This window comes from Exiguobacterium indicum HHS 31 (assembly GCF_001939065.1).
Classification (GTDB): domain Bacteria; phylum Bacillota; class Bacilli; order Exiguobacteriales; family Exiguobacteriaceae; genus Exiguobacterium_A; species Exiguobacterium_A indicum.
Genome location: NZ_MPSZ01000006.1, coordinates 1 through 57671 on the forward strand (window position 1 = coordinate 1; position 57671 = coordinate 57671).

Sequence of the window (57671 nt, forward strand, 5' to 3'; positions counted from 1 at the left end):
ACGTTTGACTGAGTACTCAAGTGGAATTCGTTCGATTGCTACGTCTTTATGTCCAATTTGATTTGCAGCACTTACACCGAAAGTAGCAGTCAATGATAAAGCAGCAATTGCTAAACCTAGTTTCTTTTTCAAGTTCATATAAATAACCTCCTAATTTTTTTCGTCTGGCTTTGTAACAACATCATATATCCTTAGACCCCCTCCAAATATTCGAATACGAATATTTATGTTATTTTACACATTATTCATTATAACCATTACTTTTGACACGTATCATATGTCCTGAATACTGTCCTTTTTTTACAAACTATCCATCAAAGTGTTGAATTTGTGTATGAAAATAGATTCTTTTGAATATTCCATCGCTTTATTTTTTCAAATCTGAATAAAAATGCTCGCTCAACTCATATGAGTCGAACGAGCATTTTTATTTAGATGATTGTCGTAACGCAATGACGTAAAAGATACCGAGTACTACAATCACGCCTAGTAGTATCGAACTAATCGTCGTCCGAGTCGATGTATCGGGCATCCATATCCCAAGTCCTAAATTGATTGCTGCGATGATTAGGACGAGCCAAACAATTGTACGTGGTCGCATATCGATCTCCTTTCCATTCTGCCTTCCCATCGTCGAATATGCTATGGTGGAAACAACGAAGGAGGTTCTTTCATGAATAGACTTGCTGTATTTTGTGGTTCCAAAGATGGTGCCGATTCACTCTTTCGAGAGGCGGCAGGAAAACTCGGTCAAGCGCTCGCCGCGCGCGGCATCGGACTTGTATATGGAGGGTCATGCGTTGGAACGATGGGTGCAGTCGCAGATGCTACGCTCGCTGCTAAAGGTCAAGCAATCGGTGTTCTTCCCCACTTTCTTCAGGAAAAAGAACTTGCGCATCCTGGACTAACCGAACTGCATCTCGTCCACTCGATGCATGAGCGAAAAGCCAAAATGTCAGAGCTCTCTGATGGATTCATCATTCTCCCGGGTGGTCCAGGAACGATGGAAGAATTTTTTGAAGTCTTCACTTGGGCACAGCTTGGACTTCATGAAAAGCCATGTGGTGTACTGAACATTGATGGCTACTATGATCCCTTGATTTCCCTATTCGATACGATGGAACGTCAAGGATTCTTGATTCCCGAACACCGTGCAATGTTGATCGTCGAGTCAGATGCTGAACGTCTTTTAGAACGTTTTGCAACGTATGAAGCACCGCGCGTCAAAACCTATATGGATCGTTCACAAACCTGATGAAAACGGAGTCTTGAACTCCGTTTTTTTTTGATTACATTTCTTGATTTGCGATGATTCCTTCTTTTTCCACTCTCCTTTAGCATTCTTCACTCCTTTTATTTAGCATTCTTCACTCCTTTTACTAATTCCTACTTACATGATATAAAAAGCCAGATACCGATTGGTACCTGGCGCAGAGAATCAAAAGAAATTTAAGATAGCGTCGCTTAAATTCGCCAAAGATGGCGTCTCATCAACGACCATTAAGCTTCCTGCTGCAAGTACAAGAATACCTAGCGCAGATAAGATCAATGCCGGATGTTTGATGTTTTCCTCTGAATCCGTATTTTGTTTCCCGGAACGAGCATTAGCAGCTTGTGCTTTTAAACGGTCACGCCGAAATTGATGTTGCTCCTCTTTCGACCATTTTTTATACTCCGCAAGAAACTTTTTGTACTCCGGTAAGACATCTTTCGTTGTTCCGTCGAGTCGTACTTGACCGTATTCGAGCCAAATGACACGCTCACAAAAACTCTTGATTTGTGACAATGAGTGGCTGACGAAGATGATCGTCTTTCCTTCATCCTTGAACTCGTTCATCTTATCGATACAACGATTATAGAAGGTTTGGTCACCAACGGATAAGGCTTCGTCAACGATCAGAATGTCGGCGTCGACGTTGACCGCGATCGCGAAGCCGAGGCGCGACTTCATCCCACTCGAGTACTTCTTGATCGGCTGATCGATGAAATCACCGATATCAGCGAAATCGATGATGCCTGGCATCCGACGCTCGATTTCCGCATCATCCATCCCAAGCATGAGACACTTCAAACGAATGTTCTCTCGCCCTGTCAGGACATTCTTTAATCCTTGTGAGACGGCGATGATCGCGACTTCACCATTAATGGCGACGTCTCCTTCGTTTGCATAGATGATTCCTGAAATCAAGTTCGAAAGTGTAGATTTACCGGAACCGTTGATTCCGACGAGTCCAACGACTTCACCCGAGCCGATTTCAAGCGAGATATCTCGCAGTGCAGTGAATGTTTTAACGCTCTTGCTTTGATTCTTGAACAAGAGCTTAAATTTTTCTTTCGTAGTCGTAACCATGTCGAAGCGTTTCGTGACATGGTCGAGTTTAATCATAGACATGGCGATTTCCTTCCCTTAGACGAGCTCAGTGAATGATTTACGGAACTTGATATGCAAGAATGTTCCGGCTGTGAACAAGAGGAGCGTCACACTCCAGAAGTACAGTCCAGTTGGCCATTCCTGCCAGACCCAATGTCCTCCGAGCAGACTCGCCCGGTATCCCTCGACGAGATAGTAGACCGGATTTAGGCGAAGGACACCGTGCAGGGCGTCCGGGAACCGCTCAATATTCCAAAGAATCGGTGTCATATAAAAAAGCATCCGCATCATCGATTGCAAGAAGAGCTGAATATCTTTGACGAGCGTAATGAGCGTTGAAAAACAAAGTGAGAATGCGTAGACGAAAATGTATGTCGCAATCATGTAATAAGGCAACTGAAGTAGTTTCCATGTAATCGGAATCCCATTTGCGAGGATGACGATGAATACGATCACAAGCATTGCGAAGTGTTGATACATCCGTGACAAAATAACGTATGACGGAATGGCACTCATCGGGAAACGCATCTTCGTCACCATCGCAAGTCGACTATTGATCGAGTTCGATCCACGTAATAAAGCATCGTTGATAAAGAACCAAACGACGATCCCACAGAGAAGCCATACGATGAATGGAATGTTTCCATCGACATTTTCATTTCCCCGAAGACCGACACCAAAGACGAACCAGTAGATGAAAATTTGGAGACCCGGATTGAGGAGTTCCCATAAGAGGCCAAGGCGTTGTTCTGCGTGTGCGGACTTAATTTCATATCGCGCGAGCCGGCGAATCAAAGGAAAGTTTTCAACCTGTTCCCGGATGATACTTTTCATTTCTTTCAACATAAGTGTAAGTTCCTTCCGATTTCATGGTGCATGTATTTGTAATTCAATGAATTCTGGATCAAATTCAAACAAAAAACGGGTTCTGTCCGCGATTCCTCAAACGAACATTCCTCCGATCGACATGATATATCATGTCTAATTATCCATCCCTCCTCGTTTATCTTTCAATTGTGTATACACGAAGTACACTTAATCAATTCTAGCCATCCGTAAAAAGCGTGTCAACGTATAGCGTGAACCGACACCAAACTGTAGCTTTCCCGTTGAAACAAAAAAATCGACAAGGACTCCTTGCCGATCCATTCACAGGATTAGGTATGTGTAAAGTTAGGAAATTCAATTGTCGTCGGTGGAGAGGCGAGCCCCCATATAATCAAGATTCCCATTATACAAAGTATACCTACGAGTAGACTCCTACGTATCTTTTCATCCATTCGTACTCTCGCCTCCCCATCGCATATTTTTCATATAGTAAATTATACATTTTTTTGAAAATGTTTACTACGCGATTCTCTCAAAATGAGGACAATTTCCTACAATCTATTATAATCTACGTTTCTTTTGAAGGAGGAACAAGATATAATGTAAGCGTAATCATTTATCTTTTCTTCTTTTAGGTAGAAGAAAACAAACGACTTGCAAGAGTTGTATTGTCGTCGGACCTAAGAATTTACGCATTTTACAAAAGGTTCATGACACGATTGTCCGTTAAGCATTTATAGTAGAAGAAGAGGTTACCGATCGCTGGTTGACCTCATATCATCTCGAGGGAGGATTTTTATTTATGTACAAATCAAAACCGCTTTACGCGGCAGCAGTAGCTGTCGCATTGACGACATCGGCAATCGTGCCGGCTGCACAAACGACCGTATCTGCTGCAACACATGTCAAAGTCAAGACGGTCAAATTGAAGTCTCTCACTTTCACGAAGGGTGAGCCTGTTAAACTTCCGGCTACATACAAGGGAGAAAAAATCTCATGGGGTGCATACAATAAGCACATCTTCAATCGCTACCAAACGGTTCATGGCACATATGGTAAGAAAAAGCTCCCAATCGAAGTAAAGATTCACGTCGAGAATTATGTGATCAAAATCATTGAGTCCGTTAAGGAACAAGTGATTTCAGTCGATCAAAAACCAGTCCTTCCTAAAAAACTAGCTGTTCTTTACGCTAACGGCAAAGTCTACGATAAAGAAATCAAATGGAGCAAAGTTGATACGAGTGAGTCAGGTACTTACTATGCGACAGGTAGCTTGACGCATAAAGGCAAAACGGTCACGACAAAAGCAAAAATCATCGTCCGTGACATCAATACAGATGATTTCAGCCTTGCCTTGCTCCATACGAACGACACACACGCTGCACTCGATAACGCTCCAAAACGTGCGACTGTCATTAAAGAGCGTCGTGCCGCTTACCGCGCCGAAGGTACACCGTCGCTTCTTCTTGATGCTGGTGACGTCTTCTCAGGATCACTCTACTTCAACGAGTTCAAAGGACAAGCTGATCTCGAACTCATGAACTACATGAAATATGACATGATGACGTTCGGTAACCATGAATTTGATTTGGGTGACCAAGATCAAGGTGCTGCTTTACAAGCCTTCGTTGCTGGCGCTGACTTCCCATTCATTACAGCAAACGTTGATTTCAGTAAAAATCCGCTCTTCAACGGGATGCAAAAGAAAACAATCACGTCTGGTCCGGAAGATGGACGGATCTACCAAGGTGTCATCAAAAAAATCAACGGTGAAGAAGTTGGTTTCTTCGGCTTGACGACAGAAGAAACAGTTGGTATTTCAAGCCCTGGTACGATTGCATTCTCAAACTATATCAAAAGCGCTCAAGCGACCGTTGATAAGTTCAAAGCACGCGGTATCAATAAAATCGTTGCGTTGACACATATCGGTTACGATGATAATTCTGAAATTGATAACGATCCATTGCTTGCACAAAACGTTGATGGTATCGATGTCATTATCGGTGGTCATACTCATACGAATCTTACTAAACCAGTATTGATTCCTGCGAGTGAAGAAACAAAGAAAAAAGAGCCTACAGTCATCGCCCAAGCTTCTCAATATAGTGAATTCCTTGGAGATGTCAACGTAACGTTTGATTACAAAGGAAAAGTCAAATCATACAGTGGTTCGACGATTGAAGTAAAACCGTATGCAGCAGATCCTGGAGCCGCTGCTATTCTCAAACCTTACGCGGATAAAATTACAGCAATCAAAAACCAAGAAGTTGGGGTTAATATTGTATCTGCCCTTCCAAACCCACGTACTGGTGGCACTAACACAGTGAGCGTTCGAAATAGTGAAACAGCTCTCGGAAACTTAATTACGGACGGTATGCTTGCAAAAGCGAAATCAATTAACCCAGAAACCGTCATCGCTGTTCAAAACAGTGGTGGAATTCGTGCCGCGATCGATGCAGGTCCACTTACAACTGGTGAAATCTTAACTACTTTACCATTCGGTAACACACTTGCACTCGTGACAATGAACGGTTCACAACTTAAAGATCTCTTTGAAATCAGTGTTGGACTTGCACCACTTGAAAATGGTGGATTCTTACAAGTATCAGGTATGAAACTTGAGTACGATGGTTCAAAAGCGAAGGGACAACGTGTTACGAAAATGACGATTACGAAAGATGGCGGTGTAGAAGAGGCCATTGATCCAGCCAAAACGTACACAGTTGCTACAAACGCTTTCACTGCTAAAGGAAGCGACTTCTTGACACCATTTGAAGATGCGTATAAATCAGGACGTGTGAAAGACCTCGGTCTCTCTGACTGGGAAACATTCCGCGACTACGCGATTTCGAAGAAAACAATCGATTATAAAATTGAAGGACGAATCCTTAACGTGGATCCAGCTCTTCAAGGTAAATAAGTTCATAAAAAATGCTCCTTCCCGATTTCGGGAGGAGCATTTTTCTTATAACGTTTGAGACGTATGTTGCTTTAACAATCGAATGATGTCGTCTAATTCATATTGCTGTGCCAACATCAAAGGCGTCAAACCATCCTTATTCTTAATCGAGACGTCTGCCCCTTGTTCTAGCAATACTTTCACGGTTTGAACGCCTTCCCCTTCCACCGCATGATGTAAAGGTGTGTACTTTTGATCATCAAGCTGATTGATGTTTTCACCGTTCTTTAAATACAGTTCTACTAATTCATTATTGTTACTATATACTGCTGTGATGAACGGACGTTCTCCGAAGTCATTGATTGCGTCCACATCACTTCCCTGCTTAAGTAACGTATCAAAGATTTCCTTCAGTCCTTCACTTGACTTGCGATACCCTAAATAGTGAAGTGCTGTATCACCATCTGCATCCACGGCTTTCATATCTCCGTCCGGTAACTCCTTCTGAACTTCTTCCAACGTACCTTTTTGAATGGCAGCCATCAACTTCGTTTCCTGCAATCCATTCGCCTTTGATTCATCCGATGAGGTGACGACAGCTTTTGCGGTTTCATTTGAAAACGAAACGTTCTGGACACTCCAGCCAATCAAAACGAATGCTACTATACTCGATGCTACCAACAAGAATCGAACAGCATGCTGCCCAGTAGGAGTCTCGCGTGACATCCAGCCTAATTCAATCAATCGTCTGTCTGTCGTCGGTGTCGTGTAGACCATTTCGCTAACGACTTCAGCTAGCGTAATCTGCCTCTTTTCAGCTAAATATGCTGTTACATCGATTTCATTGATCAATTGGTGCCGTCCGTTTTCTTTTAGAATACTCTGCATGACACTATCTGGATCGTCTACAAGATGCATGGCTTGACGATCCCGGTATAAGGATATCGTTCGTAAATAAGCCGGTCTTAAAAATGGAATCCAACTGCCTAATAGTAATGCGAAGCGTTTTTCCTCGTCATTATGCTTCAGACGAAGCAACTCTCGAGCTCGTTCGAACTCATTTCGCTCCCGCATGGCTTTCTCTGGTAAAAAAAACACGTTCGTTCGGAACAGACTCACGCCTCTAGTGGGCGATACGTCGTCTCCGACGATATAGATGCGTGGTGTCTTTAAATTCAAACGTTCCGATAACGACGCGATATCATGATATAGTTCCGGAAAACGATATTCGGTTACCTCAATGCCTTCTTGTTGCAATCGGATCACCGAGGAAAAGAGTCGTAATATTTTCCAGGCGAGCCAGACAATCGTTAGCCCCATTAAGACAAGGCCCAAAGCCCCCAGTTCAAAAGACAGATAGACCAGTGCCCCTACTGTCGCAATCGCATTTAAAAACAAAAGCCAGAAGTATATTTTTCCTTTCATGCCAGTCCTTCTTTCTATATGTCTCTTCTCTTTATTCTTTAGTTTAGAGTAACATTTTCAATTTTGTCGTGCCTATATTTTTCCATTCCTTACTCTTTATCGGTCAACTTCTTGTGATTTCAAAGCAAAAAGCACCTTATCTCAAAAAAGATAAAGTGCTACAGACTTAAAGTGATGACGGTTTTGGTTCACGCAGGAGATGCTTGATATCCTGGAACGTGACGAACGTCTTATTTTTTGCATCGTATAGTTTATAGCGTAAAGATTTTAAGCTAGAGAACAAACCGATCGTCGTCGCCTTTTGAAGCGGTGGTGTCGAGACGTGTGCTTTCTCTAGATGATAGTTCGGTACACGCGGACTCAAGTGATGGACATGATGGAAACCGATGTTTCCTGTCACCCACTGTAATACTTTTGGCAGCTCGTAATATGAACTACCTTCGATCGCAGCCTTGACGTAATCCCATTCGTTTTCATCTTCGAAGTAGGAATCCTCGAATGTATGCTGAACATAAAATAACCAGATACCGAGTACGCCCGCTGTGAACATCGTCGTCCCTTGGATGATCAAGAATGCTTGCCAGCCAATCCAGTAAATCAAGACACCGTATAAAACGACTAGTGATCCGTTAATGAGATATGTGTTAAGACGCTCTTTCTTCCGTGCATCCTTTCGGTTGAAACGACTCGTCACTAAAATCAAGAGCAACGGACCTAGTCCGAACATGACGAGTGGGTTCCGATAGAGTCGATATTTCAATCGCGTCCATTTCGATGACGCAATGTATTCTTCGATCGTCATTACCCAAATATCACCGACGCCCCGCTTGTCCAAGTTACCGCTTGAAGCGTGATGAATCGCATGTTCTCGTTTCCACTTTTCGTATGGAAATAGCGTTAGCACACCTGTAATGGTTCCTACGATTGCATTCGCTTTTTTGTTTTTGAAAAACGAACCATGTGTACAATCGTGGAAGATGATGAACATCCGCACGACGAATCCCGCAGCGATCATCGCAAGCGGTACTGCGAGCCAGGCTGACACGTGAAGTGCTTGATACGCCAAAAACCAAATGACGAGAAACGGCAGGATCGTATTGATCATCTGTCGGATGCTGGCCTTGATGTCTGCCTTTTCAAAAGGCGAGACATGTTTGCGCAGCTGTGCGATTTTTTCTTTACTCATGTATTACTTCCTCCTCGGGTTGTTCCAGCGTTCACGACGCTAATGATGATGATGCCTAAAAAATGAAAGAATTGAGCGGCGTACGTGACGATGTCCTCGGAGATTCGAACGTAATCATGCCCATATTGATTAATCGCTTGAATATTTTTAGTACCAAGTAATGATATCATATCATATATTTTTCAGGATTTTGATTTATTAGAAAAGTTTTTTAAAAAATAAGGCTGACAAAAAAGAATGACGCGTCTTTTCACGCCCTTTCCTCAGGCGAGACTCAAGTCAGTTTTCCTGCCTTATTCAGGCATGAAATTGGGGCTTGTTTGTTCCTGATAGCGCAAACATACGCATTTTCCTGTAGGAGTGGCGTATGACGCGTCACTCTTTTTGTTATGAGGTAAAGGTGACAGCTCATCACTCTGCCACCCTGACTTTTGTAGAGAATGACTGTTGAGTCAGCCTCACTGTCATGTATTAGACAATTGGCGGTGACACCAAGATTTGTTCAGCGTTCCATTTTAATCGATCGACGACATTCGCTCCAGACCACTGTTCAATCTGTTGATACGCCGGCATAAGATGAAGATGGTCTGTTGCTTTTTTAGCGTTGGATGCGATGAAGTGTACCCATCCTTTTTGAATGGCACGCTGACAAAATAGCTTCTTTTCTTCTCCGTGATGACCGAGAATACTGTGTGTCGCCAGTTGACAACGCACGCCCTTTTCAATTAGCTGGACCAGACGTTCAGGATGCTCGAGAAGTTCTGCGTTATCTTCCGGTTGCGCAAGGATTGGCAAATACCCGTCTTCGATTAATCCGGTCATGACTTCTTCCGTATAGACCGGTAGCGGATCGTCGGGGCAATCGATTAACAGATAGGCGGTATCCGCTAACGTCAAGACGTGCCCTTGGTTGACCGCATCACGCAATCCGAGTGTCAAACGCGTCTGTTGTCCCGGATAGACGAGGACAGGAATCTGTCGCTGGGCCAGTAAAACATTCAGCTCTGCTACGATCAATTGGACTTCTTCTGCTGTCGCATGCGTCGCATATGGTGTTGCGATGATTCGGCGCACTTCTTCCGCAGCAGCACGCCGTGCCATGCGGATTGTTTCTTCGACATGAGTCGCTCCCTCATCGATCAACGGCAAGAGATGATTATGAATATCGATCATCGTCCTTCCCCCTTTTCTCATTCGTCGTCCCATAAAAAATGATATCATAAAAGGAAACGGAAAATTCATACATATCCTGACGTTAGAAGGAAGGAGGATGCCTTATGCATCGCGCCTTATCCGCTTTACAATTCTATACCTCTCACACGGAAGTTGATATCAAGCGTCTCCATGAACGAATCCTGCTGTCCTTGTCTTCCTCTTCTTCGCTTCAGGCGACCTGCCTTCATCTGACAGGGATAGCACCCTCGCGACCGTTTCAGCAAGATACGGTTCGTCCAGAAGAGTGGCAACGATTTTTGGACGGTCATCCACACGAGAGCATCGCCGACTTTTATGGTTTCCTCACATCTGTTCCTTTACTAGATGAAGGAGACGAGATGCCGCTCGAACAGACGACGCCCACTGCAGTACCGAAAAAGCGAGTCTTGTCCTGGCGACTCGTCCTCCTCGCGCTCGCTTGCTTCTGTATTGGTGCGCTTGCTACATGGGGATATCAGACATGGGCAAAGAAAGACGTAATCTATCATTTCGTCTCCACGAAATCGAGTCCGATTTATCGTCATCCTGATTCCTCGACCGTTCTTCAATCCGCCGACTTTGGTGATGCATTCCCTGTCCTCGATATCGTCAAGGATCGTGTGCGTATCCAGCTCCCTGACCGGACGCAGGCTTATATGAAAGCGAGCGACCTATCCGAAAAAACGATTGGTTCCATGATGACGGATCAGGCGTTGTTGAAATGGACGGACGCATATATGACGCTTCCGAAACAAACACGAGCGACCGATCTATTGGATGATCCCGCTACGACATGGGTCGGTCTCGGATCACCGAAACAGAAAATCAAAACGGCTGTAGATGAAACATGGACGTATGAGTCATTCACCGTACACCTCATCGATGATCGCGCATACGCCATCGATTGGAAGAGCCCGCGCCTTTCCCAAAAAGAGTTGGCGCGTCTTGGAACGTTCCAGCGAACGAATACAGCGGGACGACTGCGCATAAGCACCCATTATCAATTACAGATCATCGAGTCCGAGTCGCGTATTCAGCTGATTCGTCTAACAAAACGGATGTAAAGCAAAATCAAGAAAAAACCGCTCTCTTTATGCTATTATTAGATAAATAATGGAATTTAACGGAGGGTATCCTATGAACATTTTAGTAACGGGAGGCGCTGGCTATATCGGCAGCCACACCTGTCTCGAACTGCTGCGAGAGGGTCATGAAGTCATCGTCGTCGACAATTTAAGTAACAGTCATCGGAGTGCTCTTGAACGTGTCGAACACATCGCGGACCGGACGGTCACATTCTATGAGTCGGACGTGCGGGATGAATCGGCACTCGAACGAATCTTCCAAAACCATGCGATTGATGCTGTCATTCATTTTGCCGGTTTAAAAGCGGTTGGTGAATCTGTATCACGCCCGTTGTTCTACTATCAAAACAACCTGATCAGTTCGCTCGTCCTACTCGAAGTAATGGACCGGCATGATGTCAAAAAACTTGTCTTTAGTTCATCTGCGACCGTCTACGGTGTGCCGGAGACGACACCAATCACCGAATCTGCTCCGCGCTCCGCGACGAATCCTTATGGTGCGACGAAACTGATGATCGAGCAGATGCTTGAAGACATCGCGTTCGCTGATCCGACATGGGATATCACATTACTCCGCTACTTCAACCCGATTGGTGCCGATATGAGCGGTCTGATCGGTGAGGATCCAAACGGTATTCCGAACAACTTGATGCCATATGTGACACAAGTTGCTGCTGGAAAACTCGATACCCTTCAAATTTTCGGAAATGATTACGATACGGATGATGGTACGGGTGTCCGCGATTATATCCATGTCGTCGACTTAGCGAAAGGACATATCAAGGCACTCTATCATGATCATTCCGGGATCGAGGCATTCAATCTAGGAACGGGACAAGGGACAAGTGTGCTTGAACTCGTCGCGACGTTCGAAGATGCGACGTCTCTGCAGATCGATCGAAAGATCACGGCACGACGTCCGGGTGATGTCGGATCGTGTTATGCGGATGCTTCAAAAGCAGAACGCCTCCTCGGATGGAAGGCGGAGAAAGACTTGTATGATATGTGTAAGGATGCTTGGCGCTGGCAATCTAAGAATCCAGACGGGTATCAAAAATAATAGGTAGGACAAATCGTTTTATCTGCAACCAAAAAGGGCGATCCACTTCCGATACGAATTCGGAAATGGATCGCCCTTTCAAATTAGCCTACATGCTATTGATCTCCTCAAAAGAACCTTTAACCGCTTCACATCCACGAACGATTCAATCGTTCACTCCATCGCGTAAAACGCATCGAGCGTGGCGGTAACACCATCCGACAAAACGTATGGTAATCAATATCTGAGACATAATGGATGAGTCGCATGAGCGCAAACGCAAACGTCAAGGTCGATCCGATCGCGAAGCTGAGACCATATCCGGAAAAACCGAACGGCGCGATCAACAAAGCTAAAATCCCATTAGAGAAGAAGAACACGCATGAAATCCATGCCGCCCCTTTTTGATCTTCAAAATAGAGTAATAAGAGGGTCAAGACGAGAACCATCGCGTTCGAGAACGCACCGATCGTCGTCATTTGGAAGATACTAATCGTTGCTTCAGGTAATGCGAGGTAACCGAGCAACGTCGAGGCGAACAATAAGGTGAACAGCGTAAACAACCCTTGATTTCGAAACAGTCGTTGTAATTCCTGTCGTAAGACGAGTAACATCGCGTCCCGCGCTTTTTCAACTTGATCCAGCGTTCCGCCCTCGTTCGCGTATCCATAGAAGATGCGATACCTTTCATAGAAACGCGTCTCAACGGAAACGACGAAGATCGTCATCGTCGGGATGACCGTCAAATAGGATAAGAAGATCGCCGTATCGTATAACGGATGATAACGGAATGTCCCGAGATGAACAGCACCGCCGTCAGAGAACCAGATGACCCAGTTCCCGACCCACACCCCAATATTGTAGAGAAAACTCGTCCAAAAGAGCGCCGGGTAACGATCAAAATAACTCAAGTAGGTAAACTGATTTTTCGTCCCGCGTTGCGGGAACGTCAACAACATCGAGGTGAATAGACCGAATAACGTGATGACCATGCCGAATGTGAAACCTGCCGTTAAGGCAAGACTTGGTGTCACGATACCCGTTACATACTCCATCAGATACCGATCAATCAGTAAGACCGATCCGACAGCTACGATACCGCCAATCAAAAAGCTGTATGCGACAGCCTGATAGAACTTCGCGGCACTTAAGAATAGGAAGTGCACCCAGATCAAATTGATCGTCATGAACAATATGAAGATCAGCCCGTTCAACAAGAACGGAAGTTTTGAGAAGCTGAGGAAGATGAGAAAGGCGATACTGCCTAACGCCATCGTCATCTTCGTCATACCTAGAAATGCAGGAAACAGATCTTCATATCGTTTCTCGTAGAAACAGTCCGCCAAATAGCGCGTGACGACGAGTTGCTGAATACCGAGCAACACTTGTGAAAAAATGAAACTGTATGAGACGACCAGATTGAAGGTCGTCCGTTCTTCAAAAGAAGCAATCGACAGGAACGTCGTCAGCCACTGGGTCACAGCGATCGTCAAGATGACGATGAGCCATGGACCGGACGTGACGAGTCCAGCGAAAGCATATGCCTTTAACCGAGATGAGAAATAGTCCTCTTGAAACAATTTTTGAAGCTTAAACCCGATGCCCGCCATACGTCACCCCCCTCTCTTGATACAATGTTTGATACTCCGAGATGAAGCGGTGCGTCTGGTAATACGCAAGCGCGCGTTCTTTCCCATTTCGTCCAAAGCGAATCGCTTCTTCCGGATGTGACTGGAACCAGGCACACCGTTCTGCGATCCGGCGAGGATTGACCGGTGGCACGACGAATCCAGCCGGACCGTAAGGATCATCCTCACGTCCGTTGATCAGCTCGGAACATGCACCGACATCAGTGACGACCCACGGTATCCCTGCAGCCATGCCTTCTAGGACAGCCAGTGGTTGACCTTCGGAAATACTCGTCAACAAGCAGACATCAAATGATGGCAGATAGCTACGGATATCGACCTTTCCGACGAGTTTCACACTCTCTGATAGTTCAAAGAGATCGATTTGTTCTTGGCATTCACGGGCGTATTCCGGATCCTCTTCAAGCGGACCCATGATCGTCATTTCAAATGGAACGTGCATTTCCTGTAAAACCTTCGCGGCATGGATCATCGTCTTGATGTCCTTGATTGGAACAATGCGGACGATTGCGCCGATCCGGAGTACATCTTGCTTTGGAGTATGTCCTAACGCAGCAAGTCCTGTCGCATCAATTCCATTCGGGATGACGCGAATTTTTTCGGCAGGTGCTCCAAGTTCACGCTGCAATTCACCGTTTCGGTCAAAGAGCGTGATGATATTGTCCGCCCCAGCGTAGGCTTCGCGTGATAAGTGATGGAAGAACTGCACCCAGTGCATGCGGTATTCTTGTGGAATCCACATCGCTTGGACGAGCTCCTCTTCTCGTTCACGGGAGTAGATCCCGTGTTCCGTTAGGACGAACGGGACGTGTTGGCGTTGTTTGATCGCCGCTGCGACGAGTCCCGCATATCCCGTCGACGCAGAATGGATCAAATCGACGGTCGGTAAGTCGGCTTGGAGCAGTTCCAGAACAGGCGCATACATGCTACGCCACATCCATAAATAATCGATGAAGGAGCCAGCTTGTCGTTCTTCCCGGTAACTCGTCTTGACGAGATCAAAAAAGAGACGACTTGAGAAAAATTGCGTCGATGTTCCGATCGCCTGACCGAAGAGTGGGAAAATCGACGTGTTCGTCGCTTGGAATCGCATCCATCGTTTGATATCCTCTTCCTGCTCCGGCGTCAACGTCTGTTTTAGCGGACGCGTCTCATGCGTTTGATCGAGTGGAAGGTTCGTCACACCAACGACGTTCGCGGGAAGCGTGTAACGGAACTCTGCTTCCGTCATGCGTGTAGGTGTGATCGTGATCAGTTCAAACTCATGCTCTGTCATTTGTTGAATCAGCATATGTGCCCAACTAGCGACGCCACCACTGACATAAGGGTAACTCCCTTCTAACACTAAACCAATCTTCATTGGGATCCCTCCAGTACCGGTATGCGCGCGAAGTTCTTCTTGAGTTCTACTTCGTATAAATCGTCCGCATCTCCAAGTTTTCGCACTTGTCCGTACGCGAAGGACCCGGTCTCCAGTTTTCCTTCATTGACACGAACGACCATCTTCGAAGGAAGGAGCATTTGACTACCTGAAATCTCAATCGCTGTTTTAGAATAACGAACATCGATTTTCGATTCTTGATACAACTTCATTTTTTTGTAGCCATCGTACTGTGTCATGCTCTCGAGATACGGATAATCCGTATGGATCGTTTTGAACATCTTTTCTATCGAACGTTCCATCGTCGGCCATCCTTGCCCTTTTGAGCGTCGTTCATCAAGGACGTCATCCGGGTGGATGAAGTGCGAGACAAGTCCGAAGTTCGCGACCGCATCTGCTAAGACAAACATATCTTCAGGCGATTCATTATATCCGCTTGTGATCCGGGGGAAATTATAGAGATTCTTATAGGTCGAATCTGGTTCGAACTCCTGAATGTAACTTCCTTTTGAGGGGTCTCCAATATAAAGAGACGCGATAATTAATCCATCCGGAAATGCTTCATTTAGGACGGATAAACCGGTCGGACCAATGATGTTCGAAGGTGGTACATAGCTGCGCAATTGCTCGTTCGGGAAGAAATACTGATGTGCCACTTTGACTTCCTCAATACCTTTCATCATTTGAGAACGATTGTCCCATGTGTTATAGCCAAGGCTTGAATCCATCGTCTCCCCATTAACAATGAGTGGTTGGTGGTTATATCCATGTAAACCGAGCTCTCCACCCATCTTCAATAATCCGCGTCCGAAGTTCAGCATCGGAAAACGAATGTTTTCAATCAACTGCTCTTCCGTATCATCGATGGCGTTCTTATAGCTTCCGATGATGAATCCGGAATAAATGACATCCTGTTCCTTCGCGACCCGTTGCATGTCTTTCCACCAGACTTCTGCAAAGAAATCTTTGACGGTCAAATCATAGTTTTTCTGAATCGCTGGATTGGAGGCATCTGGTACGGGTGCCGGGAAATCATCGAAATGAGCTAGCTTCACAGCGACTTGCTGACTGACGAATGTCGGAAACAGTAATGACAGGGACTGGACGAGTAGACCACGCGAGTTTTTTTCGAGTAACGAAGAAGTATTCCAGAACAAGACCTCTCCTTTTCCGTATTCATGGGTCCATAAAATCGGATTCCCATCAGCCTCGATTTTGACATCGGCATCTTTTAACGTCACATCCGCAATACTATGGACAAACAAAGTAGACGTCTTCGGTAAATCGATATACCCGGGAAATAAATCTTTTTTGAATGTCATCCCGTTAACATCCTCTTTAAAATCACCAAAGCGTTCTACCCCTACTAAGTCGCCCCATTTTGGATCAATGAAGCGACCGGCGATGTACAAACGACCGCCTTGTTGGACGAATTTCCGAATGGTCTCGTACGGCCATTCTTTCGTATGTTCACCGGATAAGACAAGCACTGTCCGGTCACTCGGTTGAAGCGTCTTGATGTCTGATGTGCGAATCCGTTGATGATCGATTTTCGCATATTTCAACGCGTACGAGAAATTTTCGATTACACCTTTCGATAGATCGCTATCGTTTTGAAGCAGGTAGACACGAAGTGCTTCCCCTTTTGCTTCAGTCGTTTTCGTGTTTGCTGTCTCGAATGAACGGACCTTCGTTTTTTCAGAAGGAATCAGTCGATGTGGATAATCGAGACGAAACAGCTGTACGATGCCCATCGTCACGAATAAGACGACAAATAATCCAATGAGATAGCCATAAGGTTTCTTATTCATTGGTCTCCTCCTTCCAAACGTTCCAATATGAAGCGATGCTCTTCTGGTATGTCTTCCTCCGCCACCGCTTTTTTTAACTGGCGAAGCACCGGACCGATCGAAGTCCAGTCCTGCCGTTGAAAATAATAACGAATCAACGCTAAATATCCGTCTGGCAACGTCGGATGGATCTGAATCATCTCTTCGTAGAAGGAAATCGCTTTTTCCTCTTCGCCTTGACGTATCGCCATTTCCGCTTCCGCTTCAATCCGGACGAGATCCGTCGGATAGAGAGCGCGCATTTGTTCTAGCACGAGGTGAAGTCGCTCATCGAGTCGACCGATACCGCCTTCATCTAATAGACCACTGTCGAGGAAGGTTTTACATTCCTGAATGAACAGATGATACGTCGTCACGTCTACCGGATTGAGTTGTTGTTCCCGTAGCCGAAGATTTGCTTCATAACGGTCAAATAAGGAATTTCGGACCGTCGCTGCGTAGTGGACGGTTTCCGAGTCATCATGATCAAGTCCGTATTGCAAATACTTTCCGGTCTCCTTCAAGGACGATGTCGTTAAATGGATCATCGACTGTTTCCGGCGTTTCGCATCCATGTTCAATGCCTCCTTGATCGGAACCATCTCCATATTGTCTGCAGCTTGCTGCTGCAGTCCTTCAAGATTCATCACATCGAACTGCACATATTCATCGTAATCCAGTAACGTATCAGAAGAAGCAAAACGACGGGAAATCAGATAAGCCAGTCCCCCTAGTACTTCACCAAGAAGTGGTAGGACGGCACTGAACAAGCATACGAACGTTAAGATCCCTCGCTCTTGCTCTGGCAATCGAAAGACGAGTACACGATAAGCCAATACGATGAGAAAAAGATGAAGTACATAAAGCATGAGCAGGAGTGCCGTCATTGGACACGCCCTCCTTTTTGAACGTACACAGCCTTGATTCGTTCGAGGAATCGGTTCGCATGTTCTTGAGGTGTTCCGGGTAATAAAAATTGGAGGTGCTCCGTGTTTTCATCAAAACCGATCAGGTCAATTTCACGCATCGATTGCCGCAAGATCAATTCCAGTTCAATCAGAGAAAACGGTGTATTGCGAATATCAAGTTGTACGAGGCTATAAGGCTGACCATAATGCTCGCGTCGATATTCTTGATACTTCACTTTCTCCTCGAAGTGCTCTCGTTTAAAGATGCGCGTGCCTTCGATCAATTCATGACGCGTCTCAATCCATTCCATCAGCATCGCTTTCTCGATGCGCGACCCTGTCCAATCGACGATCAATTGCATGACGTGCATCTCATAGTTCGTCAAACGTTCGAAGGCGATCGATTGAATGACTACGACTTCCTGGATGCGCCCGTCATAACGGATTGGTGCAATCAGTAACGGGACATCCGTCTCATCAATTGTCCGGATGGCAATCGCCTGTTTTTGGAACATCCGTTGATAGATGCCTTGTTCCGGATCGATGAACATCGTTTGCGGCAACAGTTCCTTATCACCAAAACGAATATGCAAACGAAGCGTACGACGTGACGCATCAACGTGATAGATCGCGATTTCCTTCGCATCGAAGGAATCCTGTAAGATTTGCAACAGCTTATCGCGTACGATGTCCGCGACGGATTGATCAAGTTCTGTTCCGATCCGGTAAATGTTCGTCAACGTGTGATTGGATTCAAGCACTTTGTTACGCATTGCCTCTTGCGCAACGCGCAATTTTTCGAGCGTATCGCGCAATCGTTCGTTCTCTTCTGTCACTTCCTCTTGTCGTAAGCGTAAGGATAGATAACGTTCTTGGAAAGAAGTACTGAATATGCCGCATGAAATCGCGACTAAGAAGTGCAAAATGATCCATGACAATTCGCCACGATCATAAACGAAGAGTAAGACGTCTTCTCCCGCCCAGGCGAGAGAACTCAGGTGATAAATCATCGTAAACAGGAAACTCGCGAATGCTCCGAGGAGTCCATAACGGAGAGAAAAAAGTAAAATATAAAAAATAAGCGGATCAATCGTCCATTTTAAGATCGAAAGGTTAAACATATAGTCTAAAGTGCCGATAATAAGAATACTAACGATCATCTCAATCCACTTGATGCCTTGCCGGTGCTGAGTATATATCATTTTATTCACTCCTTTTGTTTTTTATCGGTATGTAGATGGAAGAAATGTATCGTTGGAACACTACAATTTCATATCGAGAAGGGCAAACTTACTGAAAAGTAAGGGCGCAAAGACATGGGTCGTCGATCTACGGATACCGATCGCCAGTCTGCAATGCCGCGGCCGCTCTCTGATAATTAATCAGGAGGCTATCAACATGGGTATTATCTCACTCAAGCGCATGACGTCTATTTTGTGCATTCTTTTATTAGGAGTGTTCTTCATGTCGTCACTAGACGCAAAAGCAGAAAAATCCAATCCATTGGACAATGCGAAGTCGTACAAAGTTTACTACGACGCACCGTCAGCAGCGAAAATCAAAAAGATGCAACAATACGATGTCATGATCATCGAACCCGTCTTTTATTCCGCTGCACAAATCAAACAGATTCAACAAAACGGTACAAAAGTATACGGCTACATCAACACGATGGAAGCAGACAACTGGAATACGGATTTGATGGGACAACTCGTCGAGTCAGACTTTTTCCATCGCGATGGTCAGCGTATTCATTACGCTGAATGGGATTCGTACTTAACGGATATTACATCGAAGCACTACCAAGCTGTTTTAATGAAAGAAGTCGAGAAACAAATCGTCCAAAAAGGACTAGATGGCGTTTTCCTCGATACAGTCGGTAACATCGATAACGAACATGCCGACCAGCCTGTCGTTCTTGAACAACAACGTGTAGGAATGACAAACTTCTTAAAATCACTAAAAACAAAACATGCGTCTCTATCACTGATCCAAAACTGGGGATTCGGAACGTTGAAATATCATACGTATCCTTATGTCGACGGCATCATGTGGGAGAACTTCAATTATTCAACGGTCGCCAACGATCAGTGGTCAAAGGATCGGATGACAGACCTCCAAAAATTGAGTCAATCTCAAGACATCAAAACATTGACGATTTCTTCTGTACAAGGAACAAAAAGTGCGACACTCGCTCAAAAGAATGGATTCCTTCACATGAAATCAAACGTCGATTTGAATTACAATAAATTCTAAACTCTTTCATATACCACCTTATAAAATGACAGTGAATCCCATCACTTGTCAAGTATCTGGCATATGCTTTACTTCGAAGATGAAGGACCATTTCCCTCTAAAATCTGAGGAAAATGGTCCTTTTTGTCTCGATAGAAATCTATTATGTCAAATACTGATATACAGTATTTGACACTACCTGTTTTTAATTATATATTTTAGAAAACTATTTGTATAGATTGGATGTCTTATATATGATTCAAAACTGGATGATTCAAGGGTCCATGATATTCGCCCTGACGTATCTCCTTTTAGCCACATACCAACTGATTCGTAATAGAAATATTGAAATCGCAGGCACTGTCATCCTGATTCTCTGGTTTGGCAGTTACTTGTTGGTCATCGACGTCTTATTTTTATCATATGCATCGATCTGGCAAGTCATTCCTTTTGTTATACTGGCTTATCATCGAGAAAAAAGAGCGTTCTTCAGTATAGCGCTCATCACTTTAATGAATACAGGAATGAAGGCAGATATCGAGCAAGCGCTCCTTTCAGTAGTGGGCATCGTGATTCTCTCCTCACTCCTACAAAAAAAGACATATCTCGCTCTACGCTTAGGTATGCTGCATCTTCTGATCGGAAGTACCATTTTGTTCTTCCTACCGGATCGAACGCTTTCCACGATCGTCTTTCACGTAAGTCTCACGTTATTGATGTACGGTATATTCCTCTATCTGTTGCCGCTGCAGCAACGCCACCGAAAACAGCTCGAGGTCTATCAACATTTAGCGGAGTATGATGCGTTGACGGGGCTTGCTAATCGGCGGGCATGGGAATTACGTGCCAAGACACTCGCTGGTCAATCTTCGACCTATCACTTGATCATCCTTGATTTGGATCAGTTCAAACAAGTGAATGACCAATATGGTCACTCTAATGGTGATGCCGTGTTGGAACAGTTCGCAAAAATTTTAGAGCGCAATACACGCTCAGAAGATTTAGTCGCTCGGATGGGTGGCGAAGAATTCATCGTGCTCCTGACCGATCTGACGGCAGAACAAGCGACTACCATCGCTGAACGGATCCGTCAGGAAGTCGAACGGCATACGTTCCGTCTATTAGACGGCTCTTCGATTCACGTCACGACATCAATCGGACTCTCTTCCGGAAAGCGCGACATTCCTGTCCAGCACTCGATGGAACTCTCAGATCAAGCGCTTTATCAAGCGAAACGATCCGGACGAAACATCGTTCGGATCGCAAGTCATCTACTATAAAGAGTTCGACGCTTACGCGAACTCCACCTTACAGAGGACACATCGTCCGAGCATAAGGTGGAGTTTTTGCTGTTTATAATTAATCAAAAAACGTGTACACCCCCTCGGGCGTACACGTCTGCTTCACTGGAATCGTTTCAGGAACGCTTTCAATTCTTCATGCATTTCAGGATCCTTCATCGCATATTCAATCGTCGTCTTGACGAAACCGAGCTTCTCACCGACATCATGACGGTTCCCCTCGAAATCAAACGCATAGACCGCTTGGTCCGCATTCAACCGTTCAATCGCATCGGTCAATTGAATCTCGCCCCCAGCGCCTTCCGACTGGTTTTCCAAGTAATCAAAGATATCCGCCGTCAAGACGTATCGACCCATGATGGCAAGATTCGAAGGCGCCGTCCCGGACTCCGGTTTCTCGACGAATCGGCGGACCGGATAAAGTCGTCCCTCTTTATCGAGCGGATCGATGATTCCGTAGCGGTGTGTTTCTTTCGGTTCGACTTCTTGGACACCGATGACGGACTGACCGGTCTCTTCGTAGGCGTCCATCAACTGCCGGATCGCCGGCGTCTCCGATTCGACGATATCATCACCGAGCAAGACGGCGAATGGTTCGTCGCCGATGAATTGACGAGCCGTCCAAATCGCGTGACCAAGTCCTTTCTGTTCTTTTTGACGAACATAAAAGATATTCGCCAGATTCGTCGAAGCACATACCTTTTCAAGTAACTCCGTTTTTCCCGACGCCTGAAGTGCGGCTTCTAGTTCATATTGATGATCAAAATGATCCTCGATCGCACGCTTGTGTTTCCCAGTCACGATGATGATATCTTCGATTCCTGCGGCAGCGGCTTCTTCCACGATATATTGAATCGTCGGTTTATCGAGGATCGGTAACATCTCTTTCGGCATGGCTTTTGTTGCCGGTAAAAAACGTGTGCCGAGCCCCGCAGCTGGAATAATGGCTTTTTTGATTGGTTTTTTCATGACATTCGCTCCTTCGATCATTCAGTGTGCAGCCAGTTCATCAGATTGCGGTAATTTTCGATGCCTTGTGTTTCATATAACTCAGGTTTCGTCCGCACATGTGGGAGTGGTCGTTCGACGATTTCGACCATCTTTTCTGCGAATCCCGTGACGTCTCCTTCAGGGACGAGGTAACCGTTTTGACCATCTTCGATGATTTCACGCGGTCCGTACCGAACGTCGTAGGCAATGACAGGACAGCCGACATTAATGCTTTCCATGACGGTTAGTCCGAATCCTTCAAAGCGACTCGTCAATAACGACGCACGGGACGCCGCGAAGACTTGGTCCGGTGTCGATGTGAAGTCGTGAATGAGAACATCTTCCTCGATATTCAGTAAATACATCATCTGCTTCATCAATGCTAGTTGTCCATCCTCATCCGCTCCATACAGCGCAAGCTTCGTCGGATGTCCCGATCGTTTGAAGATTGCGTAACTGCGGAGCAAGTGCTCGAGTTGCTTTTGTTTTCCAAAGCGTCCGATAAAACAGAATTGATCCTCTACATGCGTCCGGTCGATCTCGACCGGTTTGATCGAGTGCGGAATGACTGCGAACTGATCATCCGGTATCGGAAAACGCGCTTGAATCTCGTCTTTTTGATGTGTCGTCAAGACGAGATATTTTGCCACACGATCCGACCCTTCGAGAGCGGTTTGGTAAGATTTTTTGATTCGTTGCTGATCTAATTCCAAATGAGAATTATGGAACACGAGAATATTTTTTGTCCGTACCTGACAGTTGAGCAATGACCAGTCGAGAAGTCGCGCATCGTTGAAGACGATATCTCCATCCGTCAAACGATGATTGAAGTAGTAGAGAAATAAATCCTTTTCAGTCTGAAAGGTATGGACAGGACGTCCAAGTTGGTAGGTTTGAATCGAAATCAATTTATTCCGTTTTTGTTCCTCATAATGTTTTTCGCAGTAGATATGACCTTCTTGATCATAGAACTGTTCATGAATTTTTTTATGCGTTTTTGGTGAGTATCGAATCTTGCGATGCAATCGACCGTTATCGTTATATTGCCAACGTTCGACTTTTTTCTTCGATGCAGGACTCATGAAATCTTCAAATGACAGCTGATCACTCGCTTCATGGTACTTCCGGTATAAGACATATGTGTTCCCGTCATAGTACCGGACTGTGTCTGTGTCTACCTGCACAGCTCGTAATCCTTCGATTTCCCGGGAAGTCACAAACGGTGTCGTAGCTTCATATAATCGATTTCCGGAGAGCCACTCATAGATATTCTCAATTTGCGTCGTCTCGCTTAAAATGTTCTTTTCTCTAAAGATTTGTACGATACGATCGTATGCTGCATCATAGTTGGTTGTAAGGATCGTTGTCGCATAGCCAAGGTGTTTTTCGATCATTGCGATTCGACTGAGGAGCGACTTCGTACGTCCCCCATGTTGTGCCGGTAATGTCGAAGTCATCGTATACAGCATGATTCACACTTCCTTTTTCCCGTTCTCCGAACTATTCTCTGTTAAAACAGACAGTCACCTGTTTTCTTTTTCATATTTCAGCATCTTTTATTATTTCCGATCTGCCTCTCTCAGAAACTTCAACGAGCATATTGTTTACTCTTCCCTCTTTTTTAACGGTTTAACAGCAGGTCCTTCCATCACTGCCCCGTCGTGTGCAAAGCGCGAACCATGGCACGGACAGTCCCATGAGCGTTCGGCTGCATTCCACTTCGTATCACATCCCATATGGGTACACGTCGTTGAAACGAGATGAAGCCTTCCGGCAGGATCACGATATCCCCCGACTGTCTTTCCATGATGCCGCACAAGTCCTCCTTCGTCAGGCTGAAGATCTTTTGCGTCACGATGTGCTTTTGATACTTTCCCTTTTACGAGTTCGATCGCGACATCCGCGTTATTCTTGATGAATTGGGTCGCGTCGACTGCTTTAAGTTTTGATCGCGTCGGATCAAACAGATGTCGAAACCGATTCGGTGTCCCAGTTAAAAGATCACTGAGTAACAGTCCTGCCGCAATACCATTCGTCATGCCCCATTTTGCAAATCCGGTTGCGACAAAGACGTTCGGGTCATCTGCTGTCATTTGACCGACATACGGGATGTGATCCAGTGTAATTAAGTCCTGCGCCGACCAAAATCGGTCGAACGTTTCCACTTGAAAGGCGTTCGTCGCAAAATCAGCTAAGTGCTGATAACGTGCCATCGTTTCCGTTTCGTGACCCGATAAATGATTTTCACCACCAAACAGTCCTAATCGACGACCGTCCGAAGTACGTGTGTGTCGTAAAGAACGACTTGGTTGATCGGCACTCATGAACATACCGTCAGGAAACGAATCGTCGACGAATCCTGAAACGATGTACGATCGATGAACTTCAAGCTTCGAAAAATATAATCCTTTGAAATCATGAAACGGAAAATGGGTTGCGATCACGACCTTCTTAGCTTCAATACGATATCCATTCTCAAGGACGATCGTCGGTGTTCGATTACTTTCAATCGTCGTCGCCCGTGACTTTTCATACAGCGTCCCCCCTTGTCGGACGAAATGTTCTGCTAAGCCCTGTAAGTACTTGACGGGATGAAACTGTGCTTGATCGCGCAGAACGACCGCCCGCTTCACGGTGTACGGCAACTTTTTCTGTACTTCATCTGTCGCATCGCCACCGTTTATCTCAAGACGAGCATACGCTTTGATTTCTCGATCCATCGCATTCTCTTTTGAAGAAGAGACATACAGATACGCGTCTTGGGTTTCAAGCTCACACGCTAGATCAAGACGTTCGACTTGATGACGAAGAAACGTAATGGCTTCTTCATTTGCTTGATAATAAAGTCGTGCTTTGTCCTCTCCTACACTTTTGATCAATTGATCATAGATGAGACCATGTTGAGACGACACCTTTGCCGTCGTATATCCAGTCGTACCAGCTGCCACTTCTTCTGCTTCAATAACACCCACGTCATACCCCCGTTCTGCGAGTTGCAAAGCGGTGACTAAACCGGCAATGCCAGCTCCAACGATGACGACATCATGTTTTGTGTCTGTCTCAAGGGGTGGATACGATACACCAGCAGATGATGCTTTCCAATACGATGACGGGAAACCGGATAATTCAGACATACAAAAACTCCTCTCTTCAAACAGGCACAACGATCAACTTCGATAGTATTAGTGCTTCCCTGTCTGCGACAAAACATGCACAAAAGATATTTTTTTATATAAGAACGTCATCCAAAGTTTTTGGACCTTAAATATGAGCAACAAAAAACAGCCCCTTTTTAATCAAGAGGCTGTCCATATTCATGAACTTAGTTTGTCCGCTTGGCGTTCCAGCAGTCCGAGGCGGCGAATTTTTTTCTCCTCGACGACGGCGACAATGGCGAGGGCGATCAAACCGAACAGTAACGCAGCATTAAAGATGACAAACGTGTCACTCCAACCGTGCAACGTAACGGAACCGATCGTTAGACCATTCGTTTCCGGATCAGCGATTTTTGCGAGACCGACTTTTGCGATCGAATCACCGAACAAGTAACCGAACGTTCCGACCATCCCGTTCGTGACCGTCGTCGCTTGTTTTGGTGCAAAGCTGATGACCGAGACACCGATCAAGAGCTGCGGACCGTAGATGAGCGCACCGAGTGCGAACAATGACGCATAAATCATGAGTTCACTCGTACCGTAACGATAACCGAGGACCGCGACGGCCGTCAGCAAAAGACAGATCGCGGCAACGAGCGCCCGGCGTCCTTTGAGTAAATCGGACACGTAACCCCAAATCATACTGCCGCATAACGCACCGATTTCAAAGAAGAAGATCGTATTAACGGCACTCTCCGTGCTGAAGTGCAGATGTTCTGTAACATAGAGCGGCGCCCAGTTATCAATCCCGATTCGGACGATGTAGACGAAGACGTTCGCGATACAGAGCGTCCAAATCCAGGGGTTCGAGATGACGTACGTTTTAAAGATTTGCCATTTCGTCATGCTTTCTGCAGCGATATTTTCCGGTTCGATCGGTTCCTCGAAGATCTCTTCACTCCGATTCCACCCGAGTTCCTCCGGATCATCCTTCCCGATGAACAGACCGACGATCCCGATGACGAGCGCGATCGCAGCTGGGAAGATGAACATCCCGACGACACTGCCGTTAAAGAAGACGTTCGCTCCCCAAAGGGCGAGACCCCCGGCAATCGCTCCACCGATGTTGTGCGAAACGTTCCAGAAACCGAGGTAACGCCCACGTTTTTCAAACGGTGTCCAACGAGCAATCGTCGAATACGACGACGGTCCCCCAACCGATTGGAAGAACCCACTGAGTCCCCATAAAACCATCAAGAGACCGACTGGACTTCCACCAGCACTCATCAACAGTCCCATCGCGGTGACAATTAGAGAAGATAAGATCAATAAGAACGAGATGACACGTTTCGTGTTTTTCCCGTCAACGAAATAACCGAGTAACGTTTTCCCGATTCCGTATGTAATCGAGAAGGCAAAGCCGATATATCCGAGTTCCGTCGTCGTAAAGCCGAGTTCCTCTTTCAAGAGCGGTTGCGCTGCCTTGAAGTTGTTCCGGATGAGATACATCGCCATGTATGAGAAGAAGACGACTAAAAATGCCTTTAAGAATTGTTGTAACCATTGTTTCCGTTGTACTTCGATTGGTATGCCGGCATTCGGCAATTTTTTGATGCTGAAGAAGCCCATCTTCCATTTCCCCTATCTGAATCAGAGTCTTCGCATCATTTGTCCTGGAGCTGATTGAATCGGCGGAGATAGTCCCGGTAATCGGCGACGATATCCTGTCCGACGTTTTGCTGGATCGGTTGTGTTTTCGCGATCGCATAGGTCGGCGTACCAAACGAGACTTTCCGCAAGATGGCCTGACCGTCTGCTGAAAGCACGAAACGCATGAAGGCGTTCGCCTGCTTTTGTTGCGTCCGTCCTTTCAGCTTTGAAATCGCGTTGATCGAGTACGTATCGAGTGGGACGCTTTTGACCGGATAATACTTTTCGCGCAGCGATTGTTGATCCCCGATGAAATTGACCCCAAGCATCGCTTCCCCACTGGCGACATACGACGTCGGTGCAAAGCCGTTCGCCGTGAATAGTCGCGTTCGCTCGATTAGCTGGCGTAAGACCTCTTCTGCCTTCGTTCCGTATCCGTCAAAGACCGCTTGCAGGATCGTCGCACCGGTACCAGAATGATTCGGATCCGGCAAAATCAACTCGTCCTGATACCGCTTTGCCGTCAAGTCAGCGAGCGTCTTCGGATACGGTGCCGCCCCGAACCGCTCGTTCCAAACGTCTGTATTAATGACGATCGCTAAGCGTTCGACTTCATAGCCGATCCAGTAGCGATCCGGATCCTGCAGTTCTGCTTGATCCATGTCGCTTGGGAACGGTGTCGACAAGCCGCGTTGTTTGAGCGTCTGGTGGGCATCCCACGTTCCGCCGATGATGACGTCGGCACGCGGGTGATCCGCTTCCTTCGTCACACGCCGGACGAGTTCTTCTGTCGAGAGACGCACGAACTCATACGTACAACCCGCCTGCTCACAATATGACGACAGCAAGGCGCGACCGATATCCTCTTTCGCGGAGACATACGCCGTCAAATGCGGAACGGTTTCCCGTGCAGCCGTTCCCTGCTTCGTCTGTTCATTGTTGCGGACGATCCAAATGCTCATGAGACAAATGATACTCAGCAAGAAGAGCATTCCTTTTCTCATCGATCCGCCTCCTTCCCGGTCGGCAGGAGTTGTCCTTTTAAATAGAAAGTGTTTCCATTGTCATCATCCATGTACTGAACGCTGAACAATGTCTCGTACACGGTGATATTCAGCAGATTGGCACGCGTATTCTGCTCATTCATGAACCGTTGAAGCTTGAGAATGCGCGGCTGCCGCTGACTCGCATCAAGTGCCTGACCGACTTCTTCGTAGTCCGTCATCGGCTCTGCTTGCGCCAGGCGACGCTTGACGTCTTCACGCTCGCGTGCGGTTAGAGTACGCGACCGTCCCGCTGCATACCATGTCACGACTTCCGCCTCAGCAAACTGACGCGCGAGCTGTTCCGGTTCGTGGTAGGCGTTTAAGAACCGTGCTTTTAATGTCGTCGTCTGGGTGCTAGGACGTTTTGCGACACATTGTCCATTCAGTGTCATGCTTTCCCCGAGCGAGAACGTCCACGTCGTTCCGTTCAAGAAACGAAGCGTCCCGTTAAATGTCGCAGGATCTGCTGGACAGGTCCCGTTTGTCACCGTCTTCATTTGCTTCAATAGCGTCGTGATGCGCTGGACTTCCGTTCCGTCTTCTACCGTCTGCTCCCCCCATGCCCGGTGACGTAACGTCAACTCGGTCGGGAGCGAGTCATCGGAAGCATTCAGTCGTTTCGGTTCATCGAGGACATGTAAGCGTCCGAAGACCGTCTGCTGAAGCAAAAGAAGACCGAGGGCAAACAAGACCCCCATCAGGAAGAGATAGGCGATGGTCGATGCTTTCATGATTCCTCTCCTTGCTTGATTCTTAGATTACGGGGTAATTGTTTCGTAAATCCGGTCGAATTGTTTCGTAAATGTATCATTTGTAAGCGATTACATCACGTTTGGTCGGCTAATCGGAATGTAAGTGTGATACGTGTACCGCTCGCATCACTTTCCAGTGCAAAATCACCGCCTTGTTCCTGCATCAAACGCCGACAAAGCGGTAGACCGAGTCCATTCCCGCTCGCCGTCGTCAGACTATGTTGCTCATCCTTCCATTCGGTCAGGACGGCTGGATCCATACCAATTCCGTCATCTGTCATGAGAAGTTGTAAGCTCGTGTCCGTACTGACTACTGCGAACGTCACCGTCATCGCGTCACTGTATTTGACGGCATTCTCGAGAAGATTTAACAAGACTTGTTTCGTCTGATCCGGTTGTCCGAGCACGTAAATAGGCGGAACATCCTGTTCGACTTGAATCCCTTGTCCGTCAAGTCGCAGTTGCATGATGAATAAGGCGTCTGCGAGCAAAGCATCGAGTGCGAACATCGTCGACGTCGCGTGGCGTTCGTTGCGCTGTTGTTTCGCCTGTTCGAGATTATGCGAGACGAGTCGTAATAAGCGCTGGCTCTCGACTTCGATGTAGTGGTAACAGTGTGTCGCTTCGTCTGGCGGCAGCTTCGGAATTAACTCGACGTAGCCCATGATCGCCGTCATCGGTGTTCGAAGTTCATGGGTGATGTGATCAATGAATGTCTGTTGGTCGTTTCGTTGTTGTTCCAGTTGTCCGATGTTGTGCTGAATCGCGTCAGCAAGCGTCGAAAAGTCCGCTGCCAGTCGATTCAGTTCTTCGTATGGATAGGCTGGAAGTGCGTTTGCATAATGCCCCTTCGTCAAGGCATGCGAGACGCTACGTAAATCGTCGATTGGTCCAATTAACGTCTTCGCCATCCGCCGCGCTGTCCAAACGGCAATCACAATCAACATCAGAAACACACCGGTAAAGACATAGGTAAATTGTCGAAGCAGTTCCGCTTCCGTCCGGAGATCGACGAGAAAGCGGACGGAACCGATGACGTCTGTCTCACCATACAGCGGGCTCGAGAAGAATAGCACAGGAACATCGGTCTCTTTGAGGAACAGATAACTCGATTTTCCTTTTAAGGCTTGATCAATGTCCCCTGCGAGAAGCGGTAATTGATCGCGCTCCGAATCGGCGAGTAGTTCCGCATTCGGTCCGAACAGTTGGACGCGCGCGTCAAACCGGTCTGCTAAGTATGAAGCAATCGGGACAGCCGTATCGGCGAGCGAGTCCGTCTCTTCGCTCGCGAGATAGTTCGTCGTATAGAGTTCTGCTTCCCGACTCAGTTTTTGGACAGACTCGACAGCGTTCTCATAGAGGTTCGATTGGATGAAGGCATAAAGAATCAAGAAGAGAACGAGCAGTGCCGGAACGAGGAGCAAAACGAAGTTTTCCGTGATGACTTGACGTAGCTTCATGCGTCGACCCATTTGTAGCCGACACCGTAAATCGTCTTGATCCGCTCCCCTTGCACTCCGAGTTTCTTCCGTAAGCGCTGGACCATAATATCGACGGCACGGGTCTGACCGGAGAAGTCAAAGCCCCAGACCTGTTCGAGCAGTTCGTCACGCTCGAAGACCCGTTTCGGATGGGTCAGGAAGAGTGCGAGCAACGCATACTCTCGGTACGTCAGCGGCAACGGTTGACCGTCGAGACGGATGACGCGTTCTTCCGGATCAACCGATAAGAAGGGATCCGTCACGACAGGCATGGGTGGTGCGACCGTCTTTACACGTTTCAACAGATTTTTCACACGTAAGACGAGTTCCGTTCCATTAAACGGTTTCGTCATGTAGTCATCCGCTCCGAGCTGCAGCCCGATGATCTTATCGTTCATTTGATCACGTGCTGTCAGCATCAAGATTGGTAAATCAGGTGTCGTCTTCCGCAGCTTGGGAATCAAATCGAAGCCGGTCGTATCCGGGAGCATCAAATCAAGGACGATCAAATCAAAGGTTTGTGTCTCTTGCAATGCGAGTGCCGTTGCCCCGTCCGCTGCCGTCTCGACCGTCTGACCATCGAGCTCAAGTTGTAGTTTGACGAGATGCCGGATGCTCGCCTCATCATCAATAACAAGAATATGCATAGGAATTCCTTCTTTCTAGACAATCTTTTCTGTTCCCTAGCGTATCATGGAATCGTTTACACGGTCAGCTCACTTTCATCATAACTATAAATATGCTTTGGATAATCAACGTCTCATCACCTGTATGATTGCTTGATAAAACCTCATAAGTTTGATACTTTTTTATACATTTTTAGAACATGTATACGATCTCTCAAAAAAGGGTATCTAGATTACACCTTTATAATTCGATTAATCATTCCACTCTGTCGAGGTGACTTCGTCCATCATGCCAACCCACACGATGCATTCTCATACCGACTTTTTACTTATCACGTTGTCTTATCTCATTGCAGCGACATCCGCTTACATCGCGATCGAGCTCGCTGGTCGCGTCAAAACGGCAACTAATCGTTCAAAACATATTTGGCTGATTGCCGGTGGATCGATTTTAGGTCTTGGCATCTGGTCGATGCACTTCGTCGCGATGCTTGGACACGGCACCTTGAAGGATGCGACCTATTCATTCCCGCTCGTCTTTCTGTCCGTCATCATCGCGGTGATTGGATGTATTTTAGGATTTTATCTTGTCTCACGCCAGATGTCCCGTGAGTCATTCGTCCTCGGTGGCTTTTTAATGGGAAGTGCGATCGCGGGGATGCATTATGTCGGGATTGCGGCTTTGCAAGGAATGACGCTTCAATATCACCTAGGATATGTCTTGCTATCGATTTTGATTGCGATTATCGCATCTTGGACTGCGCTCTGGATTGGCTTTTTCTCTCGATATGCGAAGCAACAGATGATGATTCAGACAAAAGTTTTCTTTGCCTTTATCATGGGAATTGCAATTTTCGGAATGCATCACGTCGGTATGCTTGGTTTAAAATTCCGTATGATTCCATCGTTCACGAGTGATCGAGTGATCGAACCGACAATGCTTTTGACTCTTGTTTCGGTTGTCACTCTGTTTTTGTTCATCGTCTTCTTCGCTTCTGTTTTATTTGATCTCCAGCTACGCAAGCGGGATCTCGTCCAAGCGACGATTCTTGAATCAACCGAAGACGGTGTCGTAACGACGAATCCCGACGGAACAATTCAATATGCAAATTCACTATTCTATCAGTTCTTTCCTGAGCGTCATTTGTACTTAACGGAACATAGTGCTGCTCTATGTCTTGATGTTCCGGATCATACGCGTCAGATACTACACGTCGACGAATGTATTCTTGAAGTCGTCAATCATCCGCTCAAGGGAGAGAACTTGAATCAGACGCTTTGGTTCTTCCGAAACATTACGGATCAAGTATCATCTCAGCGTCAGCTCGAGTATCTCGCCTTTCACGATCGGTTGACGGATTTACCGAATCGAAACATAGTCTCCCTGTTCATTGAAGAACAAATCAAACAAGCGATTCCGATTTCATGTCTGGCACTCAGTGTAGATCGCTGGCGTTTCCTCAGTGACATGCTCGGACATCAAGGTGTAGAGAGCCTATTACTTCAGATTGCAGAACGATTGCAATCGGTGATTCATGAAAAAGATGTCCTAGCGCGACTCGATTCGTCCGAATTTCTCGTCATCCTCAGCGACGAACGGAGTCAACTCGCGACACAGAAAGCCGAGAAATGTTACGCCGCCTTATCGCAACCGTTTGATATTGATGGAACGGTCATCACGCTTACAATGCGAGCTGGCATTAGCCATTACCCGGAAGACACGACAATCGCACAAGAGTTGATCGAGTATGCAAAACTAGCACTGCACGCTTCGTTCAATGAAGCACAACATACGATTAAGGAGTTCAAGATTGAGAATCGAAATGATATTTTACGAACCGTACAGATTGAAAAATTCATGACTGAAGCACTTGAAACAGAAGCGTTCGAGCTCGTCTATCAACCGAAAATCATGGTGGCTTCGGAACAAATGATAGGTGTTGAAGTTTTAGCACGTTGGACGCACGATGAACTTGGCTTCGTCTCCCCAGCAGAATTCATTCCGGTCGCTGAAAATACTGGAGCGATTCACGCCCTTGGTGACTGGGTGTTACGGACTGCCTGCCTGCGCTGGGTGGCGTGGCAAGACGTCATGCCTGAGTCGTTCTCGATTGCCGTCAATGTCTCACCGCTTCAGTTCGCAAGCCAAAAGTTCCTGAAGCGTGTTGAGATAATCCTTGCTGAGACAGGGATGAACCCAGCCTACCTCGAGCTCGAAATTACGGAGTCTGCCGCCTTATCGTATGAGACAGCAATTTACGAAAAATTAGCTCGACTGCAACAACTTGGGATTCGCGTCTCATTAGACGACTTCGGTACCGGTTATTCTTCTTTTAAACAGCTTCGCTCATTGCCAATTCAGTTATTAAAGATTGATCGTTCTTTCATCAGTTCCTTGTTTGAAGAGACGAACCAGCAAGCAATCGTCCAATCGATGATTCAACTGGGACATAATCTTGATATCGAGGTCTTGATTGAAGGAGTGGAAACAGCTGAACAAGCTGACTGGCTTGCTCGAGAGGGCTGTGACTATTTCCAAGGCTATTATTTTAGTCGCCCATTAAAAGAAGAAGATTTATTTCAATATGTAAGAATGCTTCGATCGAATGGAAGTGCATGACTACATTTTTGATTTTCGAAGTTACATTAGAATAGCCATGATTCTTATGAATCAATAGTCAGTACTCATTCACGCAGCAAGTAGAACATCTTTATTCGTAGACGAATTGTAATATTGAGTGTAACACCTAGCTGAAAACACAAAAAAACTCATAACGACCTCGTGTAGAATCGAGTTACCACCCAAATTTTAACAGAGGATTCGTTATGAGCTATGTTCATCTTACAATATCAGAAAGAGTCAAAATAGAAGCTTATCTAGAGATTGGATTTTCAATGCGAAAGATCGCTCAATCTCTTAGACGACAGCCGTCTACGATCTCACGTGAGCTAAAACAGAATCCTTCCTACAATGCGATCAACGTTCCTCAGTACGCCAGCAAACGAAGTGCATGCGTAAACACCGAAACCGAAGTGCGGTAGCAATCTTCAATTCATTTTTTTTAGATATGCTTCTTCGAGAATATCTTTCAAGTTTTCACCTCTTTTAGAAATAAAGGAAGTCCAAAATTTTTCTCCAATTTCAGCTAGTTGATTTGGAGAGTATGTTTCTTTATCGAACTTACCCCAGCAACCATCTTCGGTTAATTTATCCCAAAACATATAGTCAGCAAATTTTCTGTTTTCTAGAGGCACATCAGAGCCCATAGATTCCAGCTTAACTAATTCCGGACATAGCCACATTGCAGCACAAACAGATAATAACCCTGCGTGCATCTCATTATGGCCTTCTAAATTTACTTCTTCTAACGCTTCTTCCCACGCTAAATAACGATATGTAGTAATTACAAGTAGTTCTGGATATTTGTAGTTCATGTGTTTAACGAATGAAGATTCCCAATATGCACCTCCGTGTCCATTACAAAGGACAAACTTTTTGAATCCTTGTCTGTTTAAATTAATTATTATTTCTTCTAGCATTGTTGTTAAAACTGTTGGACTTACTGTAATAGTACCTTTGCAATTGGCATGTTCTTCTGAAGTATTAAATGGAATAGTTGGTAACACATAAGCGTTTAATACTTCTCCATAGTGTTCAGCATATTTTTCTGCGATCAATGTATCTAAATGCATTGGCAAGTATGGTCCAAATTGTTCGGTCGCTCCAACTGATAAAATAGCAATATCTGTTCCACTGTCACTCACTTCTGTTGTTGAATTTTTAAAACTTAACATAAGTACCCCCGTTGATGATTTTTATAAAAGTCTTATTTAGAAAGACTGAATAAATCGACTATACCACCAAAAAACCATTTATTGTTAATTCGATGCCATACAAATAGTATGGTGTTCTTACATATCTGAATAAAAAATTATCATTCTTTCGTGACATGACAATTTCTCGCAATGTTACAGTTGCTGCAGAATTAAGCACGAAAAAAAACGGTCGATCCCGACCGTTTTCACAAACTTTATCTGATTGACTTTTAGTCAATTTCGTTACCTGATTCTTCTAACTCGTTTGCAATTTTGTATTTCCCTGCTCCTGATTCATCATATTCTTTTTAGATAACCCCTGATAGGTTATTAGGGAGATCTACGTCCCCTTTTTTTATGCCACCACATCCTCGATACCAAGTTTTGTTACAAAATATCAATGTTCAAAAATGACATTTTGTCGTGCATATGGTCTTTCTTCTTGGACACTTATAGCTCTTCCTAAATCACATGGACTGTATAAAATAATAGCAAATCTTACATCTGAGTGAATGGAAAATTTACTTATAATTGTTTGACCTCTATCTGATTCTTCATGGCAACTTGGCAGCAGCGAGAATACCAATAGTCTTCTCCGTGAGTTTTTCCCAAAGGGAACCAACTTCGGAATGAACAACAAGACAGAATTAAATCACGCACTTTCTAGAATCAACAATCGACCAAGAAAGTGTTTGTATTGGAAAACTGTATACGAAGTCTTTTTCCGAAGAAGTGTTGCGCTTAATTTGACAAACCGTCGTAAAAACGATTCAACTCAGCTGTAACAAGGCTTCGATGTCTTGATTCATCCCTTTGTACAACTCATGAATTGAAGTGACGATTTCATCGTTGCTTGAAAAGGAGTCTTCAATGATTTGATTCGTATTATAGGAGTTCGCTTGAAGATGATTTTTGAATGCAATCAGATACGATCGCTGCTTTTCATTAAAATAATCTGGTTGATATCTGACGTGATGTCCTATGCTTTTCACTAAACCGTTCATGTCATTCAATAATTGTAGTATATCCGCTTTACGTACATCTTTCTCATTTAATGCAGAAGAAGCGAGGACGTTCTCCACCTGCGCCTTTATTTTTTCATTGTACTCTTCATCTTCCGACAGAGTCGGAACGTGTGAAGACAACTTTTGAAGGTTGTTATGATAACGACTCGTTGTTTGGTCCGAATCCACTTCAACTTTTTTGTTGATGCTGAGAGTGCTATACGGATACATGTAACGAATGGCTATGGCAACAACAAACAGTACGATGATCGCAATCACCATATTCCTCATCATATTCTTTTTCAAAATTTGCACCATCCTTTTTGATATAACTGATAGATTATTCAAAAATATACCATTATTTCACCACTTTATAAAGCTAACCATATTAATTATTTAAGAAACTATTCCTTCAAGAAATAAGTCTCTTTTCACCTCGTTCACTACAAAAAAAGCTACCAGACACCATCGATAGATGGCATCCAGTAGACTGATGACGTGTTCTATATTGTGTATTTTCCTTCATCGATCCGTCGCTGAAACACCAAATGCGCGGACATAGCCTTTAGTATCGTAGTCAAACCAAAGTAAGGCTTTTTTACTTACATTGTAATAGTACGTACCCTTTTGTTCGAATCGGAGATATTCTTCTTTTTTAATTTGAAAGCTCATCTTTGCTGGGACTTCATCCTTTTGTAGCGTTTCGTGTTGACTCGGTTTCCCGAGCGCCTGTTTGACCTCACTCAGCTTGATTTTACGGTCGTTGAGCTGCGGTAACGTCATCAAGACTCCGACATGCTCCGGGTACTTCGTACTAAACCGAAAATCGGAATACAGATACGTTCCTTTCAACTTCCCGAAGACACAACAATCGGTCTGATCGACCCCATAGCTGGCGTCCTTTCCTTTAATCGTGAAACGATCATACAGCTTCGCCTTTGCATCAAGCAAGGTTCCTTTTTCTGCTGCTGCGAATTGTTTCTTCAAGTACGCGGCATTCGACATCGTTTTCGCATCAACCGTCATTGGAACAAGTAATACAAGCACTAGTAGTAGTGCCATACATCCTTTCATCCATTTCATTCGATGTTCCTCCTTTGTCGTGGATTACCGTTACCCTAACACAACTCCTTCATTTTTCCAAATCCATCCATCTGTTTAATTCACATGAATCAACCGTGCCGTTCCTTTCGCGTCAAAGGCGAACTGGCACGTCACTTGTCCGATCCTATATTCGTAGACGCTTCGGATCGCGTACGTCGCGCGCGTCGTTTTGCCTTCGACGACGCGTTGCGAGTAGGACGTCGCATACGTTTCCTTGAACGTTGGTTTCCCGAACACGGCACTGACTTCTGCTTTCGTCAGCGTCCGTTTCTCAAGCGATGGTGCGAGCGTGACGAGATCAATCCGATCGATTTGACTGCCGAAGCGCGGATAACGGGCTACAAAATGACGACCTTTCCACTTTCCGTTGAGAACCTTTTCTCCTGTTTGAACGAGGCTACCGGACGTACCTGTCCACGAGACATAACTAGCTCCGACGCGTGGTGACCCTTCAAACCCTTGCTTCTCTTGCATCGCCTGCTTTTGACGTTTCAACCAACTGCTGTCGGAGACAGTCGAGAGCTTCGGTAACGGGATGACTTTTCCTTTGAGTGTCGCAGTGTAGCCTCCGTAGGATGCTCGTAACGTGTAGGCTCCCGCTTTTTTCCCGTATAGTTTTCCGGACGAGACGCTCGCGATCGTTGGTTGATCCGAGACCCACTTCACTTTTGCCGCGACTTGTTTTTTCTTGCCGTCCACTTGCGTGACATTGAGAAGAAGCGGCTCGGGTGATCCGACCTTCACTTCTTTGAAGGAAGACGGAATCGAAAGCGCAACCGGTCGCTCGACTAACAGGCGACCATCGTACATGTTCGTCCGCTCACCACCATCGGCATTCGCGATGAGGTAGCGGGCGCCTTTCGTCATGCCGAGCACCGACGAGTAACTGACGGAATCATCCCGATCCAGTGACGTTTCGATCCGGTGACCGTTTTTCTCGAACAAGGAGAAGTAACCGTCCCGTCCCGTATACAAGGCACCGATGAACTTCCCACTCTCATCGACCGCGATATCTTTATACGTTCCGGTCATCCCCGTAATGAACTGCGAGGAGGTGCTTTCCTTGAATTGATGCGCTCCATCATAGACATACAGACGGCGGTCATTCGCCTTCGCGAGTACGAGTGTGCCCTCGCGTCCCATCTCATAGGCGGCGTAGCCGGATGGATGCGTGAGACGTTTTGCGAGCGTTCCGTCTTTCTCGTAGACATCAACGCTTGTCGCGCGGATGATCGCTAAATAAGCAGTCGACGTCCGAATCGCTTTTGCCCCTGTCGTCTCCTGGACAGAACGGACGATTGCTGTATCTAAATCGTAAACGGCCGTCTGCTCGCCCCCCTCTTGTTTCGCACTCACAGCAAGGAGATGTGAGTCTGGGAAGAAGCGAGCACGAGTGAACGACTGGAGCGTTCCTGCAGGTGTCTTGATCTGATCGATGACGTGTAGTACGTTCCCTGTCGCATCACGTACCTCAAGCACTTGATCCTTCACAAAGACGAATCGTTGTTGATCGTCCGATACCGTGAAGTCTTGTATCGGTGCTCCCTCTTCAGTTGACAGTACCTGTAAGTCACGCGCTTGCTCGAAATCGAAGAGTCGTGGTGCTTCATACGTCCCCCAGCGCCAGACACGCGACTCATCCGGTACGACTTGAAAAGCGGATGACGGAGTGAGTGACGTGACGAACGGGATTTTGACTTCTGCCGACGAATGGATCGACGTTGCAGAATACAATACGGTCGCAGCAAGACCGACGATCAATTTTTTCATATGTGGTTTCTCCTTTTTTATTAGCGTCTTATTCATAAGTATAATGAAATTCTCAACATTTCCCTTCTTTTCCCAAAAATAAAACTTTTTCCGAACACGTTCGAGGATAAGTAGAGTTATCCGATACAGCCGTCTGATTTCATGCGGTTTTTCTCGATTAAAGAAGAGGATTTTTTCTGTATTTAAGGGTGAACGCATCGTAAAAGATGAGAAAACCGTTGGCACGATTCAAAAAAGTGACGTTGAAAGCCGAGGATAACTCTACTTATACTGAAACTACCGCGGAATACATAGCAGATATGCATATCTCGTCAAAGGACTCCCTCCGATGAATGAACTTCTTCGCAACTGGCTCCCCCTGATTAACTCTCTTCTCTCTCGCCTGTCAATCCACCCAAATGAACAAGATGAATGCCGGCAAGCTGCCTTGCTCCGACTCTGGAAATCGATCGAGGACGGGAAGACGTTGACCGTCACCTTCGTTCGGATTCGCGCGAAAGGCGCGATGCTCGATTACCTGGCGACCCGTAACCGGACGCTTGCGACCGAAGTCGTCTCCGACGCGTTACCGGAACGCCCGCGTACCCCGCACCTGTCGTTCACCTACCTGATGAATGAACTCAAGCGAGACTTATCGGCGACGGAGTTCACGTTTCTCGAGTCCTTGATGAACGGGACCGAAGAGACGCTCGGATATTCGCACGCCCGACTCCGGTCCTTGAAATCCGAACTCCGCAAGAAAGTCGAGTATTTACTCGGATGATGGCGTTCTATGAAGAACGATTATTAACGTTGATCAAACAAGGACCCTACAGTCCATTGACGAAAAAAGCTTACCGCAGCGACGTCCGTCATCTGTGTCGCAACGTGACCCGAATCGATGTTCCTTCGATGCAACGGTACGGCACCTTACTGCGAACGTCGTATGCTTCGACGACTGTCGCCCGTCGTCTCCACGCCCTGTCGACACTGTTCGACCAACTCGTTACTGAACGCTCGTTAACGCATAATCCACTTGTTCAAATCAAGCGATCTCCTCCGGTCGCCAAACGCCGTCCACATTTTTCGTATGATGAGGTCCGATCCGTCCTCGAACGGATTACGGACGAGACCATCTACGCGTTCTGCTTTTTACTGCTCCATACGGGACTTCGTTTCGCCGAGGCACATGCTTTACGTTTGACGGATATCGATTGGGACACCAAGCAACTATTCATTCGTCACGGAAAAGGAGGACGCATGCGTCACCTGCCGTTACATGACGAATTGCATCGCGTCTTATTGCGTTATCTTGAGACGATATCCGTCCCTTCGCAGGAATTGTTTTCAACGGAGACGGGTCGTCGCTTCCCGACGGAACGGATTCGGTCGACGTTACGCGAAGCGAGTCTAACCCAGCTCGGTCGGATTCTCCGCCCGCATGATCTTCGGGTGACCTTTGCGACCACGCTCTACCACGAACATGAGACAGACGTATTGACGATCATGCGTCTACTCGGTCACCGGGACGTCCGGACGACCCAACACTATATCCTTCCTTCTAGCGATATCGATCGTGCCTCGGTCAACCGACTCAAGCCGACAACGTATTGAGGATCTCTCGGATTCGATTCGTACGACTCCGGATATAGCCGACGGTCGTCGTCGGATGCGCATGACCGAGTAAGCGCTGAATCTCAACGATCGTACAGCCTCCTTCATGATGCAGATAGGTCGCATATGCGATCCGGAGCGCATGCGGGCGGAGCGGTGCACCGATCAAGCGCAAGGCTGCGTCACGGAGAACGAGACGTGCCGTCTGTTCATGCAGATGGCGTCCGGTCACGGACTGAAACAGGATGCCCTCTTTGCGTTCACCGAGGAAATGCAGGAGACGGTGCGACAGCATCATCCCGATCGGAATCGTCCGCAGGCGGCGTCCCTTACCGTAGCGGACGAATAGCGTATGCGTCTTGAAATCGATATCTGTAACGGATAACAGGCGTGCTTCGGTGAAGCGGAGACCGGTTTGGCAAATCACTTCGAAAAACAAACGGTACACCGGATCTTTGATGCTCCGGACGATCGACAGTCCTTCTTGTAAATCATAGTAGGTCTCGTCGGGAAAACGTTGATGCGTGATCGGTGACACGTCATGCAGTGGATTCCGTTGCAACCTCCCGGCTCGGACAAGCACATTCCCGAGTGAGCGCAAGGCATGGAACCGCCGCAGGATCGTCGACGGCTGATAATTCAGACGCATCTGATCGAAGTAATGCTGGAGCGACGCGATCGACCACGAGACACCGGCACGTTCCATATGCCGGACGTCACTACGGTAGGCTTTGATCGTCGGTTTTGCGAACGTCGGGTGTGAGATGAGATATTCGTGCAAGTACTCGTCGTGTTGCATGGGAATTCCTCCTTCAGCCAAGTAGTTTCATCTGCTCAATTGCATCAGTTTCTGACCTGCTTAGACAACAGGAGTCCATCTTTTGCTAGATGGACTCCTGTATGTATTCATAGTGACATATGATCTGCGACGCGATACGTTTTTTTCTTATAGTCGTAACTCATGAGGACCATCTTCCGTCCACCCGTCGAAGTCGGGAAAACATACGTCTTATAAGATGACTTCTCTGCACCGATCGCAGCGAGTTCCGCTTTCGATTGAATCGACGACCAATCTGTCGCCTCGAGTCCAGTCCATTCCCCAAGACCTGTCCCAGAAAGAATCGCATCGAGTTGCTTCGCAGTCATTCCTTCTTTAACCTTTGCACCCTTTGCCAGCTTACGTGTACTTTCACGTGCGGCAGATTTTGTATTTTCACGATAGATATCAAACGATTTTCCAGTCAACCGATAGACAGAACTGTTCTTTTTCGTCTTGAAGATGAGTGACGTATCGCTATCTCCGTTCTTGCCATTCGTGAAGTAGTAGAACTTCGTTTTTTGACCGTACGAGATTTCCGTCGACTCGGCTTGTTTCTTCAAGACCGTACTGCCACTCTTCTTCACCAGTTGTTTTTTGTAATCTTTACCGTATAAGACTTTTGCTACTTCCGTCATCGTCATACCGGTCTTTAAGTTCGTGTACTGCGTCGTGTACTTCGTTTCCTCTTTAGTAGCAGCCGATGCACTTCCAGCACATCCTGTCGCGCCTGCGATCATTGCTGCAAGTACCGTTGTTGTCATGCGTTTCATTCGATCATCCTCTTTCTTTTGTTCATTCCATGAATGCATCATTCATACCTCATCTCATTATAATGGATTTAATGGTTTTTTCTATCTATTTTTCCTTTTTAGTTTTTATTTTTACATTTTTATTCAATTTTTATCGTTTTTTCATGACCTTCATTTCGAAATAATACTCAATTTATACACTGGACGACCGAATTTAGTACTTTTTGAAAATAAAAGAAACAAGTATGTCATATATTTGAAAATTAGACCAAAATTACTATTCGTTGAAACTTTATGAGTATATGTTCCTTAAATTGTTGAATATTAATTACATGTTATAAACTAACCTATACCAATGATTCAGGTCAATTGACCTATATTAGATGCCTAATAAATACCATTTAATATAATTATGTTAAAAATATTACATATTTTCCATAATAAAAGGGTAATTTTACTTTATACACCTGAGATGCACGTTCATCCATGCACACTTTAGTCTATTGATTTAGAGGAGGTTGTATTGATGAAAAAAGGGTTGGCAATTGTTCTGAGTCTTCTTCTCATTCTGTCCTATGGGTTGACCCCATTGGGTGCTTCTGCCGCTTCTTCGAGTAGCGTCAAGACCGTCTACTCACCGAAGTATCTTGTCCATTACGGTGGCGTGAAGTATGCCAAGAAGAAATTGACGTATCCAAAATCCGTCAAGGTCAAGCTCACGAATGGGAAGTACGCGTATCGTTCCGTCAAATGGAGTAAGGTCAGCTTTGATAAGAAGTACATCGGAAAGAAACAGAAGATCAAGGGGGATGTCTACGGTACATCAAAAAATGCGTACTGGTATGTCAAAGTCAAAAACTATCCAGCGAAGGTACTTGCTCCGAATGTCATGACCGTCGGAAAGAATCAACCAGCGAACTTGCCGACACGTCTTTCAACGATTTTCGAGGGTGGACAACGCTACTCGTATCCGCTCAAATGGAGTAAGGTCTCAACAGCTTCATTCGGTACGAAAAATCTGACGTATTCGACAGTCGGACGCAACCTCGAAATCTACGGGGCTGCCAAGCTGAAAGTATCCGATGTCGTTCAGTCGATGCAGAAGTACTATCTCGTCTCGTACGGGAAAAAAATCCGGGCAACCGGCAAAATTCTCTATGAAGCAAAAGGTATGAAGAGCTACCTCGTCATTACGGATAAAAAGACAGGTGAGAGCACGAAGATGTATCTCAAGCTCGACAAAAAAGGACACTACTACGTGACAAGTCAGGAACTCGCTCCAGGAGACTACACGGTCTATATCCTGTCGGGTTCAAAAAAGACGAAATCCGTCACGATTACGATCAAAAAACCGATCACAGAACCAACAGATGAACAAAAACGAGAATTGCTCCAAAAATTACTTCTCGTCATTAACGTCTCGAATCCCCTCTTGAGTGACATTGAATTCCCAGAAGTCGATGGTGTCTCGTTTACGGTCGATTCAGACAACCCAGTCGTCTCAAGTAGCGGAAAAGTCATGCGCGGTGCGACCGATCAAACGGTCAATCTGAAGATTAAAGCGACGTTCGGTGGCGTGACAGAAAGTAAATCGTTCTCGAACATCCTCGTTCCACGAAAAGACTTGTCGGATGAAGAGTTGATTGACTTCACGCTTGAGAACTTCACAATCGCTAATCCGCTAAAAACGAATATCACATTGCCAACAGCTGAAGGAATCTCGTTCTCGCTGATTTCGTCGAATGAAGCCGTCGTCTCAAGCAACGGAATCGTCAAACGTGGACTAGAAGATAAACAAGTCGATTTGACGCTACGTGCGACGAAAGGCAGCCTGACGAAAACGAAGAGCTTCCCGAACATCCTCGTCCCGAAAGTCGACAATGCGACAGATAGCCTGTTGCAGGATTATCTTGATAAACTCGATATCAAGAGTCCAGTGACGAAAAACATCGTCCTTCCAGCGCTTCCAGGTGCTACAGTATCCATCACATCGACTAAACCTAACGTCATCTCAAACACAGGTGTCGTCACACGCGGCATGACGGATCAAACGGTCTCGATCGTCGTCTCGGTCACAAAAGACGGTATCACAAAATCACGTGACTTCTGGAACTTGACGGTTCCAAAACAAGATGCAACGACAGATGAATTACTTGATCTTTACTTGTCTGGTTTGACAATTAGTAGTCCGTTGACTACGAACTTGTCGCTCACTCCACCAGCTGGTGTAAACTTATCAATCAGTGCGTCAGACCCAAATATTTTATCGAGCACAGGTATTCTGACTCCACCAGATGTCGATAAGACGATTTCTGTGACAGTTAACGTCTCTAAAGACGGCATTACGAAATCACGAACGTTTACGAATATTCTTGTGCCAATCAGTCTTTCAGCAGAACTAGATGCTGCGCTGAATGCAATCAATCTGAACCTGTTGAATTTAACAGGTAACGTCAATTTACCAAGTAGTTCAAAAGGCATTGCGGTTCAATGGACTTCAAATAATCCGGAAGTCATCTCGAGTGACGGAGTCGTAAAAGGGGCATTGAACTTACAAAACTTCACACTCAAAGCAAGCGTCACAAAAGGTGGTATCACGAAAACGAAAACGTTCGCAGGAACAGTCGCAGCGAATCTTGGACTATCGTTTAAAAACGATATCGCCAAAATCAAATCGAGCGTCGGTACGCTGAACGTTGGCTACAACCTCAACCTTCCGACTTCACTGAATGGCTCAGCGGTTACTTGGACTTCAAGTGCACCATCGCTATTAAGTAGTACAGGCGTCATCTTGAACGACTCTAGTTCAACGCCATTTACACTGACAGCGACATCTGGAGGGACGTCAGAAACGTTGAATCTCGCTATCCAACGCCCTTCTGGTGGTTTGTTAAGTGGCGTCGTTGATTTACTTGGGAATGTATTAAACCCTGTCGTCAACACTTTAGCTAGCGGTCAAGGAACAGCAACACTTCCGAAAAGTTACGGTGGTCTTCTTGGTATTGGAGCACGTGATATTACGAATTGGAGTAGTTCACACCCAGATCTCGTGACGATTCAAGGTTATAACTTAACTGTAAAACGTGACGATTTTGACCATCTCATCGTGCTCTACGCAGACTATGAGGGTCTCGACAAACCCGTTCCGGTTATTGTCAAAATTCCTAAACGTTAATTTTCAAATCTGTTTTTCTGAATTTCATATGCGATGAACCTAGATTTCCTATCAGGTTCATCGCATATTTTTCTACTTTCTTTTATCTACATACAACATGGGAATTTCAACACCTGAGAGCCATTCATTTGCCTGGACACTATACTTTCTAGGGAGGTTTGGTCATGCGAAAGAGTCTCATCGTTCTTCTCTGTCTGTTACTTTCCTTCCCCGCCTCGTTCCAATCCGTTACTGCCGCTAAATCAAGTAGCGTTAAAAAAGTATACCGTCCTACATCGACCGTGCATTATGGCGGTGACGTGTTTGCGGTCAAACCCCTTTCTCCACCGAAGACCGTCCGTGTCAAACTTGCGAACGGTAAAAAAGTAAAACGATCCGTAAAGTGGACTAGTGTTCGCTTCGATAAAAAAATGATTGATCGAAAACAAAAAATTAAAGGGAATGTTGCGGGAACCTCTAAGAGTGCCTATTGGTACGTTACGATTAAAAATTATCCGAAATCGATTCTCCCTCCTGTCGTCAAGACGGTCGGTAAAAATCAATCGACTAAACTTCCAGAACGATTATCGACGATTTTCGCTGGTGGACAGCGCTATTCGTATCCACTCAAATGGACACGTACGACGACTGCGTCCTTCGGGAAGAAAAGCGTGAAGTATACAGCGGTTGGACGCAACGTCTTGATTGCCGGAAAAAATACATTACGCGTCTCAGACGTCAAGCATGAAAACGTAAAATATACGCCGTTTGAAAGTGGTCGCCGATTACTTGTCACCGGTCGTATCCTCTATCCAGCAAAGGGTATGACACATCATCTGTATCTGATCGACGACAAAGACCGTGTATCCATGTATCCGTTAAAGCGTGATCGACAAGGATACTTCCGAATTGAAACGAGCGTATTACCAGTCGGTCGCTATGATGTCTCGATTTTAAGTGGGTCGCAAAATGCAGCGTCTTCGACCGTAACGATTCGAAACGTCGTCACCCCTCCAACACCAGACGACTCACGCAAAATCTTGAAGGCAGTACTCGCCGGCATCACGATTCCAAGTCCACTCCTTCAAAATATCCAGCTGCCACAAGTAGAAGGTGCCACATTTAGTATTCGTTCCACCGATAGTAATTTATCGCCTACCGGACAAGTCACTCGAACGGATCAAGAACGGGACGTCGCGTTTACGATCGTTGGGAAATTGAATGGTCTTGAAGAAATACGCTCCTTCTCGGGCATCACGGTTCCAAAACGTGATCTGACGGACGAGGAACTGATCGATTTCACACTCGACAAATTCAAACTGGCAAGTCCGTTGACGAAGGATATTCAGTTACCACAAACAGAGGGCATCTCGTTTCAATTGTTGTCTTCAAACGAAAAAGTCGTCACACCGGACGGTAAAGTACGCCGTGACCTGGCGGACCAACTCGTCACGCTTACACTGAAAGCGTCAAAAGGCAGTCTCGAAAAATCACGTCTCTACTCGAATATCACTGTTCCTAAAGTCGATAATGCGACGGAATTGTTCTTAGACGACTACTTGAGTCGCCTGACATTCCCGAATCCTTTAACAAGAGATTTAGTCTTACCTGCCGCTACGGGAACGACACTTTCTCTGACGTCTTCACTTCCGGATGTCCTCTCATCGACCGGGAAAGTGACACGCGATCTGACCGACCACTCCCTCTCTTTCCTTGTCTCTGCGACAAAAAATGGCGTGACACGAACACGCAGTTTTTGGAACTATCAAGTCCCAAAACGAGATACAGCAATCAATGAATTATTGACAGACTACTTGAATAAGCTCAACATTCCAAGTATATTGACGCGTGATGTAAGTCTTCCAACAGTAGAGGGAATTCAAACGACTCTTTCTTCAACCAATACCTCTATCTTGTCAAATACAGGTCAGATCATCCGTGGTCAAATGGATAAAATCGTGTCACTTACAGTCATCGCGACGAAAGATGGAGTCACTAAGTTGCGTACTTTTTCGAACTTGACGATTCCAAAGAAAGAGAATGCGACAGCTGACCTGCTTGATGATTACTTGAAAACGGTCGAAATCCCGTCACCTTTGACGGCTGATTATTACTTGCCGACCCCGATGACACCGGGAATCGAAACATCTCTCTTTTCAACGAACACAGCTGTCCTTTCGAATACAGGAAGCGTTACACGTGGTCTGACGGATCAGATTGTCTCCGTGACAGTGACAGCCTCAAAAGACGGGGTCATTCGTAAGAAAGAGTTTCCGCTGATCACAATTCCGAAACAAGATGTATTACCAGATGCTTTGATTGACACTTATTTAAATCAAGTCGAGATTTCTAGTCCGCTGAATCAAAACATTCAGCTGCCTCTTGCACCTGAAGGAATGACTGCTTATTTGACCTCTTCTCAGCCTAATGTTGTCGCAACGTCAGGCGTGATTAAACCTGCAGACACTGCTCAAACCGTTACGGTCAGTGTGACGGCTATGCTAAACGGTGTTTCAAAGACGAGGATGTTTTCAAATCTTTCAGTACCCGCACGGTCTCTGACAGTCTTAGAAGAACTGACGAATTATATAAATAGCCTTTCCCTACCGACATCACTCGTAAATAATCTTTCATTGAACCCACCTGCAGGTATAACCGTTAGCATCGAGTCCTCCGCTACTTCGCTGTTGTCTAGTACCGGAATCCTGACACCGGATATTATTGATCAAGAGACTGATGTTACGGTCATCGCCTCGAAAAATGGAATATCGCTCTCGAAACAATTTGGAGACATTTCAGTACCGAAACGCGGATTGACTGATTCAGAATTCTTGAAGCAGTACCTCAATCAACTGTCGGTTCCTTCTTTAATAACTGAAAAGCTTAAATTGATTGATGAGGCGAATGCTGAAGGAATTAAAGTGACTTTGTTGTCCAGTAATCCTGCGGTTCTTTTAAGTGACGGATCCATCGATCCAGCTGCAACCAACACTACTTTATCGTTAACAGTGACTGCTGAGAAAGGAACTGCTACGGAGAGCAAAACCTTTAATCAGCTAACGGTTCCGATGAAAAATCCATCTCCTGCTGACATTGTCCAGTCTTATCTTGATAGCCTGAGCATTCCAAACATTTTAACGAATAATCTGGTTCTTCAAGCACCAACTGGAATCACTGTTTCGATTAAATCCGACAAGCCTTCCGTTGTAGCAAGTGGCGGAGTCGTCACTCAAGGTATCGTTGACGAAGTCGTCGATATCACAATAACTGCGACGAAAGACGGCATTACTAAAAATCGAACGATTACAGGCATCAAAGTTCCCTTGAGTCCAACAAAATTAGTAGATAAGGCGTTACAAGATCTCTCCCTCAATTCACTAACAGATTTGACGTCTTCCATCAGTTTGCCGACTCAAATCAATGGATTACCAATCACGTGGAAATCGAGTAATACGAACATCATCAGTAATACCGGTACTATCATTCCGACCGTTTCGTCACAGGCGTTCTCTTTGACGGCATGGATCACGAAAGACGGCATACTAAAGAGCAAGACATTCGATGGAACGCTTGCCGGGAATCTCAGCCTCATCCTTAAAGAAGATCTCGCTCGCATCGCAGCTGTTAGTCCGACATTGAATGTATACCTTGACTTAAAGTTACCGACGACGTTGAACGGCATACCACTTACGTGGAAATCAAGCAATGAAAGTCTTTTAACGAGTCTCGGAATCGTAAAAAATCGATCACAAATTACGCCTTTCACGCTTTCTGCGACGACTGGTAATACTTCAAGTATCTTGTCGCTCGCTATGCAAGATACTCAGACATCCTTACTTTCAAGCTTACTGAATGTCCTCGGAGGCATCGTCAATCCGATCGTCGATTCACTCTCGATAGGCAAGTCAGCGTCACTTCCTCAAAGCTATGGTGGCCTCCTTGGTATTGGTGCAAAACCAATCACTAATTGGACATCTTCTCATCCAGACATCGTGACGATTCAAGGAAATCAAGCTGTCGTAACGCCAGACAAGTACGAACGTCTTGTCGTTTTATTCGCAACATTCGATGATGTTCCAAAGCCAGTACCATTCCTCGTTAAGATTCCAGCTAAAAAATAAGCCTCTCTTCTCCCTCTGTATGCGTGCCGGTACAGAGGGAGTTTTTTTATGTACTCTCTCCACATTGATGTTTTTAAAAACCTCATTTCTTTATCATTTAAAACTGAAATATATCCATTAACTTCCTTGCTATACTACAGAAAAAGAAGGCGTTTTGCGATGAAAAAAAGTATGACATGGACAACACTCGTGACGCTCGGTCTCAGTAGCGTGATCTATCTCTCGCCTGTTGAAGCAGCGACGGACGAATTCACGGTAGAAACGAAAAACATCAACACACGGACGGAAGTCTAGAAAGGAAAGGCACCTGCCGGATCAATCGTTGTCTTACAATCGGACGACACAGAGGAAGAAGATCTACAAGAAATCGCCCATGCAAAAGCGGATACGAATGGGAACTATTCAATCGAGTTACCCGAAGAGGGATTGATTGGCGAGGATTTTTACGACTACCATCAATCTGATTCCGAAGAGTATGACTATGATTAAGAGGACGAAGATAGCTCTGCCGAGGTCACACCGAACTACTTCCTTGAAGTCGTAAGCGTTGATGATTACACGGGCGATGACGATGGAATGGGCGATGGCTAGGATGAGTATTACTTAACGCGCGCCACTTCTTACGGTGATAACAATGGAGGAGATGATGGCGACGAACCCGGTGATGGTGATGATGAAGGGGACGAGCCAGGAGAGGATGATGGCGATACAACGGAAGAGCCACAAGATCCGATTTCATACGACTTCGCTCCAATTGACCTCACAGTTCGTACGTTTATTCCAAAAGCAGCAACTGTCGATACTAAAACACTGACACGTACGACTCGGACTGTAACCGGGTCTGTGTCGAACAAGGATGTTCGTGTAGAAGCTTACGTCTACCATAAGTCGAGTAAATCATGGAAATTGCTCGGTAAGGCGAAGCCACGCAGCAACGTTTCGTATAAAATGTCGATCAATAAGAAATTGTACAAGAAAGATGCGAGCGTTGACTTCTACGTCGTCGGGAATCGTGATGCAGATGGTTTCAGTAAAGCGATTCGAAAAAAATATAAGTAAATTGGAGTAGTAGAAAGGAAGTGCGACATCGATACGTCGTGCTTCCTTTTTACACTTTTCTTTCTCGATATGCGATTACATACGTCACCTATCATCTACAAGTTGTTTAAAAAGCATATCAAAAACAAATTACTCAAAAACACGTTTCCATAAAAAGTTAATCGAAGCCTATAATTAAAGATTTTTTCCTTTAAACTAAAGAAGGTTACATTATTTGGTTTTAAACCAAATTTAATTCCTCAATTTTCTAATTAAAAGGAGCTATTATTCATGAATCGTTTAACACGTTACCTACCTTCTTTGGCTGTGATTATCTTTAGTATCCTTGTCTTCTTATTACCCTTCCGTTGATTCACCTCCCAATGTCAGATACTATGAAAAAACTGTCTCGACATGCGTCCAGGCAGTTTTTTATAGTATCTTTAGTTCCCTTCGTGTTCATAGTTCATCGCCAAAACGCTAAATCTTTTGATATGTTATACTAAATATTGTAAACGCATCAAATATACCAGACCTTTAAGGAGTGAACGTATGTCGAATCGAAAAAAAGACTATCTGATTTCTTCATTGATCGTCCTCTTCGCATCCATCGTCATCTTCACACTCGATTTACCGAAAGGAACTAGCTTTGCTGCGATTCTGATTGTCGTGATTTTCTCCGTTTTCTTATACGAGTTTCGTATGCTCACTCAAAATAAGACAAAGTATAAAAATTAATTTGTTTCTATACAGTATGATTATGAAAAATAACAAACGACCTAAGTTCTTTGTACAAAAGTAACTCAGGTCGTTTGCTATTTCTGCTTATATTTAATTCAGATTAGTAATTTAGAAAATATGTATTTGTGATGAAAAATTCGTCTGTATATAACATCTGCAATGTTCATCTTACATACGATCGAAATCGTGCGGCTCTTTAAACACTCGCTAAAATCAATTCACGTGTCCAATCAATCGCACTGCTTTCTTCTCCAAAAAACTTATAATAGTAATAGACGATTTTTCTGATCAACCAACGTAAGAACCCACTAATCATGCGGATGACGAATCCCAACAAGCCGATTCGCCAAAGGATGAAGCCGCCGACTATAAGAAATACGAAACAGCCGCATCCCACTGGTCCTGTCAGTCTTAAGATAATCGCTAGAATGATGATTCCGATGATGACGTAAAGCATATGATCGTTCTCCTTCATCAATGTAATTTCTTTAGCCTTATTTTCCTTACTCAGCTATTCGTACTGAGCACACACGTATAAAGGCAACGCGTTTTACGTGCTATATCAGTTATCAGACAAACGGAAGATCCCATGATGAGACCTTCCGATGAACCGCTTTATATTATCGCTTACTTACAGTGATAAACTTCACGTTATCTTGTTTATCAAAGAATACTTCCACGGATAGATTTTTTAATTGATACTCATAGTAACTTTTGACCGAATACTTTGCGAACGTCTTATTGGACTTTGAAAAATGACGTGGTACGGAAGAAGAATACGTCTCGGATGTCTCAGGTTTGCCAAAGGCAGATTTAATCTCCGCTTTGGAAATCGAGCGTTTTTCAAGTGCCGGAAGCATCGTCAGCAACTCAATTCGGTTGGGCTGACTCTCTCCGTAGCGCACATACCGTGAAGCGAGAACGCTCCCTTTCCATTTTCCATTCGTGTTCGCATCCGTTTCCGGAATGAACATGCTCCCTTTCGTTCCTTTTAGTTTCGAGTACGATGATGCGAGGACCGGTAGTCCCTCGAACGACTGTTTATCGAGGAGCGACTGTCGGTGACGTTCCAACCACGGAACATCTTTTAGCGAAGATAACTTTGGCGGCGGCATGACTTTACCGGTTACTGTCGTCGTAAAGCCTTCATACGTCGCTTTTAAGGTGTATGATCCTTGTGTTTTGCCATACAGCTTTCCCGATTTGATATAGGCTTTCGTTGGATTGTCCGTCGCCCAGCTGACACCAGATTTGACGAGAACCGTTTTTCCATCCGCTCGTGTGACTTCAAGTGCTAACGTTTCAGAAGAACCACTGTCCACACTTTTATGAGCTGCTGGTATTTGGACAGCGACTGGTCGTTTGTATAGCTCTTTCCCACTATAGACATTCGTGCTGCTGTAACCTTCGACGACGATTGAGCGCGCTTCGTTACTAAGTTCAACTCTTGATTGGTATGCAAGATTTTGATCATAGTCGAGGGACGTATGAATACGCCGCCCCGTCTCCCGTTCAAATAACGAGAACGCTCGGTCGTTTCCATAAGAAGTCACCGCAATGAATTTGCCCGACTCATCGATTGAGAGATCATTGTAAGAAATGTTCTTCCCTGTCACAAACTGTCCACTCGTTTGAATCTTTCTGAACCCTCGATTCAAATCGTAGACATCAAGCTGTGGTGTGTTATTTTCTCCTATGATAAGTAATCCATCATCATTCATATCAAACGCTTCGATACTTTCCTCTTCTCTTCCATGAATGACGCCTTTATAGGAGAGATTGGATGTATAGACATTAGCATCCGACGAGGAAATGATGGCTACATGATCGCGTGCCGTCAAAATTTGACCGAATTGACTTGTTCCACGGATGTTTAAGAGTTGCTCCGAATCTAGGTCAAACGATAGCATCTTACCATCTCCGCTATTTTCGGCTAATAAAATGACCGTATGCGTATCCGGAATGAACTGAACCTCAATGAAGTCAGAAATTTCTTCTTCCTTGTTGAGAATCGTCGGTATTTCTTTGATTTTCGATCCAAAGGCGTCATAGACATGAATGATTCCTTCTGATACTGCAACACGTAGACTTTGATCATCGGACGCATCAAATCCGTCCATCGACGAGTCAACATTAGGGAGCGACTGAATACGTTCGCCATTAGAAAGATCAATCAGCTCCGGTTTTTGATAAGAAGACCATCCCCATACGAGTTCTTGTCCTTTGATGATGTTAAACTGTCCGTATAACTCAAACGAAGTCGTCATAGGGGTATCGACCTCTGCTGAGACAGGAGATGTCCCACCCAAAATTGCAATACCGCCAAGTAAAGCTATCATCGTTTTCTTCATAATTTCATCATCCTCTTCCTGTTTAACGTTCCATCCATAGTTTACCGTAATCAAAGAATGATAAAATTCCATTTTTTAAAATAAAAGATAATATTTGGTTCATCACCATAAGGTGTGGTGGACACATGAAATCCATAAGATTTTGAATCGGACATAGAAAAAAGTAAAAACCCCGGCATCGTAATTTTTACATATTGCTTTTTTCAAGATAGAATCCTGGAAATCGCTTTGCGTCACTCTTCGTCCAGTAGTATGATGCTGCCTCAACTTTGTAATCTGTATAATCACCGACACTGATACATTTCGTGAGTTAGAAGGGCTCGCGACAATCGGATATTCTTCTACAAGATTCCCGTCCTTCAATTCAAAAAATGAATACTTCTTTTTAGAAATAAAATAGCAGGTGACGTATACACACGCCACCTGCTTCATGTATTGAATTCGAAAATCCAAAAATCTTATGGTAAAGTCGTTCGCTTTCCTTTTTCAAAGGATTGCTTACTCACTGTGATGAATCGTACCGTATCCTTTTTATCAAAATAGGTTTCTACGGAGAGATCGTTCAAGCGATAGCGATCGACACGTTTGATGGTGTATTTCGCGAATGTCTTATTAGACTTTGAAAACTGATGCGAAATGGAAGGAGCGTACGTTGTTGAGGTCACTGGTTTACCAAAGACGGACTGAATCTCCTTTTTCGAAATCGAGCGCTGTTCAAGCGCTGGGAGCATCGTCAGCAACTCAATCTGATTCGGCTGATGTTCTATGGGACGTGGATATCGTGAAGCAAGGACACTTCCTTTCCATTTCCCGTTCATATTCACCTTCTCTTTCGAAAGGAACATTTTCCCCTTCGTTCCTTTAAGTTTCGCATAGGACGAGGACAGGACCGGTAAGCCTTCAAACGATTGGTAATCGAGCAGTGATTGGCGGTGACGCTCTAACCACGGTATATCTTTTAGCGACGACAGCTTCGGCGGTGCGACCACACCAGTGACAGTCGCCGTGAACCCCTCATAGGTCGCGGTTAACGTATAGTCTCCTTCTGCTTCACCGTACAGTTTCCCTGATTGAATGAAGGCTGCTTCTGGATGATCTGTCTCCCAGTTGACACCTACTTTGACGAGAGAAGTCTTTCCGTCAGCTCGCGTGACTTCAAGTGCTAACGTTTCTGAAGCCCCTCGATCTATGCGTTGACGGGCTTTCGGTATCTGAATTGCGATCGGTCGTTTCGATAATGCTTTTCCACTGTAGATGTTCGTCTGGTTAGATCCTTCGACAATGATGGAACGTGCTTTGTTACTGAGTTCAACACCTGATTGATAGGAAAAATCTTGATTGTGGTCGAGAGAAGTATAAATACGCCGTCCCGTCTCTCGTTCAAATAACGAGAAGGGGCGATCACTTCCGGACGAGGTGACCGCAATGAAGGTTCCTGATTCATCAATCGCAATGTCACTGTAGGAAACGTCACTTCCCACCACAAACTGCTGACTCGCCTGTGTCTTTTTAAGACCATGATTCAAATCGTAGACGTCGGGCTGTGGTACTCCCTGTTCTCCGATGACGAGAAGTCCCTCGTCATTCATGTCAAATGCCTCGATACCATCTTCTTCTCTCGCATGGATGACGCCTATATACGTCAAGTCAGCGGTGTAGAGATATACAGCAGACGAATAGACGACAGCAACATGATCGCGTGCGGTTAACAATTGACCGTACGGGCTCGTTCCACGACTACTAAGGAGTTGCTCCGTATCTAAATCATACGAAAGAAGTTGACAGTACCCACCATTCTTCGCTAGTAACACGACCGTATGCGTATTCGGAATGAACTGGACGTCAACGAACTTGGTAATCTTGTCTTCCTTGTCGACAATCTCTGACACTTCTTGAACCTTTGTTCCAAAAGCATTGTAGACATGAAGCACTCCCTGTTTTATCACGACATGTCGTGTTTGATCGTCCGAGACATCGAATCCTTCAATCGATGATTCCCTACCAGAGAGCGACTGAATGCGTTCTCCACTTTGAAGGTCAATCAGACTCAGTTGTTGATAGGAAGACCACTCCCAAACACGTTCTTGTCCTTTGACGATTTGAAACTGTCCCGATAACCCGAACGATCCGGTTAACGGTAGGCTGACTTCTGCTGCGACAGGTAATGCTCCTCCAAAAGATATGATTCCCCCAAGTAAAGCCATCATTATTTTTCTCATGCCTATCATCCTTTTTCGTCTAACTTTCATTCATAGTTTAACGTATTCAAGGATAATAAAATTCCATTTTTTAAAACAAAAGAAAATATTTACAATCACTTAAAATGATTTTGTCGATAAAGCGATTTCCTTTTATTTGTTAATTGGAATGCATTAAAAACGTACGTATTAAGCGAATGGAGACAAGTACGTAATCATTTTCAACTCAATTTCTCTAACCATTCTACTTTGACATGACATACAATAATGGTAATAACATGAAATATTTTAAGGGAGTTGAATCGCATGATTGTTTTATTCAACAATGTAAAATCACCTCGCATGATTCTACCAAAAGAACGATTACATCATTACATCGAATATGCTCAGCATTTAGGACAACAGGTGGCCAGTTGCACGATCGAAGATGTTGATTTTGATGCTCAAGTCATTCAAGCAGAAGTATATGATGGGAAGTGACGTCGCCAATCGATTCCGTTTCCGTCTTTACTCTTAAATGAAAACTGTGTTGTTCCTTCACAATCCGCGCATCCCGAAGAGGATCTACGTCTTCAGCAAGTCATTCCTCATTTCTTTCACCTGATTGATGATAAGTATGTGCTTCAACAAAAACTAGAAGATGCGGGATCGTGGGGAACGTTATTCATTCCAATCGAACGATTAACAGGATTCGATCAATTTCTAACACAGTTGAAGAAACACAATGTCACCATCTTAAAACCAACGAATGCATCTAAAGGAACAGGAATATATAAAATTACAAAAGCAGCGGGGGTAGGATATTCTGTAACTATTCAAGATCAGCGTCATGTGTATACCTATCAACAACTACGAACGTCGATCCTCTCGTTAATCGAACAAAGCAACTACATTATCCAGCCATTCGTAACATCACGCACGGCAAGCGGCGAAACTTTTCATCTGCGCACACACTTAGTTCGAGACGCCTCTGGTCAATGGACGATGCTCGCTTCCATTGCGGATCTTGCAATAAAAGGACGGTTTATCACGAATTTAAGTGGCTATAAGACGGAACGAGCTGACGTGTTTCTTCAATCGTTACATCCTGAAGGTTCCTTCATGCACCGTGCACTCCTTGAACAAAGTATTTTGTTGGCGAAAGCGATAGATGCCTTGTATCCCTTCACCTTGCCGGAGCTCGCTCTTGATTTTGCATTAGACGAAACATATGCCTTTCGATTCTTTGAAGCTAACACTGGACCTGAAATCATTGCTTATAAGGAAGAACGCGAACAACATCGGGCAGAAGCCTTGATTCCTTTTGCTGACGCTGTATCGCAAGCGATTGCAGGCGTTCCTATCGAGCAACGATTTGGTCGCTATTTTAAAGTTTGACAATAAAATTTCATTTCAAGTTTCAAGTCGACATACGATTCTTAGATAATCTTCTTTTCGCTGAGTAAGCTATTGTACACTTTCAGACTATTGACTTTCTTGTTGATTATAGCGACCACCTATTGTTCTTCGATCAGTGCGTCTCGATAGCGTAAAAAGTAAAAACACGTAAGCACATATGCTCCTTTCAGACGTTTCGTCATCTCGATATCTTCTTGTGATAGTTCCGTGTTATCACTTGGATGGTTGTGCCCGACCATTCATGGCGACCGTGTTAGACAGGGTTGCGATCTTCAACGTTTTTCTCGGATGGATGAGACTCGCGTTCGGGCTACTGATATGGCAGAGGTTGATTCTTTATGTCGCGGCTAGCGACGAGGAAATACTCTCGGTCGAACCTATGCAAGAACTCTTTCATAAGCGCATATCCGTCATCCGTTCTGTAGGTAGTCCGTCCTTTATAGCGGACACTCCCTTCTTTGACGAGTTTGATGCTGACGATGTCGACACGCTTTGCAGATTGACTCGGTTTCATTCTTTCTCCTCCTTTGGACATAAAAAAAGCACCCTGAGCCGCAATGGTCAGGGTGTATCAAAGGAATAATATATATTTGAAAATAAAAACAACGCCCTATCATATGATAGGGCGCTGATTAGTAAAATATTATTTTGTAGCTGTCACCACAGTTTTAGCTTCTACTGTGTTATTAGCAATGTCAGCAATGTTGATAGTAGCATCAGCCATTGCAACAGTCAATGTTTGATCAACATTGTAAGGAGCAACTGTCAACACCACTTTATTGTCGTTTGGAGTTCCATCGGCTACAGCAGATACTGTGAAGTTAACACCGTTGATTTTAACAAC

General features: G+C 45.2%; 48 protein-coding genes, 2 pseudogenes and 1 riboswitch (1 of these 51 running past the window's edge). Of the genes and pseudogenes, 18 read left to right on the plus strand and 32 right to left on the minus strand.

Going from position 1 to position 57671, the window contains the following annotated elements:
- Positions 1 to 427: 427 nt before the first annotated feature.
- A complete protein-coding gene (locus N179_RS17070) occupies positions 428 to 601 on the minus strand; it encodes a hypothetical protein (RefSeq protein WP_023469413.1) in 174 nt (57 codons plus the stop codon).
- A 72-nt stretch (positions 602 to 673) separates the two neighbouring features.
- On the opposite strand from N179_RS17070, the gene N179_RS12890 reads away from it, so the two are divergent.
- The gene (locus N179_RS12890) at positions 674 to 1255 is read left to right on the plus strand and encodes an LOG family protein (RefSeq protein WP_075642987.1); all 582 of its coding nucleotides are present in this window, start codon (positions 674 to 676) and stop codon (positions 1253 to 1255) included.
- 183 nt (positions 1256 to 1438) lie between these two features.
- Here N179_RS12890 and N179_RS12895 read toward each other — a convergent pair whose 3' ends face one another.
- Together N179_RS12895 and N179_RS12900 are read right to left on the minus strand one after the other, a co-directional pair.
- On the minus strand, positions 1439 to 2392 hold the full coding sequence (locus N179_RS12895; protein ID WP_035396040.1) for an ABC transporter ATP-binding protein: 954 nt from the start codon (positions 2390 to 2392) through the stop codon (positions 1439 to 1441).
- Between the two features lie 15 nt (positions 2393 to 2407).
- Positions 2408 to 3217, minus strand: a complete 810-nt coding sequence (locus N179_RS12900) for an ABC transporter permease (protein WP_023469416.1) — start codon at positions 3215 to 3217, stop codon at positions 2408 to 2410.
- Positions 3218 to 4001: 784 nt separating this feature from the next.
- Between N179_RS12900 and N179_RS12905 the strand changes: the two genes are divergently transcribed.
- Positions 4002 to 6119 carry a 5'-nucleotidase C-terminal domain-containing protein gene (locus tag N179_RS12905; protein WP_023469417.1) on the plus strand — a complete coding sequence of 706 codons (2118 nt, stop codon included), beginning with the start codon at positions 4002 to 4004 and terminating at the stop codon, positions 6117 to 6119.
- A 45-nt stretch (positions 6120 to 6164) separates the two neighbouring features.
- On the opposite strand, the gene N179_RS12910 is transcribed toward N179_RS12905, so the two are convergent.
- The 3 genes from N179_RS12910 to N179_RS12920 form a co-directional block, all read right to left on the minus strand.
- Complete coding sequence (locus tag N179_RS12910) at positions 6165 to 7523, minus strand: ankyrin repeat domain-containing protein (protein ID WP_075642988.1); 1359 nt, start codon at positions 7521 to 7523, stop codon at positions 6165 to 6167.
- Positions 7524 to 7689: 166 nt separating this feature from the next.
- Positions 7690 to 8709 carry a Delta(5) desaturase DesA gene (gene desA, locus N179_RS12915; RefSeq protein WP_023469419.1) on the minus strand — a complete coding sequence of 340 codons (1020 nt, stop codon included), beginning with the start codon at positions 8707 to 8709 and terminating at the stop codon, positions 7690 to 7692.
- Between the two features lie 471 nt (positions 8710 to 9180).
- Complete coding sequence (locus N179_RS12920; RefSeq protein ID WP_075642989.1) at positions 9181 to 9882, minus strand: tyrosine-protein phosphatase; 702 nt, start codon at positions 9880 to 9882, stop codon at positions 9181 to 9183.
- 104 nt (positions 9883 to 9986) lie between these two features.
- On the opposite strand from N179_RS12920, the gene N179_RS12925 reads away from it, so the two are divergent.
- Entirely contained in the window at positions 9987 to 10967 is a 981-nt protein-coding gene (locus tag N179_RS12925) for a hypothetical protein (protein ID WP_075642990.1), read from the plus strand.
- Between the two features lie 73 nt (positions 10968 to 11040).
- Positions 11041 to 12048, plus strand: coding sequence for a UDP-glucose 4-epimerase GalE (gene galE, locus N179_RS12930; RefSeq protein ID WP_023469422.1), 1008 nt, complete (start codon positions 11041 to 11043; stop codon positions 12046 to 12048).
- Between the two features lie 128 nt (positions 12049 to 12176).
- Here galE and pelG read toward each other — a convergent pair whose 3' ends face one another.
- The 5 genes from pelG to N179_RS12955 are packed head-to-tail and all read right to left on the minus strand — an operon-like array spanning position 12177 to position 18996.
- The gene (pelG, locus tag N179_RS12935) at positions 12177 to 13637 is read right to left on the minus strand and encodes an exopolysaccharide Pel transporter PelG (protein ID WP_023469423.1); all 1461 of its coding nucleotides are present in this window, start codon (positions 13635 to 13637) and stop codon (positions 12177 to 12179) included.
- A complete protein-coding gene (pelF, locus tag N179_RS12940) occupies positions 13618 to 15036 on the minus strand; it encodes a GT4 family glycosyltransferase PelF (RefSeq protein ID WP_023469424.1) in 1419 nt (472 codons plus the stop codon). Before pelF ends, pelG begins: the two co-directional genes overlap by 20 nt.
- Complete coding sequence (locus N179_RS12945; RefSeq protein ID WP_075642991.1) at positions 15033 to 16868, minus strand: DUF2194 domain-containing protein; 1836 nt, start codon at positions 16866 to 16868, stop codon at positions 15033 to 15035. The genes pelF and N179_RS12945 overlap by 4 nt, the downstream gene beginning before the upstream one ends.
- A complete protein-coding gene (locus N179_RS12950; RefSeq protein ID WP_075642992.1) occupies positions 16865 to 17773 on the minus strand; it encodes a hypothetical protein in 909 nt (302 codons plus the stop codon). Before N179_RS12950 ends, N179_RS12945 begins: the two co-directional genes overlap by 4 nt.
- Complete coding sequence (locus N179_RS12955) at positions 17770 to 18996, minus strand: GAF domain-containing protein (protein WP_075642993.1); 1227 nt, start codon at positions 18994 to 18996, stop codon at positions 17770 to 17772. Before N179_RS12955 ends, N179_RS12950 begins: the two co-directional genes overlap by 4 nt.
- Before the next feature lie 71 nt (positions 18997 to 19067).
- Positions 19068 to 19152: riboswitch (cyclic di-GMP riboswitch) on the plus strand.
- A gap of 106 nt (positions 19153 to 19258) precedes the next feature.
- On the opposite strand from N179_RS12955, the gene N179_RS12960 reads away from it, so the two are divergent.
- Both N179_RS12960 and N179_RS12965 read left to right on the plus strand, forming a co-directional pair.
- The gene (locus N179_RS12960) at positions 19259 to 20050 is read left to right on the plus strand and encodes a glycoside hydrolase family 191 protein (protein WP_241492294.1); all 792 of its coding nucleotides are present in this window, start codon (positions 19259 to 19261) and stop codon (positions 20048 to 20050) included.
- 233 nt (positions 20051 to 20283) lie between these two features.
- Positions 20284 to 21309, plus strand: coding sequence for a GGDEF domain-containing protein (locus tag N179_RS12965; protein WP_075642994.1), 1026 nt, complete (start codon positions 20284 to 20286; stop codon positions 21307 to 21309).
- A gap of 123 nt (positions 21310 to 21432) precedes the next feature.
- Here the strand turns inward: N179_RS12965 and galU are convergent, their stop codons facing one another.
- From galU to N179_RS13005, 8 genes are all read right to left on the minus strand, one after another.
- Positions 21433 to 22299 (minus strand): UTP--glucose-1-phosphate uridylyltransferase GalU, encoded by an 867-nt coding sequence (galU, locus tag N179_RS12970; RefSeq protein ID WP_023469433.1) that lies wholly within the window; start codon positions 22297 to 22299, stop codon positions 21433 to 21435.
- 17 nt (positions 22300 to 22316) lie between these two features.
- Complete coding sequence (locus N179_RS12975; RefSeq protein ID WP_075642995.1) at positions 22317 to 23789, minus strand: glycosyltransferase; 1473 nt, start codon at positions 23787 to 23789, stop codon at positions 22317 to 22319.
- 135 nt (positions 23790 to 23924) lie between these two features.
- Positions 23925 to 25454 (minus strand): FAD-dependent oxidoreductase, encoded by a 1530-nt coding sequence (locus N179_RS12980; RefSeq protein WP_075642996.1) that lies wholly within the window; start codon positions 25452 to 25454, stop codon positions 23925 to 23927.
- A gap of 180 nt (positions 25455 to 25634) precedes the next feature.
- Positions 25635 to 27044, minus strand: a complete 1410-nt coding sequence (gene uhpT, locus N179_RS12985) for a hexose-6-phosphate:phosphate antiporter (protein ID WP_023469436.1) — start codon at positions 27042 to 27044, stop codon at positions 25635 to 25637.
- A gap of 35 nt (positions 27045 to 27079) precedes the next feature.
- Positions 27080 to 28069, minus strand: a complete 990-nt coding sequence (locus N179_RS12990) for an ABC transporter substrate-binding protein (protein ID WP_058713026.1) — start codon at positions 28067 to 28069, stop codon at positions 27080 to 27082.
- Positions 28066 to 28842: a DUF3919 family protein gene (locus N179_RS12995; protein WP_075642997.1), complete on the minus strand. Its 777-nt coding sequence runs from the start codon at positions 28840 to 28842 to the stop codon at positions 28066 to 28068. Before N179_RS12995 ends, N179_RS12990 begins: the two co-directional genes overlap by 4 nt.
- A gap of 95 nt (positions 28843 to 28937) precedes the next feature.
- On the minus strand, positions 28938 to 30323 hold the full coding sequence (locus N179_RS13000) for a HAMP domain-containing sensor histidine kinase (protein WP_158024764.1): 1386 nt from the start codon (positions 30321 to 30323) through the stop codon (positions 28938 to 28940).
- Complete coding sequence (locus N179_RS13005; RefSeq protein WP_075642999.1) at positions 30320 to 30991, minus strand: response regulator transcription factor; 672 nt, start codon at positions 30989 to 30991, stop codon at positions 30320 to 30322. The genes N179_RS13000 and N179_RS13005 overlap by 4 nt, the downstream gene beginning before the upstream one ends.
- A gap of 268 nt (positions 30992 to 31259) precedes the next feature.
- Between N179_RS13005 and N179_RS13010 the strand changes: the two genes are divergently transcribed.
- Together N179_RS13010 and N179_RS13015 are read left to right on the plus strand one after the other, a co-directional pair.
- On the plus strand, positions 31260 to 33590 hold the full coding sequence (locus tag N179_RS13010) for a bifunctional diguanylate cyclase/phosphodiesterase (protein WP_244150239.1): 2331 nt from the start codon (positions 31260 to 31262) through the stop codon (positions 33588 to 33590).
- 206 nt (positions 33591 to 33796) lie between these two features.
- Positions 33797 to 33985, plus strand: a pseudogene (locus tag N179_RS13015) (helix-turn-helix domain-containing protein); the annotation flags it as partial.
- A 33-nt stretch (positions 33986 to 34018) separates the two neighbouring features.
- Here the strand turns inward: N179_RS13015 and N179_RS13020 are convergent.
- Complete coding sequence (locus N179_RS13020; protein ID WP_075643001.1) at positions 34019 to 34765, minus strand: creatininase family protein; 747 nt, start codon at positions 34763 to 34765, stop codon at positions 34019 to 34021.
- A 418-nt stretch (positions 34766 to 35183) separates the two neighbouring features.
- Positions 35184 to 35426 carry a TIR domain-containing protein gene (locus N179_RS17285; protein ID WP_083639947.1) on the minus strand — a complete coding sequence of 81 codons (243 nt, stop codon included), beginning with the start codon at positions 35424 to 35426 and terminating at the stop codon, positions 35184 to 35186.
- Between N179_RS17285 and N179_RS17165 the strand changes: the two are divergent.
- Positions 35338 to 35536: pseudogene (locus tag N179_RS17165) on the plus strand (IS30 family transposase); the annotation flags it as partial. The gene N179_RS17285 and the pseudogene N179_RS17165 sit on opposite strands and share 89 nt — an antisense overlap.
- A 20-nt stretch (positions 35537 to 35556) precedes the next feature.
- On the opposite strand, the gene N179_RS13030 reads toward N179_RS17165, so the two are convergent.
- The 3 genes from N179_RS13030 to N179_RS13040 all read right to left on the minus strand — a co-directional run bounded on the left by N179_RS13030 (position 35557) and on the right by N179_RS13040 (position 38664).
- On the minus strand, positions 35557 to 36069 hold the full coding sequence (locus tag N179_RS13030; protein ID WP_143404478.1) for a hypothetical protein: 513 nt from the start codon (positions 36067 to 36069) through the stop codon (positions 35557 to 35559).
- Positions 36070 to 36312: 243 nt separating this feature from the next.
- Positions 36313 to 36873 (minus strand): hypothetical protein, encoded by a 561-nt coding sequence (locus N179_RS13035; RefSeq protein WP_023469449.1) that lies wholly within the window; start codon positions 36871 to 36873, stop codon positions 36313 to 36315.
- A gap of 75 nt (positions 36874 to 36948) precedes the next feature.
- Positions 36949 to 38664 carry a hypothetical protein gene (locus N179_RS13040; RefSeq protein ID WP_075643004.1) on the minus strand — a complete coding sequence of 572 codons (1716 nt, stop codon included), beginning with the start codon at positions 38662 to 38664 and terminating at the stop codon, positions 36949 to 36951.
- A gap of 328 nt (positions 38665 to 38992) precedes the next feature.
- Between N179_RS13040 and N179_RS13045 the strand changes: the two genes are divergently transcribed.
- Together N179_RS13045 and N179_RS13050 are read left to right on the plus strand one after the other, a co-directional pair.
- A complete protein-coding gene (locus N179_RS13045) occupies positions 38993 to 39427 on the plus strand; it encodes a sigma factor (RefSeq protein WP_023469451.1) in 435 nt (144 codons plus the stop codon).
- On the plus strand, positions 39424 to 40257 hold the full coding sequence (locus tag N179_RS13050; protein WP_075643005.1) for a tyrosine-type recombinase/integrase: 834 nt from the start codon (positions 39424 to 39426) through the stop codon (positions 40255 to 40257). Before N179_RS13045 ends, N179_RS13050 begins: the two co-directional genes overlap by 4 nt.
- Here the strand turns inward: N179_RS13050 and N179_RS13055 are convergent.
- Positions 40238 to 41056 carry a tyrosine-type recombinase/integrase gene (locus tag N179_RS13055; RefSeq protein WP_075643006.1) on the minus strand — a complete coding sequence of 273 codons (819 nt, stop codon included), beginning with the start codon at positions 41054 to 41056 and terminating at the stop codon, positions 40238 to 40240. The two genes, N179_RS13050 and N179_RS13055, sit on opposite strands and share 20 nt — an antisense overlap.
- Positions 41057 to 41163: 107 nt before the next feature.
- Positions 41164 to 41847, minus strand: a complete 684-nt coding sequence (locus N179_RS13060; protein WP_244150240.1) for a hypothetical protein — start codon at positions 41845 to 41847, stop codon at positions 41164 to 41166.
- A gap of 505 nt (positions 41848 to 42352) precedes the next feature.
- Between N179_RS13060 and N179_RS13065 the strand changes: the two genes are divergently transcribed.
- The 5 genes from N179_RS13065 to N179_RS13080 all read left to right on the plus strand — a co-directional run bounded on the left by N179_RS13065 (position 42353) and on the right by N179_RS13080 (position 50877).
- Entirely contained in the window at positions 42353 to 45001 is a 2649-nt protein-coding gene (locus tag N179_RS13065) for an immunoglobulin-like domain-containing protein (protein WP_075643007.1), read from the plus strand.
- Positions 45002 to 45165: 164 nt separating this feature from the next.
- On the plus strand, positions 45166 to 49101 hold the full coding sequence (locus N179_RS13070; RefSeq protein ID WP_075643008.1) for an immunoglobulin-like domain-containing protein: 3936 nt from the start codon (positions 45166 to 45168) through the stop codon (positions 49099 to 49101).
- A 159-nt stretch (positions 49102 to 49260) separates the two neighbouring features.
- Positions 49261 to 49395, plus strand: coding sequence for a hypothetical protein (locus N179_RS17250; RefSeq protein WP_276327339.1), 135 nt, complete (start codon positions 49261 to 49263; stop codon positions 49393 to 49395).
- Positions 49396 to 49944: 549 nt separating this feature from the next.
- The gene (locus tag N179_RS13075) at positions 49945 to 50160 is read left to right on the plus strand and encodes a hypothetical protein (protein ID WP_075643009.1); all 216 of its coding nucleotides are present in this window, start codon (positions 49945 to 49947) and stop codon (positions 50158 to 50160) included.
- Between the two features lie 531 nt (positions 50161 to 50691).
- Complete coding sequence (locus N179_RS13080; protein ID WP_055969229.1) at positions 50692 to 50877, plus strand: hypothetical protein; 186 nt, start codon at positions 50692 to 50694, stop codon at positions 50875 to 50877.
- A gap of 199 nt (positions 50878 to 51076) precedes the next feature.
- Here the strand turns inward: N179_RS13080 and N179_RS13085 are convergent, their stop codons facing one another.
- The 3 genes from N179_RS13085 to N179_RS13095 form a co-directional block, all read right to left on the minus strand.
- Positions 51077 to 51337: a hypothetical protein gene (locus tag N179_RS13085; RefSeq protein WP_075643010.1), complete on the minus strand. Its 261-nt coding sequence runs from the start codon at positions 51335 to 51337 to the stop codon at positions 51077 to 51079.
- Between the two features lie 163 nt (positions 51338 to 51500).
- Positions 51501 to 53231, minus strand: a complete 1731-nt coding sequence (locus N179_RS13090; protein WP_075643011.1) for a hypothetical protein — start codon at positions 53229 to 53231, stop codon at positions 51501 to 51503.
- A 458-nt stretch (positions 53232 to 53689) separates the two neighbouring features.
- Complete coding sequence (locus N179_RS13095; protein WP_158024765.1) at positions 53690 to 55450, minus strand: hypothetical protein; 1761 nt, start codon at positions 55448 to 55450, stop codon at positions 53690 to 53692.
- Between the two features lie 285 nt (positions 55451 to 55735).
- On the opposite strand from N179_RS13095, the gene N179_RS16965 reads away from it, so the two are divergent.
- Together N179_RS16965 and N179_RS13100 are read left to right on the plus strand one after the other, a co-directional pair.
- Positions 55736 to 55909 (plus strand): hypothetical protein, encoded by a 174-nt coding sequence (locus N179_RS16965; protein WP_158024766.1) that lies wholly within the window; start codon positions 55736 to 55738, stop codon positions 55907 to 55909.
- Between the two features lie 102 nt (positions 55910 to 56011).
- Positions 56012 to 56806 carry a YheC/YheD family protein gene (locus N179_RS13100; protein ID WP_479723699.1) on the plus strand — a complete coding sequence of 265 codons (795 nt, stop codon included), beginning with the start codon at positions 56012 to 56014 and terminating at the stop codon, positions 56804 to 56806.
- A 119-nt stretch (positions 56807 to 56925) separates the two neighbouring features.
- Here N179_RS13100 and N179_RS17290 read toward each other — a convergent pair whose 3' ends face one another.
- From N179_RS17290 to N179_RS13110, 3 genes are all read right to left on the minus strand, one after another.
- Positions 56926 to 57066 carry a JAB domain-containing protein gene (locus N179_RS17290; RefSeq protein ID WP_083639949.1) on the minus strand — a complete coding sequence of 47 codons (141 nt, stop codon included), beginning with the start codon at positions 57064 to 57066 and terminating at the stop codon, positions 56926 to 56928.
- Between the two features lie 71 nt (positions 57067 to 57137).
- Positions 57138 to 57341, minus strand: coding sequence for a hypothetical protein (locus tag N179_RS17170; protein ID WP_244150241.1), 204 nt, complete (start codon positions 57339 to 57341; stop codon positions 57138 to 57140).
- Positions 57342 to 57470: 129 nt separating this feature from the next.
- Positions 57471 to 57671, minus strand: partial view of an Ig-like domain-containing protein gene (locus N179_RS13110; RefSeq protein WP_075643014.1) — the final stretch only. Its footprint extends 2541 nt past the window's final position; the window shows 201 of its 2742 coding nt (coding positions 2542-2742); its start codon lies beyond the right edge, outside the window — the gene reads right to left on this strand; it ends in the stop codon at positions 57471 to 57473.

Coding starts and splice junctions, on each gene's coding strand:
- N179_RS17070 (WP_023469413.1), bottom strand. CDS start 601: ATGCGACCACGTACAATTGTTTGGCTCGTCCTAATCATCGCAGCAATC.
- N179_RS12890 (WP_075642987.1), top strand. CDS start 674: ATGAATAGACTTGCTGTATTTTGTGGTTCCAAAGATGGTGCCGATTCA.
- N179_RS12895 (WP_035396040.1), bottom strand. CDS start 2,392: ATGTCTATGATTAAACTCGACCATGTCACGAAACGCTTCGACATGGTT.
- N179_RS12900 (WP_023469416.1), bottom strand. CDS start 3,217: ATGTTGAAAGAAATGAAAAGTATCATCCGGGAACAGGTTGAAAACTTT.
- N179_RS12905 (WP_023469417.1), top strand. CDS start 4,002: ATGTACAAATCAAAACCGCTTTACGCGGCAGCAGTAGCTGTCGCATTG.
- N179_RS12910 (WP_075642988.1), bottom strand. CDS start 7,523: ATGAAAGGAAAAATATACTTCTGGCTTTTGTTTTTAAATGCGATTGCG.
- desA (WP_023469419.1), bottom strand. CDS start 8,709: ATGAGTAAAGAAAAAATCGCACAGCTGCGCAAACATGTCTCGCCTTTT.
- N179_RS12920 (WP_075642989.1), bottom strand. CDS start 9,882: ATGATCGATATTCATAATCATCTCTTGCCGTTGATCGATGAGGGAGCG.
- N179_RS12925 (WP_075642990.1), top strand. CDS start 9,987: ATGCATCGCGCCTTATCCGCTTTACAATTCTATACCTCTCACACGGAA.
- galE (WP_023469422.1), top strand. CDS start 11,041: ATGAACATTTTAGTAACGGGAGGCGCTGGCTATATCGGCAGCCACACC.
- pelG (WP_023469423.1), bottom strand. CDS start 13,637: ATGGCGGGCATCGGGTTTAAGCTTCAAAAATTGTTTCAAGAGGACTAT.
- pelF (WP_023469424.1), bottom strand. CDS start 15,036: ATGAAGATTGGTTTAGTGTTAGAAGGGAGTTACCCTTATGTCAGTGGT.
- N179_RS12945 (WP_075642991.1), bottom strand. CDS start 16,868: ATGAATAAGAAACCTTATGGCTATCTCATTGGATTATTTGTCGTCTTA.
- N179_RS12950 (WP_075642992.1), bottom strand. CDS start 17,773: ATGACGGCACTCCTGCTCATGCTTTATGTACTTCATCTTTTTCTCATC.
- N179_RS12955 (WP_075642993.1), bottom strand. CDS start 18,996: ATGATATATACTCAGCACCGGCAAGGCATCAAGTGGATTGAGATGATC.
- N179_RS12960 (WP_241492294.1), top strand. CDS start 19,259: ATGTCGTCACTAGACGCAAAAGCAGAAAAATCCAATCCATTGGACAAT.
- N179_RS12965 (WP_075642994.1), top strand. CDS start 20,284: ATGATTCAAAACTGGATGATTCAAGGGTCCATGATATTCGCCCTGACG.
- galU (WP_023469433.1), bottom strand. CDS start 22,299: ATGAAAAAACCAATCAAAAAAGCCATTATTCCAGCTGCGGGGCTCGGC.
- N179_RS12975 (WP_075642995.1), bottom strand. CDS start 23,789: ATGCTGTATACGATGACTTCGACATTACCGGCACAACATGGGGGACGT.
- N179_RS12980 (WP_075642996.1), bottom strand. CDS start 25,454: ATGTCTGAATTATCCGGTTTCCCGTCATCGTATTGGAAAGCATCATCT.
- uhpT (WP_023469436.1), bottom strand. CDS start 27,044: ATGGGCTTCTTCAGCATCAAAAAATTGCCGAATGCCGGCATACCAATC.
- N179_RS12990 (WP_058713026.1), bottom strand. CDS start 28,069: ATGAGAAAAGGAATGCTCTTCTTGCTGAGTATCATTTGTCTCATGAGC.
- N179_RS12995 (WP_075642997.1), bottom strand. CDS start 28,842: ATGAAAGCATCGACCATCGCCTATCTCTTCCTGATGGGGGTCTTGTTT.
- N179_RS13000 (WP_158024764.1), bottom strand. CDS start 30,323: ATGAAGCTACGTCAAGTCATCACGGAAAACTTCGTTTTGCTCCTCGTT.
- N179_RS13005 (WP_075642999.1), bottom strand. CDS start 30,991: ATGCATATTCTTGTTATTGATGATGAGGCGAGCATCCGGCATCTCGTC.
- N179_RS13010 (WP_244150239.1), top strand. CDS start 31,260: ATGCCAACCCACACGATGCATTCTCATACCGACTTTTTACTTATCACG.
- N179_RS13020 (WP_075643001.1), bottom strand. CDS start 34,765: ATGTTAAGTTTTAAAAATTCAACAACAGAAGTGAGTGACAGTGGAACA.
- N179_RS13035 (WP_023469449.1), bottom strand. CDS start 36,873: ATGAAATGGATGAAAGGATGTATGGCACTACTACTAGTGCTTGTATTA.
- N179_RS13040 (WP_075643004.1), bottom strand. CDS start 38,664: ATGAAAAAATTGATCGTCGGTCTTGCTGCGACCGTATTGTATTCTGCA.
- N179_RS13045 (WP_023469451.1), top strand. CDS start 38,993: ATGAATGAACTTCTTCGCAACTGGCTCCCCCTGATTAACTCTCTTCTC.
- N179_RS13050 (WP_075643005.1), top strand. CDS start 39,424: ATGATGGCGTTCTATGAAGAACGATTATTAACGTTGATCAAACAAGGA.
- N179_RS13055 (WP_075643006.1), bottom strand. CDS start 41,056: ATGCAACACGACGAGTACTTGCACGAATATCTCATCTCACACCCGACG.
- N179_RS13060 (WP_244150240.1), bottom strand. CDS start 41,847: ATGAAACGCATGACAACAACGGTACTTGCAGCAATGATCGCAGGCGCG.
- N179_RS13065 (WP_075643007.1), top strand. CDS start 42,353: ATGAAAAAAGGGTTGGCAATTGTTCTGAGTCTTCTTCTCATTCTGTCC.
- N179_RS13070 (WP_075643008.1), top strand. CDS start 45,166: ATGCGAAAGAGTCTCATCGTTCTTCTCTGTCTGTTACTTTCCTTCCCC.
- N179_RS17250 (WP_276327339.1), top strand. CDS start 49,261: ATGAAAAAAAGTATGACATGGACAACACTCGTGACGCTCGGTCTCAGT.
- N179_RS13080 (WP_055969229.1), top strand. CDS start 50,692: ATGTCGAATCGAAAAAAAGACTATCTGATTTCTTCATTGATCGTCCTC.
- N179_RS13085 (WP_075643010.1), bottom strand. CDS start 51,337: ATGCTTTACGTCATCATCGGAATCATCATTCTAGCGATTATCTTAAGA.
- N179_RS13090 (WP_075643011.1), bottom strand. CDS start 53,231: ATGAAGAAAACGATGATAGCTTTACTTGGCGGTATTGCAATTTTGGGT.
- N179_RS13095 (WP_158024765.1), bottom strand. CDS start 55,450: ATGAGAAAAATAATGATGGCTTTACTTGGGGGAATCATATCTTTTGGA.
- N179_RS16965 (WP_158024766.1), top strand. CDS start 55,736: ATGATTGTTTTATTCAACAATGTAAAATCACCTCGCATGATTCTACCA.
- N179_RS17290 (WP_083639949.1), bottom strand. CDS start 57,066: ATGGTCGGGCACAACCATCCAAGTGATAACACGGAACTATCACAAGAA.
- N179_RS17170 (WP_244150241.1), bottom strand. CDS start 57,341: ATGAAACCGAGTCAATCTGCAAAGCGTGTCGACATCGTCAGCATCAAA.